This window comes from Collinsella intestinalis (assembly GCF_902501455.1).
In the GTDB taxonomy this organism is placed as follows: domain Bacteria; phylum Actinomycetota; class Coriobacteriia; order Coriobacteriales; family Coriobacteriaceae; genus Collinsella; species Collinsella intestinalis.
The window spans coordinates 1-57,671 of the sequence record NZ_CABWIC010000011.1; the positions used below are offsets into that span (position 1 = coordinate 1).

The following is a 57,671-nucleotide window of genomic DNA, read 5'->3' on the forward strand; positions in this document are numbered from 1 at the left end:
GGCCTGACTAAGTCAGACCTTACACAACTGTTCTTGAAAAGTACATCACTGCTGACACCTTCTAAATGGTGTCTCCACTTGTTCCGTCTCTTCGCGGTATCCGGTTCTCAAGGTACCCGCCGCGGGTTCCCGGCCTCGTCTTCACTCGGCCACCCGCGCGGCGAAGAGATATATTGCCAGAGTCCCGCCGCCTCGCAAAGGGTTATTTGCGTCTCCATATTTTGCACATAACTTACAATCGTTGACCGTCTTCTTACACTACATATAGTGTTCTTAAGACGCTCGCCGCCCTATAAGTACCGATTGCCGAAGAGGACAGCACCTCTTGGACCATTTGATTTATTTAGAACTCGTATTTGGAGGCACCTCTGCCGCTGCGTATTAGCCTCAACCTCACCTCAATAAGTCTGAACATGACACCTTCTTGAGGGCAAGTGGACTCGCAAGAACGATCGAGGCATTGCGGACCGCAGCATGGCTCATCGCCACCCGCGATATCTGCTTATATATGTATGTATATAAATGGGGCTCGCTTCAGCTTGCTATCAAAATGCCGTTCTTCCTCGACATGACAGCCTGGGCAAGTTGCTTTCCTTCAGAAGGCGCAATGTTTTGGGATACCGATGCGGGAGGATTGGGGCAAAGTTGAGCTTTTTCGTATTCAGATCGGTACTTGGCAAGTAGCGTCGCTTTGCGACCTTTCGTCACCTGCTGTTTTGCCTCCGGCAACACCCTTTGTACTTGGCCTTTTCGAAAACGCGTACGAAAAAGCTCAATGAGCCTCGCCCGCCGCTGGTTCGCTACGCGCCGCTGGTTCGCCATGGGTTTGTTTCATTGTTGGTTAGCTATCGTTTGTCTTAACCCATGTATGAAAAAAGCCGGAGCATATGCCCCGGCTCTCTAGGTCTATATGGTGGAGGTTAGGGGGATCGAACCCCTGACCTCAGGCTTGCAAAGCCCGCGCTCTCCCAGCTGAGCTAAACCCCCACGTAGTAATAAACACCCCAGCGGCGACTCGGCTCTCGCTGGGGTGTTTATTGCGAAAGAAGTGGTGGACCTGACAAGGTTCGAACTTGTGACCTCCCGGTTATCAGCCGGACGCTCTGACCAACTGAGCTACAGGTCCAACGCGTGGATTAATATAGACCACAGGGGGAAGCCTCGTCAACAACTTTTTTCAAATTACTTTTGAAAGATGAGACGATAGATGGCCGATCCCACACTCCAAGCAATGAACACGCAGGTAATAGCTGGTATGTAGCCGGATGCGTCGAGAAGCAAATCGAGCTTGTCGAAGTGTCTCGCGGGCACAAATAGCTTGTGGTACTGATCTGCAAAGGAAACGGGCGCGCAAGCCATCACGCCAAGAACGTACATGAGCCACGTCCGCCAGATGCGGATGTGTCCGCGTGGGCTACGACGATGGGCCCAGCCCGACATCCACGCCAGCACGTTGAGCGCAACAACGCCGCCCATCAACGCGAATTCCACCACGTGCGCCTGCTGTCGGACCGAGAGGCCGTGATTGGAGAACTTAACCGAGAGCAACAGGATGTGGGCGGTCGTCCACTTGATTGGATTCTCCTCAAAGGTGGGAAGCTGGCCAGATTGAACCAGATAGGCGCCGTATTCGGCAAACGAACCGGCCTCCGATGACAGCGCCAGGCTATCTGATGCCGATTGCTCCGTGAGATAGTAGATGGTCATCGCGCCAAAGACGAGAAGGCCCAGGCAAAGAAGGCGCGCAATCCAGCGGAGCGCGGATGCACCGCGACGAGGCTGCGCGGTCGCAGTCTGCTGAGATGCATCCCGTCGGGATGATTGACGAGCCTGGCGATCGGGTTTTGCCGGCGAGGGGTCGTAGGTATCGGGGTCGTACGGCGATACGGAAAACGTGTACGGCTGCTGCCCGCGCTGTGGATACGCCACAGACTCCGTGGGGGGATTCTGTTGCGGGGTGGCGGGGCGGCGCATCTGCACCGTTGGAGCATCCTGCACGATGCGATGCTGCGGAGCGGTGCTCCCCGGCGAAGTTGGCAGATAGTCATCAGCCGGCGCGTTTCCATAGTCAAACGTGTAATCGTCATTGGGCATGTTGACCCCCTTCCAATTGCCATCATTTTCCTACGGTTTTATGCCGAACGCGGAAACTGAACGGAATGGGCATGAAGGGGGTGTTTGCCCTTAGGCAACCTGTTGATACTCATAACTCCGTTCATACAAGGCCTCAGGCGCGATATCAACCTCGCCATCGCACCATGTAAGGATTCCGAACTCAACCTTAAAGTCCTGCACAACTGTCTCATCTTCCAACGGCTTAAACACAGGCATGTGGAGCAGACAGGTCACATCGAACAAGTGAACTTCCCCTGTGGAGAAAGTGACGAGGAGAATCGAGTTACCCACATAGCGAGCAGATGCCACCTCGATGCCCGCAACGGGCTCTCCCGCATATGCAATTCCATCCACAACGTACATGGACCCCCCTTATGCAAGCGGCGAAATCTTGTCGAATGGCATACAATCTTCTTTCCGTTAATCTCAGGATACCCAAAGATCGTGACGCCCATTGGACTGCATGTTGAGACAACAGGCTGCTCAACTGCAAAGAAAGCAGATACCCGCCGGTTCTTCCATTGCCGTCAAAGAAAGGGTGAATATAACCGAACAGGAAGTGACACAGTGCAGCAGCATACAGCTCGGAAAAGCCCTCACGTTGAAAAAGACCGAGCCACGCGCTCATCATCTCTTCGATTTTCTGGGGCGGGTAAACCCCTGGTAGCACGAAGCGCTTCTAAAAGAAAGAAAACGCCATTTTTTCTTTTAGAAACTTTTTATTGCCCTTAGATGAAAGAACCCTTCCTATCTTTCATGTCCATCTCGATCGCGCACCAGTGCGCAGCCGCGATCCGCACTGCCGAAGAAGACGATTGACACCTTTCCTACCAGCATGAGAGCAGTGTCGTCTCACAGGGCGACTGCGACGGCGATGTCTACGGCGCTGTAGACCAACAGGCCCGCGATCGCGATCACTCCCGGGACCGACGGAGAAAGCGGGCGCGAGCAACCATGCGCAACCCGCGGACACCGCGACGGCGATCGCGTTGAACGCCGCCATGCGCGCCAGGCCGCGCGGGCGCACGAAAGATGAGAGCACGTCGCGGTCGCGGGCGAGCTCGAGCGGATGCGGCTCGGGGAGGCCGTCAGGGTCGTAAGGGACGGATGCGGGGAGACCCTGACGTACACGGACTTCCCCCGCGAGCACTGGCGCCGCATCCACACCAACAACGTCATCGAGCGGATGAACTGCGAGATCCGAAGGCGGACCCGCGTGGTGGGCACCTTCCCGGACGGGAAGTCAGCGGTCATGCTCGTCACCGCGAGGCTCATGTACGTCGCGTAAAGCGAGCGGGAATCGAGGCGCTACCTGAACGTGACGTTGCTTGATGAGTAGTCGTACCGAATGGCGGGCCTATGGGACCGTCGGAAAGTGCGCAAGAATCCAGACGATACCACCTGGTCTAAAGCATATGGTTGGATACATTGAACCTTAAGCCGCTGATTCTGCTTTGCGCAAATGTTGCTCTTGGAGAGCTCTCGCAACTAGCAACCCTCGTGCTAGACACAAGACGAGCTCAATCAGATCCCTGATAAGCGCGAACATTAAAACTGACGCAAAGCCAGAAATACAGGCAATCAGGAGAGCGACTGCACCGAGAATCGAAATTACGATTGTTGAGTTTGTCAGCTTCTTGACATGTCCGATTGCGCCCAATATCGGCCAACCAAAATACATCGCATAGAACGATAAGGGTACAACTGGGGAAATGGCATGCAAAACTGTCCCAGCCCCGACATATTTATCGCCACCCAAAACAAGGACAATCAAATCCGAAAGACAATAAAAGGCAATTGATCCAAGCAAGATAAATGGAATAGATATTTTTGCCAAACGCATGGCGAACGCAAAATCTTTCTTGTTCACCATATGGGGATATAGGCTATTCACTATAGGTCCATACAATGACTGAACAGCACCAATCGCGCTCATGGCAAGCGACCAATATGCGATCTGCGTCGTATCGGTAATTGCCACACCTATCACAAGAGTCGTTACGCCGCTCAACGCAACAGAAGCCATATTGCTTGCGCAATAATAACCAGACCTGACAAGCTCACTAATCGCACGGGATGCAGATGTGAAGTGGATGCCGACGCCAAACCGTCGTTTGGCAGCAACAAACGACCACCCCAAAGCAATTAACCCAGCGACAACATCCAGGATAGGCACCCACAGCAAATCTGCAGAAGAGCGAACCAACAAAAATGTCAATAACACCGACACAGATTTTGATACGAGATATCGCGTTGTCAATGGACCCATCTGCTCCCTTCCTTGGAAGAGAAAGTCGGGGGCAAGAGAGCGGGTGCACACTGCAACATATGAAATAAGTGCATACATCGCGTTAGCGCGGACTATCGGCATAAAAAAGCCGATGGCGGCACAGGCAGCACCGGTAATCAAGCAAAGAAACAATCGCGCCTGACTGATGGCACCGACAACTTCTTCCTGTTCCCGTATCGTCCTGGCTGCAACAATTTGATTGGTTCCCGATAAATTGAAACCAAAATCTACAAAAGTTTGGGCAAATGTCATAAAAGATAAAATATATGCATAAACACCATAGCTATCGGGACCCAAGGCTCTGGTGAGATACGGCATCACAAGTAAAGGGAGTATGTATTTGACTATTTGTAAACCGTACTGCCATAAGGTGTTTAGGTAGAATGATTTGTGACTCATTGTTCTCAGTTCCAATAGAGTGCATATTGATTGATCCCAAACCAACCGGAATCAACAAAGAGAAATGCAATAAACAAAAGGACAAAGGCTGCATATGCAACGCCTTTTATCAGCTTCATCTTTCTTGATAAATCACCTTTGAAGATAGTCGAAAGCGTGATGCATTGAATTGGTATTAAGAAGTACATAAATCTATAGAAAAGATTTACCTCCATGGTCACAATTCCAACAAGCACGCCAAGGAAGCTCGAATAGACTCCGATATTTGCAAACATCACCTCCCTTGAACCGTCTTTTAGCTTAAGGTGATTAATGGCACACTGATATGCATACAGCATGTATCCGAAGAATGTGATTTGGATAATCGGCATCATGCGTCCAGATACGAGATACTCACCACCATATTTCACATAACCGTTATATTTTCCTATCACAGTGAAAAGAATCGGTGAAAGAGGGGCAACCAAGATAAGAACCGCTATCGCGACACCCATTGTTAGCCATATTTTTTTACTTGGATTAACTCGGGATACCAACAACAAGGGAACAAAGATCAAGGCGGTATAGTGAAATGTAATCGCAAGCCCCGTCCATAGCACAGCTCGCGTACCGTCATTCCTATCCAAGCACATGAACGCCATCATCACAAAAGAGACAGCGAGGGCCTGCCGCATGCCGGTCAGGCCGAAATAATACATTGTACCGAGAAAGTACAGAAAATAACTGGAGCCTGGGTTAGCGCTAGTTTTATATAGCACGTAGTACTGAACTCCAAAAATCAAAAGCGAGGAGATACAGATAAGAGCAAAGGCTGGGTCAGGAAAGAACGTGCACAATTTAAGCAAAAGTATAAAACCAGGTTCATAGTCACCGTACATGCCAAGAGACATGTACTCATCGTAACCAAGAGAATCCAATAATCCCACCGCAGTAATATATTGTTCTGTATCAGTACCTACTCCAACTCCACGGAATGCAGAAATGGCGACAGCGGGCAGCACGGACAGGAAAAATTGCACTTTACCAGACAGACGACTACCCGGTCGATTCGCTATAAAGTTGAGATAGCACATCCATGCGAATAGTAAATAATACAGCCACATCTCTCGGATCCACACCCTATTTCATAACGTTCGACCTCAGCCACTTGAGTAACGGCAGTGGAATTACGCCTTTCACGGCACGTTTAATCTTCTCAATTGGCCCATACCAAGTTCCATCAAAATGATGAATTGAAACAGTATGATCCGTAAGAGTCAATTCACCAGTTTCAAAATTAATTGGACATAGATAATCTGAGGGAAGGATCGTCATCCCCTCTAGCTCTTGCCTGGATCCATCTTGTTTCAAGCCAAGCTCAATCATCAGACGCGTATCAACCTCGGGGCACGGCGTGCGATCAAATGCCCCGTTTTCCAATACGAAAGCACGGTCAATATAACCATCGAGCAAAAAATTGATAACGGGATGTCCTTTTGTCGCGCCAAACCCAAGCCCAGTCGCCACAAGACGATCATCTTGAAAACCGGCGAATGCCTCCAAGCAACACAGTTCATCCAAATTTTTAATTAACTCCACGTCTGTATCGAGATAAATACCCCCGTAATCATGAATGATCTTCAACCTTGCCACATCGGACACAAAGGCCCACATATGCGATTCATAGGCCTCCTTGCAATATTTGCAAAAGCCAATATCGAAATTGTCTTCGTTCCATTCGACAATCTTATAATCAGGACATAGCCTGCTCCACGACTCGATGCATTTCTTTATACAATCTGGTTTATCAGCCCCACCAAACCAACAATAATTTATTACCTTTGGAATCAAATTCAGCCCCTGATTCGTACTCACATTGCTCTGCACATTTTCTATTTGTCTGGCGCTTTGCGCAGGTAATTTGTGTACAAATACGACCTAATCGAGTTCGGCATCAGACAAACAACCGCCTGGGGGGTAAAGGAGAGACAAAAATCCCTCAATGTGAACCACCCCCGCTCTAATTGAGCCTTTTTAAATCGATACGCGTGCGCCAGATACCGCATCCCGCCTCTTCGAGCATAGAAATCACCATTAACCCTCATATACACAAGCGGATCATGCAGATTTTTGGATTTACATCCAACCGCTAGCATCCGGTTAAAAAGGTCCCAATCTTCAAAATATAGAAAATCTGAGCTGTAGTTCCCAGCCGCCAGAACTGCAGCTCGTTTAAATGTGATAGGTGGATGTCGAAATGGGTTACGGCGCTTTGAATACTTTAGTATTTCTTCATGTTCCTCTGGAAGATCGGTGATGGTTAGACAGGTTCCCAATTCGCCATCAAACTCTATAACCTGCGATCCAACCATATCCAAATCGTATTCCCGCATTGCACGAAGTTGCATCTCCATGCGCTCTGGAACCGCAATATCATCGGTGTCCATACGGGCAATTATCGGGTTGCGGCACGCAAGCACTCCCTTATGAAGAGCGTATCCAAGGCCCCGGTTCTCCGAATATGCAACAAAGTTGAATAAACCCGGATACATTTCACTGTACTCGTCGAGCACTTCTTCGAGAGCACGAGATAAAGCCCCATCTTTGACGACAACCATTTCTGCAGGAGGCGTTGTCTGCACAAGCATGCTATCCATTGATTCGCGCAGCCATTCTGGATTCTCCTTGGCATACACGCTCATCAACACGCTATATGCATTCGTAATCACTGTCCCCTCCCCATGGCTCGAACGGTTTTCATTAGGATCTTTAAATCCAACGCGAAGCCAGCATGTCTAACGTAATAAAGCTCGAGCAACTGACGGGCGCCGTTCTCCCAAGTTGCGTTATTCCGCTCGGTCACTTGCCACCAGCCAGTGATACCAGGCTTGACCGAAAGAAATTCATCGCGCGCGTCCCCGAATTCATATGTCTCCTCGAACGTCACCGGTCGAGGTCCGACGACGGACAGCTCGCCAGTCAAAACGTTGATAAACTGCGGCAGCTCATCCAAACTCGTATTGCGTAAAAATCGACCAACACGTGTAATACGCGGATCATCATCAACCTTTTGCTCTCGTTCCCACTGCATCAGTTGCTTCGGCGTCATATAGCGTTCAGGATTATCATGGGCATCAGCCACCATAGTGCGGATTTTCCATATTCGAATCCTCTTGCCATCTAAGCCAATGCGCTCCTGGCAAAAGAACGGGATACCAGGTGAATCAAGCATGACAAGCAGGCATAAAACCGCAACAGGCAACGCCATCAACAAACACACAGAAAGGCTGAATGCAATATCAAACGTTCGTTTCACGCAACGATACCATAGACCGCCAGGCTTAGGGTTAAATGCCTTGTCATCTAGGGAAAGAGGGGGGGGGGATTGCAAGAGCGGAATCGGTAGGACGCGTGGCCTGCAGCCCGACCCCACGCGACATCTCGTTGGCAACGGGCTTCAGATCTCGCTCATTGACGAAGTCCGAATGATCCATGACAGTCACTCCCCCCTGCATCAACGGCAGGCAAGATGCTCTTCAAACAAATTCATATCTCTCAAAAATATATCACCAATTCAGAAACTTAACAGATACCCCTCTGCTATATCACATTTACATATGCGCGAATCATGTCGGGAGCATATATGCAGCCCAAAAGATAAATATCAATGCGAGTATAATTTTTCAATCATTTGATATTTGGAGGTATCATGCCCGTCGACAACAGTAGACCGCACGGTAATCATTTTTCCGCAGACACAAGGCAAGCGTGTGGGGCGGCCGGCGATCGCACCATCGATTCATCACGGCCCAATCCAGGTACAACCGATACATTTATGAAGGCAGCTCAGCCTCAACAAACAGCAAGGCAAGCACAACGGTCTTTCGCAAGCAACAGTTTTCACCCGGGCGATGTAAGGCCCGGCGGGACTTCGCGGGCGTGCGCATGCTCGAACAATCGCCACGGAACCTCAAGTTCCCTTTATACTAGCATGCACGACGATCTGATTAATGATCCATGCCATAGCGATTCAACCAAACCAAAAAAAAGCAAGGTTGTCTGCTTGGTTGTGGGCCTCGTCATCCTCGCCGTCGTTGCGTTTGGTGGCACCACGGGCTTTTTCCTGTACAAGGACGCGAAAAGTCTTCAGGCGCAGGCGGGCACGCTCATGTCTGAGGTCTCGTTCATGAAGGACCACCTCAAGAACGGCGAGGGCGAGCAGCTCAATGCCACCGCCGGCACCGTTGCCGAGCAGATCGCCTCCATGCGCGACACGGTAGACGGCCCCGCATGGACCATTGCGAGCTTTATCCCCGTATACGGCGACGACATCAAACTCGTGCGCGGGATGATGGAGCAGGCAGATATCCTGGCGCAAGACGCCATGTTGCCGGCGTGCGCTCAGCTCGAGGACTTCAAGCTTGGCAACCTTCTCACCGATGGCGCCGTGAACATCGAGATGCTCAAGGGGCTCATTACCACCATCCAAGACATGGAACCCGTGGTGATCTCCAGCATCGATGCCATCGATGCCCTCCCCGAGCCGCATATCGGTAAGATCAAGGCACTGATGGACAAGGTCGCCGGTCCCATGAACACTGCCAAGGGTGCCCTCAAGCAGGTCAACGGCGTCCTGCCGCTGCTACCCCAGATGCTCGGCGCCGATGGCCCACGCAATTACCTCATCACCGCGGAGAACAACTCCGAGATCCGCGCGTGCGGCGGCTTCGTCGGTTCGCTCGGCGTTATGAACGTGGATAATGGCGAGATCTCCCTCCAGGATTTTGAGGGGACACTGCACTCCAGCAACGGCCCTAAGCCGCAGATCCCCATCACCGATGAGGAGATGACACTCTTCCAGCCCTACGAGCCCACCATGAACTTCACCTCGGGCGATGCGTATTTCACGCCGGACTTCCCCAAGGGCGCGAGCAACGTAAGTACCCTTTGGTCCCTCGAGCACGGCGGGCAGCACATCGACGGCGTTGTAGCGCTCGACCCCGTGCTCCTGCAGTACCTCCTGCAGCTCTGCGGCGGCGTTACCGCAGCCGACGGCACCGTGGTTGACGGCTCGAACGCCGCCAATGAGCTTCTCTCCGGCTCGTACTGGAAGTACCCCGACGGCGGCGACGCCCAGGACGCCGTGTTTGCGTCCGTTGCCTCCGGTGCCTTCAACCAGCTGCTCGGCGGCCTGGGTGAGGTTGGCTTTACCAACCTCTTCAAGGTTATCAAGCGCGGCGGCGACGAGGGTCGCCTTCTCATGTGGATGGCCAACGAAGCCGAGGAGAACGCCGTGGTCCAGATGGGATTTGGCGGGACTCTCAACGCCGACCCCTCCAAGCCCCAGGCCGGCGTGTTCGTGAACAACTACAGCTACTCCAAGCTCGATTGGTACCTCAACCTCGACGCTGTGAAGGGCGAGGGCGTGAAGAACGCCGACGGCACGGTGTCCTACCCCATGACCGTCACCCTGACCAACGAGATGAGCGCCGCCGACGCCGCCGCGCTGCCGGCCTACATCGCCGCGCACAACGGCACAGCCGACGCCCCCACTCAGGAGATGCTCCGCACGCTGCTGTACGCCCCGGCCGGTGGCACCATCACCGACGTTGTTACGAGCTCGGGCAGCATGAAGGAAGCGACGCACAACGGCCTGCAGGTGTTCTACCAGGATGTTCGCCTCATGCCCGGCGAGAGCTTCCAGGTCACCTACACCGTCACCGTCTCTGCCGAGGCGGGCGAGGAGCTCGACGTCCGCGTGACCCCCACGGCGCAGCACGCGCGCAAGGGCGAGGTTGGCGACGTCCTGGCCGACGCGGAGTAGCACCGTGATTCGCGTTGACATTGAAAGCATTGTGATGGCCGCCGGTCCCGTGCCCTCCGTTGTTGTGCTGCGCGAGCGCAAGGGCGGAGCCGGGTCGGGCGCGCCGCTGCGCGCACTGTCCATCCAGACGGGAGCGTACGAGGCAGCCGCCATTGGCGGCGGCATGGACTCCGACAAAGCCGCGCCGAGGCCCATCGCGCACGACGTGATGTTGCGCACGGTGCAGGAGCTGGGCGCCAAGATCGAGCGCGTTGAGATCAACCGCTGGGAGGCGCCTGTGTTCTACGCCGATGTGGTGTTGGACCGCGGGAGCGACGGGGGTTGCCGCGGCGAGGGCCGCGATGTCGATGGCGATACGGCTGAGACCCGCAGCCGCGAGATCAAGATCGACGCGCGCCCGAGCGATGCGCTCGCCCTGGCGGCGCGCTCCAACGCCCCCATCTACGTTGAGGACGAGGTCATGAACCGCGCGGGGAGCATCTCGCTCCAATCCGACACTGACCCGGACTCCGCAAAAGAGGAGCTCGAGCGTTTCGACGAGTTCGTGCAAGGCTTATCCCCCGATGACTTCTAAGTCTCACTTGGGGACAGGTACAAATTGAGCCGTTTTGCCGGGGCTGGGTTGCCAGCCCCGGTTTTTCTTTGGCGCAAGAGCGGCGGGCAAGGCTACTTGCGAAAGAGATTTCTCACTGCGTAGATAAATCCCGTCAGATAATGGCCGTTCAGCATCGAGACAAAACCCTTCACCGACTCCAAAGGGATGCCGCTCGTGCTGAGAGACCGCAGCGGCATGTCGGCGGCCATCTCCCGCATCATCGCCTTTTGATCGCGGTTCATCTTGCTTGCCGGCTCGGCCATGACCCAATCGATGATGCGGTACAGGCGGCGTCCCAGCCAGCAGGCGCCCATGTCACTCACGGTCGAATCGATGGTGAACGGTGTGACGGGTGGACGCTCGGGGAGCGGACGAGCATACAATTCCTCGAACGCCCGAGCGGACTCCGGCTGTACGAAGCAGCCGGGGGTCGGATGACGATATATCTCGGGAACCTGCGGGCTCGGCATAGGAGCCTGATCAGACATGAGCAGTTCCTCGGCGATGCTGCGGCGATGTCGCGCTTGCTCCGGATTAAATGCCCATCGCCCGTCGCCGACGGCAATGGACGCCGTTAGGCGAACATCGCGACTCGATGATGCCACGCGAATCTCGTACCCACCCGGATACACACGCCAACGATGAAGGCTCGCGTCCCATTTCCGGAAGGCGGTCTCATCCAGGTGCAACACCACCTGGCGCTCCCCTCCGGGCTCCAACTCAATCTTGGCGAACCCGGCGAGCCATTGCACTGGGCACGGCGGTGGGACAACCTCCGATGTGGGCGCGATGTACACCTGGGCAACTTCGGCGCCGATGCGGGGACCGATGTTCCGCAACGTGAACGAGACATCGAATTCGAGAGGGCCCTCGGTCGACGCACCCTCGTGCGCTTTCACCTCGAGCCCTTCATACGCGAACTCGGTATACGACTCGCCATGACCGAACGGGAACGCCGGCTCAACGTCCACCGCATCGTAATAGCGATATCCCACGAACGGGCCCTCGCGATAGAAGACCTCGTTGTCCATATCGGGATACGTCGTGCCGAGCGCGGTCTGAGCCGGATCGACGGGCCAGGTCTCCGCAAGCTTGCCACTGGGGTTCACGTCGCCCACCAGCACGTCGACGGCAGCGCCGCCTCCCTGGCATCCGGATAGGTACATGAGCAGAATCGCGGCGGGGCTATCACGCCACGGCATTTCCATGGGCGCGCCGCCCTGCAGGACCACCACCGTGCGCGGGTTTGCAGCGCATATGCGGTCGATGAGCTCACGCATGCCGCGCGGCATGACCATGAGCTTGCGGTCGAACCCCTCGGATTCGTATCGCGCGGGAAGCCCGGCAACCACCACTGCCACATCCGAACGAGCGGCAAGCGTCTCCGCCTCGAGCAGCTGTCTTTCATCCGCATCACCCGTCGTGGGATCGCAGCCGTCGGCATACTCGGCAGCCACGCCGCGCTGCTCGAGGCGATACCAGATGTTGTCGATGATCTTTGGGTTGATGCGCGACGAACCCGAACCCTGATATCGCGGCATGCGGGCGAACGCGCCAATCACCGCGACCTTTGCATCCGGGTTCAGCGGCAGCACGCCATCGTTCTTGAGGAGGACAGCGCTTTGGGCAGCCGCCTCGCGAGCCAAATCCGCGTGCGCACGGTAGAATTCCTCGTCCGTGAGAGAGAGGGCGGGGGCGCCGCCGATTGAGCCCTCGGCCTGGCAGGCCTTCACCCTGCGGGCGAGCCGCTCGATATGCGACGCGGCCTCGTTTACGCAGTCCTCCTCCAGCTCCCCTGAGCGAACAGCTTCAACAAGGGCGCGAGCATGATCGCGCCGCGGGCCGGGCATGCACAAATCGAGTCCAGCGCGAACCGACGCCACGCTCGAACTCATGGCGCCCCAGTCGCTGACAACCGCGGCGTCAAAACCCCACTCGCCACGCAGAACCTCGCGCAGCAGCCATTCGTGCTCGGAGCAGTAGACGCCGTTCAACTTGTTGTACGCCGTCATCACACTCCACGGGCGGGCGTGGCGCACCACATGCTCGAACGGCGCGAGATACAGCTCGCGCAGCGTCCGCTCATCGACTACGGAGTCGGACACCATACGTGCATGCTCCTGGCTGTTGGCGGCAAAGTGCTTGAGGCACGCGCCAACCCCGCGGCTCTGGATGCCTCGCACCATCGCCGCGCCGAGCTCACCCGAAACAACCGGGTCCTCGCTGAAATACTCGAAGTTGCGACCGCACAGTGGATGGCGTTTGATATTTACCCCTGGGCCGAGCACCACGTCAACGCCCTGCCGACGCGCCTCCTCGCCAATCGCGGCGCCAACACGCTCGACCAACTCCGGATCGAACGAGCAGGCAAGCGCAGAAGCCGTGGGAAAACACGTCGCCGGGCGACTTTCCGCAATGCCCATGCAGTCCTGGGCACCCTCTTGCTTGCGCAGGCCGTGGGGACCGTCGGAGAGAAACAGGCTCGGGATGCCGGCGCTCGGAGCGGCGTACGTTTTCCAGTGCGACTCGCCGGCAAGCAGCTGAGCCCGCTCCTCAAGCGAAAGGCCGCTCACGCGCAAGGAGCCCGCGGGCTGCTGATCAGCCAAGTTATCCCGTTGCTCGCCCTGCGTCATCGCGCCATCTCCCAAAACTGCTGGCCGCGATATGCAGCCTGGTCCCAGCCTTATACCCGCATGAGGGCCGGAAGGCCCACAGCGCCACGCCGAAGGCAAAAGGCGGCCCCGACCATTTGGTCGAAGCCGCCTTGTCAACGAATATGCTCCCGCGAAAAACCCTACTCCTCGAGCAGGTCCTCCAGAGCCCCGTCAGCGGAATCGATATCCGCGTGGTCCTCATCACCAGGGACCTGCGAGGCAACGCCATCCGGCAGGTCAGTCGGCTCCCCGCCCTCGGCCTCAACGGACTCCTCGTCCTCGGCAGAATCCTCGGCCTTCTTCTTGGCCGCGGTCATACGAGCCACGGCGGTGACACGGTCGCCCTCATCCACGCTCATCATCTTCACGCCTTGGGTGGCGCGGCCGGTCTGGGAGATCTCGGCGGTCTTCACGCGGAGGACGGTTGCGCCCTCGGTGATGATGAGCAGCTCGTGCTGAGGGCCCACAACCTTCATGGCGGCCAGCGCGCCCTTGCGATCGGTCATCTGGATCGTGTACACGCCCTGACCGCCGCGGTTCTGCTCGGGGTAGTCGGCAACCGGGGTGCGCTTGCCGTAACCGCGCTCGGTGATCACAAAGAGCTCGCCGCTACCGTTGGTGATCTCCATACCCAGGACCTCGGCGTCGGCCTTCATACCAATACCGCGGACGCCGCTCGTATCGCGACCGGTGGCGCGCACCTGGTCCTCACTAAACATGATGGCCTTACCGGCGGTAGTGGCCATGATGATCTTGTCACCCGGCTTCACGCGGCGCACGCCGAGCAGGCGGTCGCCGTCCTTGATGTTGATGGCGATGATGCCATCGCGGCGGGAGCGGTCGTAGGCGGCCATGGCCGTCTTCTTCACCATGCCGTGCGCGGTGGCGAACATAAGGTACTCGTCCTCGGGGAACTCGCGGCAGGAAATCACGGACGCGATCTTCTCGCCGTCCTCGAACGGCAGCAGGTTCACGATCGCGGTACCGCGTGCCTGGCGCGTGCCCTCGGGCAGCTCATGCACCTTGAGGCGGTACACCTTGCCTTTGGTGGAGAAGAACAGCACGTACTCATGGGTGCTGGCGATGAACATCTCGTCGATGACGTCGTCTTCCTTGAGGTTGACGCCGGAGACGCCCTTGCCTCCGCGCTTCTGGGCGCGATACGACTCGACCGGGATGCGCTTGACGTAGCCGGTGTGGGTGATGGTGACGACCATGTCCTCGTCGGCGATGAGGTCCTCGACGTTGAGGTCCTTCTCGGCGCCGGTGATCTGGGTGCGACGCTTGTCGCCGAACTTGCGGGCGATCTCGCGCATTTCCTCCTTGATCACGCCGAGGATCTTCTCCTCGTGCGCAAGCAGGTCCTCGTAGTACGCGATCGCGCGGCGCAGGCCCTCGAGCTCCTCCTCGATCTTGTCGCGCTCCAGGCCGGTGAGGCGGCGGAGCTTCATCTCGAGGATGGCCGTGGTCTGCTCGGGACTGAACCCAAAGCGCTCGATGAGGCGGCTGCTGGCCTCGGCGTCCGTCTGCGAGGAGCGGATGATGGAGATGACCTCGTCGATATGGTCGAGGGCCTTGAGATAGCCCTCAAGGATGTGCGCACGAGTCTGGGCCTTCTTGAGGTCGAAGCGGGTGCGGCGGGTCACTACGTCGACCTGGTGGTCGATGTAGTGCTGCAGCATCTCGCGCAGCGACAGGCGCTTGGGAATGCCGTTGACCAGCGCGAGGTTGTTCGCGCCGAAGGTGGTCTGCAGCGAGGTGTACTTATACAGGTTGTTGAGCACGACCTGCGGGATGACGCCCTTCTTGAGCTCGATCACGAGGCGCAGGCCCTTTTGGGTGGACTCGTCGCGCATGTCGGAGATGCCCTCGATGCGCTTCTCGTTCACGAGGCTCGCGATCTTCTCCTGCAGGGTGCCCTTATTCACCATGTACGGGATCTCGGTGAACACCAGGCGGTTGCGGCCCGTCTTGGTGGACTCGACATGCGCCTTGGCGCGCACGGTGATGGAGCCGCGGCCGGTCTCGTAGGACTGGCGGATGCCGTCGGTGCCCATGATGAGGGCGCCCGTGGGGAAGTCGGGGCCGGGCATGATCTGCATGAGCTCGTCGACCGTCGCGTCGGGGTGGTCGATGAGGTAGCAGGTTGCCTCGACGGCCTCGCCCATGTTGTGCGGGGCGATGTTGGTGGCCATGCCGACCGCGATGCCCTGGGAGCCGTTCACCAGCAGGTTGGGGAAGCGTGCGGGCAGTGCAGTGGGCTCGGCGAGGGACTCGTCGTAGTTGGGCTGCCAGTCGACGGTGTCCTTTTGCAGGTCGCGCAAGAGCTCCATGGCGGGCTTGGCCAGGCGGGACTCGGTGTAGCGCATGGCGGCGGCGCCGTCGCCGTCGATGTTGCCAAAGTTGCCGTGGCCATCGATGAGCGGGGTGCGCATGGAGAACCACTGGGCGAGGCGGACCATGGTGTCATAGACCGCGGAGTCGCCGTGCGGATGGTACTTACCGATGACTTCGCCGACCGTCCAGGCGGACTTCTTGTGCGGGCGGTTGGGGAAGATGCCGCTCTCGTTCATTGCGTACAGGATGCGGCGGTGAACCGGCTTGAGGCCGTCGCGCACATCCGGCAGGGCGCGGGCGGTGATGACCGACATCGAGTACTCGATGAAGGACTGCTTCATCTCACGGCCGAACTCGCTGATCTGCAGCGAGCCGCCGTTCACATCCGTGCCGGCGTCCTCGCCGCGGTCGTTGGCGCCAAAGCTCTCCTCGAGCTCCTCGTCGTCATCCTCGTCCTCGTCTGACTCGGCGTCCGGGTCGTACGCGGAGGCGTCATCCTCGTTGGCGCGAGCGAGCAAGCGCTTGAGGTCCTCGGGCATGCCCTCGGACGCGGCCCCCTGCTCGAGCTCGTCGTTGTTCATATCGTCAGCCACGGATTCTCCTTATCGGTCGTGGTCACAGATGTGTAATTGGGGACGGCTAGGCGTCCAGGAAGCGGGCGTCGTGCGCGTGCTTCTCGATGTACTCGCGGCGGTACCCCACCTCAGAACCCATGAGCTCGCGGACAGCTCGATCGGCCACGATGGCGTCCTCGATGGTCACGCGCTGCAGGATGCGGGTCTTGGGGTCCATAGTGGTGCTGGCCAGCTGCTTGGGGTCCATCTCGCCCAGACCCTTGTAGCGCTGGACGGTGTAGCCCTTACGCTTCTTGGTGACCTTGCCGTTGGACTGCTCGTCCTCAGACTCGTCGGGGTTGAGGCCAAGCGCGGCGATGGAGTCGCGCAGGATCTCGTCCTCGGCCTGACGGCCGTTGGGATAGACGTAGTGGATCTTGTTGCGGACCTTGATGCCAAAGATCGGCGGGCAGGCCACGTACACGTAGCCGGCGTCGATGAGCGGGCGCATGTACTTGTAGAAGAAGGTCAGCAGCAGGATACGGATGTGGGCGCCATCGACGTCGGCGTCCGTCATGATGATGATCTTGTGGTAACGGGCCTTGGTGATGTCGAAATCGCCACCGTCGCCGTTGCCGGTCGTCACGCCGCAGCCGATGGCGGTGATAAGCGACTGAATGGTCTCGGAGGAGAAGGCGCGGTGATCGCCCACGCGCTCGACGTTCAGGATCTTGCCGCGCAGGGGCAGGATCGCTTGGATGTCTCGGCGACGGCCGTCCTTAGCCGAACCGCCTGCCGAATCGCCCTCTACGATGAAGAGCTCGGTCAATTCGGCATTGCGCTCCGAACAGTCCGCGAGCTTGCCGGGCAGGCTCGCGGTCTCCAGCAGCGACTTGCGGCGGGTCGCCTCACGCGCCTTGCGGGCAGCGTTGCGGGCCTTGCTCGCCTGCTGCGCCTTCTTGATGATCTCGCGCGCCTGCTTGGGATGCTCCTCGAGATAGTCGGCCAGGCCCTCGGAGACGATCTTGCGGGTGAGTGTGCGCATGAAGGAGCTGCCGAGCTTGGCCTTGGTCTGACCCTCGAACTGCGGGTCGGCGAGCTTGACGGAGACGACGGCGGTGAGGCCCTCGCGGATATCGTCACCCGTGAGGTTGCCCTCTTTCTCCTTGATGATGCCGTTCTTGCGGGCGTACTCGTTGATCACGCTGGTGAGGGCGCCGCGGAAGCCCTCCATGTGCATGCCGCCCTCGATGGTGCGGATGTCGTTGGCAAAGGAGACCACGCTCTCGGAGTAGGAGGTGTTCCACTGGATGGCCACCTCGACCTCGCCGGTCTTCTCTATTGGGGCGCCCTCCTCGGACGCGCCGGCCAGGTAGATGGGATCCTTGAGGTCATCGGGCACAGTCTTGCCCTCGTTCAGGAACTTGACGAAGTCGATGATGCCGCCGGCGTAGCAGAACTCCTCGACCTGGGGCTCCACCGAGCGCTCGTCACGCAAGACGATCTTGAGGTTCTTGTTGAGGAACGCCGTCTGCTGCAGGCGGTCGTGCAGGATGTCGAAGTCGTAGACGGTGGTCTCGAAGATCTCATCATCCGGCCAGAAGGTGACGGTGGTGCCGGTCGTACTGGAGGTGCCGATCTCGCGCATCTTCTGAGTGGTCTTGCCGCGGGAGAACTCCATCTCGTAGACCTTGCCGTCGCGGCGAACCTGGACGTTCATCTTCTTGGAGAGCGCGTTGACGACGGAGACGCCCACGCCGTGCAGACCGCCGGAGACCTTGTAGGCCGAGTTATCGAACTTGCCGCCGGCGTGGAGGATCGTCATGACGACCTCGAGCGTGGGGATCTTCTTGACCGGGTGCATATCGACCGGGATGCCGCGGCCGTTGTCCACGACGGTAATCGAGTTGTCGGGATGGACCGTGACCTCGATGCTGGAGCAGAAGCCGGCCATGGCCTCGTCGACGGAGTTGTCGACGATCTCCCACACAAGGTGGTGCAAGCCGGTCGAGCTCGTGGAACCGATATACATACCAGGGCGGACGCGAACGGCCTCAAGGCCCTCGAGGACCTTGATCTCGCTTCCGCCGTATTCGTTCTCATTCGCCACGTGGTTCTCCCTTTTTAGCGTGAAGTATGGCTAACCTTTACAGTTTATCGCATGGAACGAAGGTAAAACGCGCGATGGTCGAGGTCCCGAATACCTCTACAAGCCCCTGAGAGGCCGTTTGCGGGGACTTTGGCTCGGATGTGTAATCGGGGACGGTCCCGCTACTCCCGAGGACCCTTGGCGAAGCCGGGGCGGGTGGTCTTGACCACGATGTTGCCCACGGCGCCGCCACACGCATCCATGCGGGCGCGGATAATCTCGCGCATCATGGTGAGCTCCTGGGTCCAGGAGGCGCCATCCGTGTAAACGATGAGCTCATCGCGTTCGGCGACGTAGTGCAGGCCCGTGACGTGCTTGCCCTCGCGCGTGCCGGCGCACACCTTGTTCCACGCTTGGAAGATGACATGACGGCGCTCGGCACGGCGGAACTGCGCCTGTCGCTCGGGGGTGGCGCCGTCAAACAGGCGCATTTTCTCGGAGTTGATGAATTCGCCCAGGCCGGCCGTGGCCTTGAGGCGACCCTTCTTGGTCACTTTGCCCATGTCATTTCCCCTTCTCCTCCACGTGCGAATGTGCAATTTGCACCCGTCCCCAATTACACATCGCCGATGCGGATCACGCGGGCGCGGGCGAGCATGTCGTCGGCGAAATAGCCGAGGTTCGTGGTGGTGATCACCGTCTGGATCTCATCGGCAATGAAGCCCACGATGGCGTCGCGGCGGGCGGCGTCGAGCTCGCTCATCACGTCGTCGAGCAACAGGAGCGGATACCGCCCCAGGATATCGCGCGTCACCTGGACTTCGGCGATCTTCCACGCGAGCACGATCGAGCGCTGCTGTCCCTGACTCCCAAAGTCACGGGCTGAGCGGCCGTCGATGGTGAACAGCACTTCGTCGCGATGCGGTCCCACGAGCGTGCAGCCGCGGCGGAGCTCGTCCTCACGGCGCTGAGCGAGCACGTCCAAGAACTGAGCTGCGATCGCCTCGCGGCCGCCGGCCAGCTCCCCAAAGCTCGGCACATAGCGGACGTCGGGCTCCTCGTGCGGAGCAATGGCGCGGTAGACCTCGATGAAATGCTCGCGGATGCGCTCGAGTAGGGCCGTGCGATGCAGCAGCAGCTGGGCGCCGGTTGTGGCGAGCGACTCGTCCCACACCTCGAGCAAACCGGGAGCGTAGCCGTCGCGAAGCAGGTTGTTGCGTTGCTCGACCGTGCGCTCGTACGCGGCCAGCAGCTTGGCGTAGTTCTCGTTCAGCTGTACGCCAAAGGAGTCGAGCGCCTCGCGGCGGCGTGATGCGGACCGCTTGACCATGTCGAGGTGATCGGGGCAGAACAGCACGCTCGGCAGCACGCCGCGGATACCCGCGGCACGGGTCTTCTTCCCGTTGCGCGTAAACGAGCGTTTGCCCTCGGAAAAGTCGAGCCCCATCTCGATGAGGCGCCCCTCCCCCTCGAGCATCAGGCGGATACGGCCCGAGCCCTCGCCATCGCGCAGCAGCTCGGAGGCCGTGGGCTTCCTGAACGAGGCTCCCGCCGTGAGCAACTGCAGCGCCTCGACGAGGTTGGTCTTCCCCACGGCGTTGCGGCCCACGAGCACCGTGATGCCTGGGTCCAGCTCGATTTTGCGGTCATCGAAGCTGCGGTAATGGAGAACGGAAAGCTCCGTCGCGGCGATGGGCATGGGCGGTGGGGACTAGATGCGGACCGGCATGACCAGGTAGAGGTAGTTGATCTTGTCATAGGACTTGAACACGCCCGCCTGGTTGTAGCTCTGCAGCTCGAGCGTGATCTCCTTCTCGCGGGAGAGCACGTTCAGGCAACCGAAGATGTAGTGATAGTTGAACGCGATAACGCCGCTGGCGCCCTCGGCCTCGACCTCGACCGTGGCCGTTGCTGCATCCTGGTCGTTGGAGATGGCGGAGAGCATCATCTGACCGGTCTCGACGGAGATGTCGAACTTAACGGCAGAGTTGGCCTGAGCGACCGTGGAGACGCGCTTGAGCGCGGAGGTCAGGGCGGCCACGTCGATCTTGACCGTGGTGGCACAGGACGCGGGCAGGAGCGCCTTGTAGTTGGGGTACATGCCCTCGATGCGGCGGGCGACGTAGGTGGTGTTGCCGGCCACGAACACGACCTGCGTATCCGTGGAGCCAATCAAGATGGAGCCCTGGCCACCGGTGATGGCGAGCGCGTCGTTGAAGGCGTCGGCGGGCACGTTCAGCTCAAAGCTGCCTTCCAGCGAGGAGGTCTCGACCTGAGTGTCGCACACGGCCAGACGGTAGGAGTCTGTGGCAACGAGGCGGATCGTGTTGTTCTCGACGGTCATGTACACGCCGTTGAGGACCGGGCGGTTCTTGTCCGTCGAGGTAACGCGCCAAACACGGCCGACCATCTCGGTCAGGATGTTCGCGGGCAGCTCGACGGAGCGCTCGAGGGCGAACGTGGGGAACTCGGGGAAGTCGCCGGCGTCCAGCGTGTTCAGGCGGAAGGTGGAGCGCTCGCAGGTGATGGTCACCTGGCGCTCGGCCAGTTCAAAGGACACCGGCGCATCCGGCAGGGTCTTGACGATGTTGGAGAGCATCTTGCAGGGAATGACAACCTGCCCCTCCTCGTCCACGCGGGCCGCGATGCGATGGCGGATCGAGATGGTGTAGTTGGACGTCTGGAACTCAAGGACCCCGTCGGCGGCGCGCACGAGCACGCCGGAGAGGATGGGGAGCGTAGATGAGGGAGCGATGCCCTTCATCACGACGGCGATGGCATCGGAAAGGGCCGACTGGCTGACCGTGAACTTCATCTCTTTATTATTCCTCTCTTAAATATATATAGGTAATAACAGTAATAACGCAGTGGATGGTGTGGACTACTCTCGTTTGCCCAGGTGTTGGGCCGTTTTTCTTTCAACAATCCATTGTAGACAACGCGCTTGTTTTCCCCCGTGAGATATCCACCTATTTTCCCTCCACCGGTTTACGAGTTTTCCACCCAGGTTTTCCACAGGCTTCACCCATGTTTTCACGACGTGTTCTCACGACTTCAAAAGGATGGTGTTCTTGAGGTTCTGGATGTCCTCTACGATGCGGCGGTCCTCGCGCATCTTGTTCTCAACCACCTTGAGGGAGTTGAGGACCGTGGAGTGGTCTCGCCCACCGAATTCGGCGCCGATGGCCGGGGTGGTCATCTCGCAGAGGTTGTTGGCGAGGTAGACCGCCACGTGTCGCGCAAAGGCGATGTTTGCCGTGCGCCGCTTGCCCACGAGCTCCTCATGGCTCACATGGTAGAACTCCTCCACCACGCGCTGAACCGTGTCGACGTGGATGATCTTGTGCGCGGTGTTGAAGTAGATCTTGGCCACGCGGTCGATGTCCTCGGCGGTGAGCTCGGCACCTGCGGCCTCGCGCTCCGAGGAGAGGTTGGCGCAGCGCTCGCAGAAGCTCTCCAGCGAGCGGATGTTGTTGCCCGAGATCTCGGCCATGTGGCGCAGGTGCTCGTCGGTGAGCTTGCCCTCGGAGGAGGGCAGAGCCTGGAGCAGCGATGTGTCCACGTTCATGGAGGTGAGGTCCTCGTCCTGCTGGATGATGCTTTCGTAGTAGCGCTTGAGGATGACGTATTTCATCTCAAAGCCCGGCTCGGACACCAGGCAGAGCATGCCGCTGCTGAAGCGGCTGGTGAGGCGCTCGTCCATGGCAAGGTCCTTGGGCGCGCGGTCGGATGCCAGGGCGATTTTCTTGCCTTCGCGGATGAAGCTGTCCACGAGCTGGAAGAAGAACTCGACGGATGCCTGCTTGCCCACGATGTTTTGGACGTCGTCGATGATGAGGATGTCGGCATCGCGGTATTCGCGCATGATGAGGTTGCCGGGGCCACGCTGGGCGCCGAGCTCGTTCATGTAATCGTCGAGGTAGGCCTGAGAATTCGCGTATTTCACGCGGATGTAGGGCTTTTCTTTGGCCAGGTAGTTTCGGATGGCGAAGAGCAGGTGCGTCTTGCCCAGGCCCGAGTTGCCGTAGATGAATAGGCTCGGGCACTGCTGCGGCTCCTCGGCGTAGGCGGCGAAACGCATGGCGCTGTTGAAGGCGTGGCGGTTTTCGTCGCCCGCGACAAAGCTCGCGAACGTGTACTTGGCGTTGATATCCAAGGCAGCGGCGTCGGGTTCTGGGGTTGCGGCGGGCGCTGCCGCCACGGGGGCATGGGTCGCAGCAGGCTGTTGCGGCGCGGTGACGTTTTGGCGCTTGCCGGTGGGGTCCTGGCTGCGCATCTCGTCCATCATCTTGCGGAACGCTTCGGGCGAGACGGTGTTGCGCACCGTGACGCCGGACTTGGAGATGGGCTCGGACTTGGCGGGGGCGGCGACCGTGGGCTCGCTGGTTGCGACGGGTTCCGCCGGCGCAAACGGGCTTGCGGGAGCTTCGGTAAAGCTCGTCGGCACCTCGGCGGCTCTCTGCGGCAGGCCATCGCCTGCCGGCGCCAGAGACGCGGCCGCCGCCGTCACCGGCACCGTCGGTGTGGCCGCCGCCGTGGGCGTCTGCGTCTCACTCGGCGCTCCGCCCTCGGCTACCACCACGTTGAGGACCATGGGCATGAACGAGATCTCCTCGAGATAGCGCTCGATGAGCTCGCGCTGTTTGACGAGGTAGTTATAGGCAAATCGGCTGGGGACCTGGATGGTCAGGGATTCGTCGTCAAATCCCGTTGCCCCGCACTGCTCGAGCATGTTGATAAGGCGCGTCTCGCGGCCATCGCGGCGGCAAAACGCTATGACGTCGTCCAGGAGGATGCGCGCTTCGTTATCCATGTCTCACGATTCCTTCTCGTGTCGCGGTTGCTCGCGGTTGAATCCTGCGGTGTGCGTTGGGCGCTACTGCGCCCCCGTGCTCTGCTCGACCCAGGCCTTACCCATGTCGGTGAGCACATACTTCTGACGGGGCTTATGCACGAGGCCCGTGCTCGCCAACGCATCGAGCTCGCGTGACCACGTGGCGTCCGAGCGCCCGAGCGCGCGCGTGAGGTCGGTTGGTCCGCCCTTGCCGTTCTGGTAGATGAACAGCAGTGCCGCCGCGCCGCGCTCGCTTACGTATGGACCCTGCTGCGCGGGTGCGGCTGCAATCTGCGTGTATCCCTGGCCTGCCGCGCCTGCCTGCGGGAACCCGGGCTGGGGGTAACCCTGGTGTTGTTGAAAACCTTGCATGGGATATCCCTGTTGGTATCCGGGGTAGTAGGCGGGTTGCTGCGGGAATGCGCCTGGCACCCCGGGCATCTGGCCGTAGCCTGGCATAGCCCCGGGATAACCAGGTGCTGCCTGGGTTTGTGGGGGATACGGGGCCTGGGTCTCGACGGGCTGGTTCTCGGATGCGGAGGGCTGCGGATTTTGCATCATCGCGCCCGGGAATTGCGCACCGGGCACCACTCCTGCCGGAACCTGAGTTCCGGGAAAACCGCCGGGTTGGGCCTGGCTTGCGCCCTGCATCTGGCCGGCCATCATGCCGTAAGGCATCTGCCCTGGGTACGCTCCGGCTCCGTAGGGTTGTTGCGGATATCCGGTTTGAGCCGGGTAGGTTCCAGCCTGATACGCCCCCGCGCCCCAGGGATCCGTTGGGCTTTGCATGGGTTCCGCCTCGTGCGCGCAGCCGCTGCGTACGGCCGCTCCACGTGAAACAGCGTGCTCGAGTTCGGCTGCGCGTTTGGGGTCGACGCTTACGGTCACGACTGTCCCGGCGCCCAGGTTGTCCTCCACGGCTATCGCGCCGCCGGCGTTTTCAACATACTGCTGGACCATGGGCAGGCCCGCGCCCGTGCCTCGGATATAGCGCTTCTTCTCTCGGTCGGCGCTTGTGACGCCGAACTCGAATGCGCGCTCTTTATCTCCGATGCCCGGTCCCTGATCGGCAAAGCGGATGGTGTTGCCGTTATCCAGGATGGAGATGACGGGTTCTGAGAACTGTGCGTGGATGAAGTTCTCCACGAGCTCTCGAATAATCATGAGTGAAAGTTTTCCACCCTGCTCTTTCATGGTGCGGTAAACCGTGTTGGTAACGTCTTCGAGGTAGGTTCTCACGTCGCTTTGCTCGACCACGATTACGCGCGGGGTGGACAACATGTCGTCGTACACGGATATGCGGATGGTGTAAGAGACCTGGTTGGGCGCGTTTTCCACCGCATCGGCCGCAGTCGCGGCCGCGGATCCCCCAACGAGGTGCGTGTTGTCGGGGGCGGGGTCCCCGGAATCCACAAAGGGATAGAAATCTTCTGACATGCTGCATTCTTTCCACGATTGTCGTGAGCCTAGGATACCAGCTCACGGCCCGCGTATTCAAAACTTTCAACAAGTTTTCCTTCTGTGTTGAAAAGTGTTGGAAATCTCGGAAAAGTTATCAACAGACCTAGAACAACCTGTGGAAAAGTCGATGAAAAAGTCTGAAAGAATGGGCGAATGGTGAGAGGTGCTGTGAAAAGCACGCCAGGCTCCTCAGTAAACTATGCGCATTTCATGGTTCTGAGATTGACATTCGCGCACCGTATTCCCTACAATCTCCTAGCTCACGCGTATTTTTTCGAGTAGTCGAGTAGTCAAAACGCACCAGGAGGATGTTTACCATGAAGCGTACCTACCAGCCGAACAAGCGCAAGCGCGCCAAGACCCACGGTTTCCGCGCCCGTATGGCCACCAAGGCCGGCCGCGCTGTGCTCGCACGTCGTCGTGCCAAGGGCCGCAAGCGTCTCACGGTGAGCGACAACTAAGCTCTCATGCAGACCATCAAGTCCCATCAGGACTTCGAGCGGGTGTTCACTCAGGGGAAGCGCTTAAATCATCCTCTGATTCGCATGGTTATATGTGATTGTGTCAGCGAAGGCGATCCGGCTAGGGTCGCCTTCGCTGCTGCCAAACGGCTGGGAAATGCCGTTGTGCGCAATCGGAGCAAGCGCGTGCTGCGTGAGGCGGCGCGCGCCTGCTGCTTACCGGTCGAGGGTCGCGAGATCATCTTGTTCGCTACCCCGCGTACGCGCACGGCGTCTCCCGAGGATATGCAAGCTGCATTGCAGTCGCTGCTCCGCCGCGCGCACGCGAGCACGTCCGGGCTTAAGGATGGTTGTGAAGGGCGTGTTTAAGCGCGCCGTCATCGCTGCCATCCACTGGTACCAGCGGTGCGTTTCGCCCCTTTTGCCCGATGCGTGTATATACATACCCACCTGTTCACAGTATGCTGTTGAGGCAATACAGGCATATGGCGTGGTCAAAGGCTGCTGGCTCGGGCTGCGGCGCATTTTGCGCTGCGTTCCCACTCATGCTGGCGGCTATGATCCCGTGCCATAACTATCAAATTCTTAAGGTAAGGATTATTCGTATGTGGGACTGGATTGTTCAGATTCTCTTCCAGGCGCTCGAGCTCATTCAGCGCTTCGCAGGCGACTGGGGCCTGTCGATCATCATCCTGGTGGTGATCATTCGCCTGCTGCTGACCCCGATGATGCTCAAGTCCATCAAGTCGACCGCCCGCATGCAGGTCCTACAGCCCAAGCTTCTCGAGATTCAGGAGCGTTACGCTGCCGATCCGCAGCGTCAGGCCGAGGAGTTGCAGAAGTTCTACTCTGAGAACAAGTTCAACCCCTTTGGCGGCTGCCTGCCCCTGTTGATCCAGATGCCCATCCTGGTCGCGCTGTTCAACCTTTTGCGCGACCTTGGTCACTATTTCCCGGATGCGGCTGAGAAGGGCTTCTCCTTCTTCAACATCCTGCCGAACCTCGTCACTTCGCCTGCCCAGGCCCTTGCCGACGGTTTCGGTGCAGCGCTGCCGTACCTCATCGCGCTGATTCTGTTTGGCGTCCTGACCTTCATTCCCCAGATGTACATGACCCGCAACCAGACGGGCGCTCAGGTGCAGAGCACCAAGATGATGATGGTTGTCATGACTGTCATGATGCTCGTCATGGGTTGGGGTATGCCCGCCGGCGTTCTGCTGTACTACGACGTTTCTTCCGCCTGGCAGGTCGTTCAGCAGATCTTTGTGACCCAGAAGGTCATCGACAAGGCCAAGGCCGAGGAAGAGGCCCGCATGGTCAACGCCCCGATCGAGGTTGACGTTGTCCGTCACGAGCACAAGAAGCGCCCGCACAAGAAGCGCTAGTCACACACCTGGTATATATACCAATTAGGTACCTAACGATGGAGTTGGACATGTCTGAAGAGCTTATTGAAGAGATTCCGGCTGAGGAGTCCGTAGAGGAGATCGCCGGGGAGTATCCCGAGATCGCTCGTCGCTATAAGGCAGGCGAGGAGCTGACTGACGAGGAGCTCGACACTATTGCCGACGTGGCCATCTCCATTGTGCGCGACCTGCTTGGATTCTTCGATGCCGCCAACTCTCCCATCGATGAGTACGAGGGCGACGAGGGCGAGCTGATTCTGGACATCACCGCTCCCGACTTGGCTGTTCTTATTGGTCGCCATGGCCGCACGCTCGAGTCCCTTCAGACGATCGTCTCCCTCCTGGTGAGTCGTAAGCTTGGTTTCCGTTATCCGGTTTCCATTGATGTCGAGGGTTACAAGAGCCGCCGTCATGACAAGGTTGTTGGCATGGCACACTCTGCAGCTTCCCGCGCCGTTGCGCAGGGCCGCACCGTGAACCTCCCGCCTATGTCTGCATACGAGCGTCGTCTGGTTCACATCGCTCTGCGTGACGATGATCGCATTGACACGCACTCTGAGGGCACTGACCCTGAGCGTCGTGTTGTGATTACCGTTCGCTAAGGTGCTCATATACACCTGACAGCAAGGGGCGCTTATGCGCCCCTTTTTTGACTCAACTTCACGTTCCGTGGTTTTCAGTCATTGATTGGATTGATACATATGGTTAATGAAACGTCCCGAACCATTACGCTGCGCCCGTTTGACGAGTCTGTCGATGAGATCGCCGCTCTTGTCACTGAGGTTATCGGCTTTGCCTCTGAGCTCGACATCGAACTTGATGCTAAGACTGCCGAGCGTTGTGTGAAGCACCTTCTATATGTGAACCAGGTCAACCAGGTCATGAACCTTACTCGCATCAAGGATATTCATGACGCCCTGGTTCTGCATATTGTCGATTCTCTTGCACTGTATCGTGACCTTCCTGTTGAACCTGAGCATTTCCTTGATATGGGCACTGGCGCCGGATTCCCCGGCATCCCCTTCGCTCTTTATACTGGATGTTCTGGTGTGCTGCTTGATTCTGTTGGCAAGAAGATTGATGCAGTGAATGCCTTTATTGACGCTTTGGGTATAGATGATATTGAAGGCGTTCACGATCGCTGTGAATCGTATGCGATGAAGATGCGCGGTCGGTTCGACACTGTGTTTGCCCGCGCTGTTGGCCAGATGTCAATGATCATTGAGTATGGCACGCCGTTCCTCGAGGATGATGGTTATCTGGTCGTTGCAAAGGCAAATCCTGATGCCTCTGAGTTGAACCATGCTGAGAAGACTGCTGCCATTTGCGGTTTGGAGCTTATTGGCTGTGATGAATTCGACTTGCCTCGCGGACTTGGCCATCGCTCCGTTTTCCTCTATCAGAAGGTTTCTGAGCCTCAGATAAAGTTGCCTCGTGCAGTTGGTCTCGCTAAGAAGCAGCCCTTGGCCTCCTAGAGCGCTATTAATTCTGTTGACGTTGTTCCACGACCGGGTGTTTCACGTGAAACACCCGGTCGTTTTTTTGTGCTGGCGGTGCAATTTCAAACAATCCACCAGTTATTGAATTGCAAGCTGATAGACAGGCACTGCATGCACTTGTAATTGGATTCTTGTTTTGACTTATGGTGTGTGGTCGTATGCAAGAGCGGCTGTGCTCCATACAATGAGTAACTCTATATGATGATTAAACGCCTGTTGTTCTGAAGGGTAACACACGTTTAGTTTTCAATTGAGCAGTTCACTTATCATCATGATATGGGATGCTTGGTATCATTCTGTTCTCTAGAGCATCTATGCATATTAGTGTTAAGAATCAGTTGATCATTCTCGCTGCTTAGCGAAAGCTCGTATTTGAGATGAGTAGGACGAATTGATCCTATGTCCGGTTCGGCCTCAGGCATACGACGTGTCAGTGTGTTAAGGATACCGGTCATAATGTGTGGTCCGCACGCAATGTTAGATTGACGATCTCAGTAAAGTTACGTTGGGTTAAGCGAGATTTGTTCTCATGGTACAAAGTAGAGCTTGAATACTGGTTTCACGTGAAACATAATGGAATACAACCTTAGGTTTCACGTGAAACTTCACCTACAAGAGACCTGAAATGCAGAACAAATAGAAGATAACAGGAGGTAATGTGGGATTTCGCGACGTAAAGCGCTCGAAAAGCGCGAAACCTCTTCATACCATTGCAATCATCAACCAGAAGGGCGGCGTGGGTAAGTCGACCACGACTGTGAATCTGGCGGCTGCACTTGGTAAGCAAGGCCGTAAGGTTCTTATTGTTGACTTTGACCCGCAGGGAAACAGTACGAGCGGTATCGGTGTTGATAAAGAGGGATTGTCTCAGTGCATATATGATGCATTGCTTCATGATGTTCCTGCTGAGAACTTGATTCACGATACTGTGAGTGAGCGTGTCTTTATTATTCCCGCCACCATCCAGCTTGCAGGTGCTGAAATTGAGCTTGTTTCTGCAATGGCGCGCGAGACGCGATTGAAAGATCTCCTCGAACCGGTCAAAGACGAGTTTGATTTCATCTTTATTGACTGTCCGCCGTCACTTGGCCTTCTTACCATCAATGCACTTGCTGCAGCAGATAGCGTTTTGATCCCTATTCAATGCGAGTACTATGCGCTTGAAGGTGTTACCAAGTTGCTTGAGTCCATGCGCATGGTTAAGGGTCGCATTAATAAGGATCTGGATACGTATGGCGTCTTGATGACCATGTATGATTCGCGCACGTCGCTCTCAAACCAGGTTGTTGAGGAAGTTCAGAACTACTTTGGTGACATAGCGTTTAAGACCTGTATCCCTCGCTCCGTGAAGGTCTCTGAAGCTCCTTCGTACGGAATGCCCGTGATTGAGTATGCGCCTTCAAACAAGGGGGCTCGTGCATATATGGATCTGGCAAAGGAAGTGATTCGTCGTGCCTAGCCCCAAGAAGAAGCCGGCTCTTGGCCGTGGTCTTGGTTCCTTGATGGGTGAAGCTCAGTCTGAGACTGGTTATACAGCCACTGAGACCCAAATGTCGATTGAGGAGATTTTTCCGAACCCTAATCAGCCACGTACACACTTCAATGAGTCGGAGTTGGAAGAGCTGAGCGAGTCCATTCGTGAAAACGGTGTTCTCCAACCCCTGCTTGTTCGTAAAAATGGAAGTAAGTACGAGATTATCGCCGGTGAGCGACGGTATCAGGCGTCCAAGATCGCTGGACTTGATAAAGTCCCGGTTATTGTTAAGGACGTCGATGATCAGAAGATGCTCGAGATTGCTCTCATTGAAAATCTTCAGCGTTCCGATCTGAATCCAATTGAAGAGGCCAAGGGCTATCGTCAGCTTATCAAAGCCAGTGGGATGACGCAGGAGGCTTTGTCGAAGGCGGTGTCCAAGTCACGATCTGCCATCACGAACTCTCTGAGGCTTCTCGATCTGCCAGAGGCTGTTCAGCAGATGATGTATGAGGGAAAGTTGACCGCTGGGCATGCTCGCGCGATTCTTGCCGTTCCATTTGAAGAGGCTCGCATCAAGTTGGCTGAGAAGGTCATAGCGGAGGGTTTGTCGGTTCGAGCGACTGAGAATCTTGCTCCACTGTTTTCTGTCGGAGATGCGCCTCGGGCACCTCGTCCGGTTACTCCGCAATCGTACAAGAAGGCTGCACGTGTATTGCGTCAGGTATTTAACACGAACGTGAAGGTTCGTTCGACTCGCGGCAAGAACAAGATTGAAATCGAGTTTAAGGACGAGGACGATCTGCAGCGTATTCTCGCCTCTATGGTTGAATCTGAGTAAGGCTAGGCGGTTGTTGTGAAACGCTCTCACCAGGCACTGATCTTTGCGACCTCAATAGTTGCCGGTTTGGGGATCGGGTTGTATCTCGTGAATAAAACTGAGTTGGGTTCAGTTATTATGGGGAAACTTGAGCAGCTCAATCCGATTTCTCATGATGCGATGCAGACGATGAGTGAAGAGGTTGCAATGAGAACAGCTCAAGCAACTCATAATCCGAAGATCAATCAGGCTTGGGTCGAACGACAGTGGGAGGAGCTAGGATACTAAGGTACCTAAATAATATTCCATGCCATTGTCTGAGCCTAGGGAAATGACCAGACTTCACATGCGGTTATCGTCATGAAAAAAGACCACCCAAAACATGGGTGGTCTTTTTCGTATCTGAATGACCAGAGAGAGTGGAAGGCGAGTCACACGGTTTCACATGAAACGGTCTGATTGATGTTGCTCTTCCCTATCGAGCGCGGAAGCGGCGCTGCTTGAGCTGGCCGCATGCCGCATCGATGTCGCCGCCACGGGAGTTGCGGATGGTGGTCTCGACGCCGTGCATGGTCAGACGACGCTGCAGCGCCTCGACCTTCTCGATTGGCGACGGGCGGAACGGGCTGTCGGGAATGTCGTTCAGCTGGATGAGATTCACATGGCAAAGCGTGCCGGCACAGAAGTCGACAAGGGCCTGCATCTCAGGGTTGGTGTCGTTGATGCCGTCGATCATGGCGAATTCGTATGTCGGGCGGCGTCCGGTCTTCTCGACGTACTCCTGGATGGCCTCATGCAGCCGCAGAAGGGTGAACTTTTTAACGCCGGGCATAAGTTGATTGCGCGTGGTCTGAATCGCAGAGTGAAGCGAAATGGCAAGCGTGAACTGCTCCGGCAGCTCGGCAAAACGGCGGATGCCAGGGATGACGCCGCAGGTAGAGACCGTGAGGTGACGTGCGCCGATCGCGAGTCCCTCGGGGTCGTTCAGCATGCGAAGTGCCTCAACGGTGTTGTCGAAATTTGCAAAGGGCTCACCCTGGCCCATGAAGACGACGCTTGTAACACGCTCGCCGAAGTCACGAGAAACGTGGAAGACCTGGTCGACCATCTCTTGCGCGGTGAGCGAGCGGGAAAGACCCGCAAGACCCGTGGCGCAGAAGGCACAGCCCATGGCGCATCCGGCCTGCGAGGAAATGCAGACGGCCAGCTTGTTGCGATTGGGCATGCCGACCGTCTCAACAGAGACGCCGTCGGAGAATTCAAGCAGGTACTTGCGGGAACCGTCCTTGGAGACCTGCTTCACAAGCTCGGTGGGGACTTTGAAAGCAAAGGTTTCGGTGAGAGACTGGCGCAGGCCGGCAGGCAGGTTGGTCATCTCGTCAAACGAACAGACGTTCTTCTCGTGAACCCACTCGTAAAGCTGCTTGGCGCGAAACGCGGGCTGCCCGAGCTCTTTCATGAGCTCCTTGAGGTCATCGAGGTCGAATTGACGAATATCGCGAGAACGATTGGTGCGTTCCATTTGTCGCCTTTCGGGTGATGGGGTGATTGGCCCCCAGGTGCATAGTTACCCTATACAATAGGGTATTGTTGTGCGCTTCATGGCGAAGCGCACGGTTATTGCGTGAAATAGACACCTCGCGTTGCAGGTCGCGTGGGGAAAATGGTGAAAGGCGGCGACATGGCTGGCAAAGAGCGTCATGAGATGAAGGTGGCGGTTCTGGCAGGCGGCATCTCGGATGAGCGGGAGATCTCGCTTGCGTCGGGCAAGAACGCCGCTGCTGCCCTCACCGAGGCTGGCTACGGCACGGTTGAAATAGTCGATCCCGGCGAGCGGGGCTTCCTCTCTCGTTTGGAAAACGGCAATTACGACGTTGCTTTTATCGCCCTGCACGGCTTTGGCGGCGAGGACGGCATGACCCAGCACATCCTGGAGTTCCTCGGCATCCCCTACACCGGGTCAAACTCCCTGGCGAGCGGTATCGCAATGGACAAAGACCTTTCCAAGCTGCTGTATCGTCGCGCAGGTCTGCCCGTTGCACCGAGTGTCACCTTCACTCGCGCCGATATGCCGTCGATTGACGAGATCGTCGGGATCGTGGGCCCCCAGAGCTTCGTCAAGCCGGTTGTAAACGGCTCGAGCTATGGCATCTCTCTGGTGAAGGATCCCTCGGAACTCACGGCCGCCATTGAGCTTGCTTTTGAGCATGGTGATAAGGTCATGGTTGAGCATCGTGTCTTTGGTGTTGAGTGCTCCGTTGCCGCTTTGGGCGATGGTAAGACCCTGCGCGCGCTTCCCGTGGTGGAAATCATGATGCCGCAGCAGTCGGAGTTTTACGACCTCGAGGTTAAGTACGCCGACCCCAACGACATCCATCGTATTCCGGCTCAGTTGCCCGAAGATGTGTACGCCCAGGTCCAGGACATTGCCTGCCGTGCACACGAGGCGCTCGGCCTGTTCGGCATCTCTCGCACCGACGTCATCGTGACAGAGGATGGCCCGATCATTCTCGAGACGAACAACATCCCCGGTATGACATCCGAGTCCCTCGTTCCCGACGAGGCTCGTCACGCCGGCATCGCCTTCAGCGACCTGTGCGCCGAGCTGGTCGAGCTGGCCCTCGAGCGAGCCGCTCGATGAGCGTCGCCGCGGCGGCTACGCCGCTCGAGATGGCTGCCGCAGTATTGCCCGGCACGCCGGCGGCGATTGTGGAGCGTTATGCGACACTCGCCCAGCGCGCTGAAACTCGTTCGTTTGGCCTGATAGAGGACGACGTCATCGTGCTCGATACGGAGACCACGGGATTGTCGCACCGCGATAGCGAGTTGATTGAAATCGCGGCCGCCCGCTTGCGCGGCCGCGAGATTGTGGATCGCTTCGACACCTTTGTGAAACCGAGCGGGCTGATACCCGAGGAAATCACCAAGCTGACGAGCATCACGAATGCCGATGTAGCGCATGCGCCCTCGGCAGTTGACGCTGTGGCGTCCCTGGCGGAGTTCGTTGGCGGGTGTCCCGTGGTTGCGCACAACGCGGCATTCGACCGCGGGTTCATCGAGCAGGTTCCAGGTGGAGCCGATGTTTCCGATATCTGGATAGACTCGCTCGCGCTCTCCCGCATCGCGCTGCCGCGCCTGGCGTCGCATAAGCTCGCCGTCATGGCCGAGCTCTTTGGCTGCGAGAGCGTGTCGCATCGCGCAAATGCCGATGTTGAGGCGCTGTGCGGCGTGTGGCGCATTCTTCTGTGCGGCCTAGCCGACCTTCCCGCCGGCCTCATGCGCCGCTTGGCGGATATGCATCCGGACGTTCCGTGGTCGTACCGTCCGATTTTCAGCTTCTTGGCCGCTGAGGAACCCGATGCGGTGTTCTCTCTTGTCGATTCTCGATACGAGCTTCTCAAGGGTTACGAGGAGGCGGAGATCGGCTCCGCGGCCCGTGTGGATGCGGACGAGCTCGTTGGAGTTTCGGTTCCCTCGCGCGAGGAGATTGAGGAGTGCTTTGCGCCTGGCGGCCTGGTCAACAGGATGTATCCCGGATACGAGCCGCGCTCGGAGCAGGTGCAGATGGCCGTCGAAGTACGCGACGCGCTCGCCACCTCCACGCACCGCGTGATCGAGGCCGGTACCGGCGTTGGCAAGTCGATCGCCTACCTCGTTCCCATGGCGGAGCTAGCCCGAAGAAATAAGGTGACCATCGGTATTGCGACGAAGTCGAACAACCTTGCCGACCAGCTGATCTACCACGAGCTCCCACGTTTGGCTCGTGAGATGGACGGTGGTCTCACCTATTGCGCCCTCAAGGGCTACGACCACTATCCCTGCCTGCGCAAGCTCGACCGCCTTGCCCGCGCCCAGGAAATCAAGACCAACCGCGACCCGGCGGACACCCTGACTGCCATCGCCGTTCTATATGCGTTTGCCTGCCAGTCTCCCACGGGGGACCTTGATGGGCTGGGTATTCGCTGGCGCAGCGTGAACAAGGCCGACCTCACCACGTCTTCCCGTGAGTGCGCGCGCCGCCTGTGCCCGTTCTACCCCGATAAATGCATGGTTCACGGCTCGCGCCGTCGTGCGGCCCGCGTCGATGTGGTTGTGACGAATCACTCCCTGCTCTTCCGCAACGTTGCCGCTGAGGGCAAGATCTTGCCTCCCATTCGTCACTGGGTGGTTGATGAGGCGCATTCCATCGAGTCGGAAGCGCGTCGTCAATGGGCCATCAAAGTGTCTGCCGACGAGAGCCGTGCGGTGTTTGAGCGCCTGGGAGGCGATCGCGCCGGGGCACTTGGCAAGATCGCCCGCGACCTGGCGCTGAGCGTCGCGGCAACACTGTTCATGGGCCTCACTGTGAAGGCGTCCTCTAGTACGCAGCGCGCCTCTCTTGCCATGGCCGAGCTGTTCGACGCGGTGCGCGAACTCGCCCGCGCCGCTCGGTCCGAGGGCGGCTACGACAACGCGAACATGTGGATTGGCAATGACTTGCGCGATTCCATGGCGTGGGCTGGGTTTGAGGAGGTGGGTCGCACCGCGCTCGACGCTCTGGACGAGGCGACCAAGAACCTGGCATCACTCGTGGAGACCGTGGCCGAGGAGAAGCCCGACCTAGTGACCGATGTCGCGGACGGGCAGCGTCGCATGCGCGAGCTTCGCGATGGCCTTAGGCTCATCCTCGATGGGGCGGACGACCGCTACGTATATTCTTGCCAGGTCAATCGTCGCCTCAAAGCGGGCGGTGAATGTCTGACCGCCGAGCGACTTGATGTGGGCGAGGCTCTTGCGGAGGAATGGTTGCCGGAGGTTCACACCGCGATTTTCGCCTCCGCGACCATGACGGTTTCGGACAGCTTCGATCATTTCCAGCACGCCGTGGGTCTGGACCGTATTTCGTCGTCGAGCTCTCGTTCCGTCCATCTCGATTCGAGTTATGACTTCGAGCGCAACATGGCGGTTGTGGTGGCATCGGATATGCCCGATCCGCGCAGCCGCGATGCGTACCTCTCGGCGCTCGAAACCTTGCTCGTCGATGTTCATATCGCCATGGGCGGTAGCACGCTCACGCTGTTCACCAACCGACGCGACATGGAGGAACTGTACGACCGCGTAGAGCCCCGGCTCGCGCAGCGTGGTCTCGCGCTCGACTGCCAGCGCCGCACGACCTCCGCAAAGATCCTGCGCGACCGCTTCCTCTCGAATGAGAAGAGCTCGCTGTTTGCGTTGAAGGCGTTTTGGGAGGGGTTTGATGCGGCTGGCGACACGTTGCGCTGCGTTGTTATCCCCAAGCTTCCGTTCGCCAGCCCGAGCGACCCGCTCTCATGCGAGCGCGGTGCCCGCGAGGATCGCGCCTGGGCGCGTTACTCATTACCGGAGGCGGTGCTCGAGGTGAAGCAGGCTGCCGGCCGTCTTATTCGCACGTCGACAGACGCCGGCGTGCTGGTGCTGGCCGATTCACGTCTGGTGAGCAAGGGGTACGGAAAGAAGTTCCTGAATTCCCTTCCCGCCCCGCATCAGCGGATCGAGGTTCGTCAAGTCGGCAGGTACCTGGAGATGTGGCGCGAGAGCCATGAGCGTCGCTAAAGAGCGCGGCGTATTGGGGCTTGCGTAATAAATGGGGCGCCCATGAGCGCCCCATTTGCTTATAGCAGCGATTTCGCCCACGTTCTGAAGTCGTTTTTCAGGCTCTCGGGCTCTTCGATGACGATGGCTCCGGCTGCGGCCGCGATTTGTGAGAAAAGCCAGGGCGCGGACGTGTAGCTGATGTGGACCAGTGCGCTGCCATCCTCTTGCTCGTCCGCGGTGTCTCGGTGGATGCCCTCCCAATCACGAGATGCGAGCTCGCCGCTGTTCACGAAGCGTAGGGTCGCGTCTGCACCATGGGCGCGCAGGCTTTCGGCGGCAGAATACGGGGAGAAATCGTGGCGCTCAACGGAATCGTCGGTGATCTCGGCATTCGCGATGCGATCGAGGCGGTAGCTGCGTTGGGCGTCCTTCTCAACGTTCCAGGCCACGAGATACGCGGCGTCACCGGAAACCTCGATGAACTTGGGGTCGACCAGGCGCGCGCTCGGGCTGCACTCGTCGCCGGCGCGGTAGGAGATGGCGAGACGCGCTCCGATGGCGATGGCCTCGGATATTACAGGGTAGAAACCGCCGAGCAGCCGATCGCCACCCATGGTTTTATCGACCGTGGTCTCGTTGTCCGCTTCGGGGCCGGCGCACAATGCCGCCTCGACGCGCCCGCGCACGTCGTCACCGATGTTGCAGGTCGTGAGCACGCGGCGCAGGGCCAGCGACTCTGCCGGCGTGAGCCGCACGGGGTCCAGGCGGCCTGCGTCGCCCGAGAGGGTTATCGCTCCATCTTGGTAGTCGAGGGCTATGTGCGATCCGCTGCGTTCATCGGCAACTCCTTGCAGCAGTTCGACAACCTCATTTGTCTGCTCGAGGGAAATGGATGCGTCGCGCGCGAATGACGCCGCGTCGACGCTGGCGCTTGAGGCGGTCGTCAGGCGCTCCATGAGGTTGAGCGCGGTCTGCAGCAGGTCTTCGGATGAGAGGGCGCGCTTGTTGACGCTACTCATGTGCGCTCACCGCCTTTTCGATGTGGTCGCGAACCAGCCCGGCGAGCTCGCTGGGGGCCTGCGCCCGCATGCCCAGGTTGGCGTGCTCGAGGGTGAAGGATGCCGCGGCGTCGAGGTCTCGCACCGCGATATCCCAGGTCCATGCGTCGTCGCTTTGTGCCAGTTCGCCCCTACCCTGGGTGATGAGCGCGAGTTCCTCAGCCGCGATTCCCGCGGGAAACGTGAAGGTGCACGGCCTCGCGGCCGTCCGGGAGAAGTCGAACGGCAGGAATTGGTGACCTGTGACATCGAATTCGGCGGGGATTACATAGGAAGGGCGCGTGTCGGGGGCGTGCTTCGCGGAGAGGATGCGGTCGGTGCGGAAGGTGCGCAGGTCTTCGGCATCGTGGTCGAATCCGACAAGGTAGGAATGCGTTCCATGCGTGAACATGCCGTAGGTATCCACCATGCGTTTCTTCTCGATGCCGCGAGCGTCGCGATAGATGAACTCGACGGGCTTGAGCCGGTCGAACGCGTTCCAGATGGATTTCAAGTCAGCCCTGCCTTCATTTGCCCGCTCGGGTGACGACGGGTCTCTGCCGGCGAGTTCGCACAGCTTGGTGCGCGCCGTCTGCAGCGGCCATAGGGTCGGGTCGTCCGCATGGAGCTCGAAGACCTGGTCGATGGCGCAGACGATCTCCTCGGCGTCATAAGGCGAGAGAACTCCTTGGGCGGCATGTGTTCGCTCGCGATCGATCGCCCAAGCGCTTTCCTCGTTTACCGCGATGCCGCCCGCAGATTGCGGCAGGACCTCGCGGACGTGAACCCCGTGCTCGGCGAGGGTCTCTCGGTCGCGTCTAAACGCCTTGCAGCGGCTGTCTCGTGTCGCCGATTTTTTGCCAAGGTATCCGATTTCGGGGTCATCGACGATCTCGCTCGTCGTGAGTGGGCGTGGGGAGACGTGCAGGGAGAATAGGAGGTTGAGCATCCTGCGTGCGCCCTCGACCCGCCTGGACGGCTTCGGCATGTCAGGATGTGTTTCGCTTGTGTGCGCGGTTGTGCTGTGCACGGCGGTACTTCCCTTTCAGCTTGATACTGCTTTGGGCACAATTATGTATCCACCCACCCATTTTAGTGCAAGACAAATGGCGGGCAGCTGGTGTGGAGGGTCCGCGACGCACCTGTTCGAGAGGCCTTGCCAAGTCAAAATTCGGCAGGTAGGGCGCAAGTAAGGGTATACTGGCGACTATACATGCGCGTTGTCCTTACAGCGCGTTTGCACGCATACGAGTTCGATGTGGAGTCCACATGGCGAATACGAAGAAATACCTGAGCCATCTGCTTCAGAACACCGGTATCACCCCTGCTTGCAGCGAGGAAGAGCGCGCCGCCGCGGATGTGATCGCGAAGATCTTTTCCGACCATGGCTTCGCGCCCGAGGTGCAGGAGTTCAGCGCGAGCGGTTCGGCGAAGGTCGTCCAGGCCGGCCTCGGCATCGCGGTGTTCGTCGGCGCCGTGCTCGCCGGCATCGGCGGGCCTGCCGGCATTGTGGGCCTGCTGCTCGCTGTCGCCGCTGCGGTTCTCTTCGTCCTCGAGCGCTCCGGTCGCCCCGTTCTTTCCAATCTCGGTTCCGGCGGTCTGAGCCAGAACGTCATCGCCTACCACAAGGCCACGGGTCCGCTCGCATCTCCCCGCAACCGTCCGGTGGTCGTTGTGGCGCACTACGACTCTCCGCGTGCCGATCTGCTGAGCTCCGAGCCCCTCGCCGCGTACCGTCCGCTCATCGTGAAGCTCCTTCCCGCTTGCATGGTCGCCCCCGCTATCTTTGCCATCGTGCGCGTGCTTCCGCTGCCCGATCCGGCAAAGGTCGTCCTGTGGGTGCTCGCCATCGTGGCTGCCCTGATTCCGCTTGCGAACGGCATCGCCATCATCGCCAATCGCTTCTTCCTGCCCTACACCACGGGCGCCGTGTGCAACAAGTCCTCCGTCGCGGCCATGCTCGGCGTCATGGACGCCGTTGCCCCGTACGAGATGGGCGAGGAGTTCCCTTCCGATCAGCCGGCCGACGAGTACTTTGCCGAGCAGCAGCGCATCCTCGAGGAGGCCATCGCCGCTGCAGAGGCCGCTGCCGCTGCCCAGGCCTCCTATCCGCATGAGATGGAGGAGGGCGCAGAGGATGAGCTGACCGTCGAGGGCGCGGAGAGCGAGCAGCCCGAAGATGAGGACGCCGTCGAGGCGGTCGATTTCGGCTCTACGTCCACAATGAACGCCGCCGAGCTCGAGGCCGGGATGACGGCTGTCAACCTGACCGAGGCCGATCCCGCCGACGAAGATGCGGATGTCGAGGGGGTTGTCGTCGAGGAGGAACCCGTCGAGCAGGGGACGGCGGTCTTCGAGATCGTCGAATCCGATCACACCGCCGTTGTGAATGCCGAAAGCGCCGAGGAGGCTCCTGTCGACGAGCACGCCGCCGAGCAGGTCGTGGCAAATGAGCTTCCCGAAGATGAGATGGGCCAGGTCGAGCTCGACCTGGACGTCGCTGCTGAGGATGAGCCGCCGTTCCGCGTGAACTCCGAGGGCAACATCCGTTTCGGTGCCGATGTCATTCGCGCCCTGGGAATGATGCCCGAGTCCTGCTCCTTCGTGTATGAGAGCGACGCCCCGGCTGCCTCCGTCGTGGTCCCGGCTCCTGAATTCGCTGAGCATGAGCCCATCGAGGCTGAAGAATCCGCGCCCGTTGCAATCGAGGAAGTCGCGGAAGAGCGCATCGATGACGCCGAGGAGGCGTTTGTCGAGGAAGACGTTCTCGAGTCCGCCGATGAGGTTGAGGACGATGCCGCTTTCGTCGAGGCGTTCGCGCCCGTCGAGGAGGATGACTATATCCTCGAGGCCGAGTATGAGGTTATCGAGGAGGAGCCCCTCGCGGAGAATGCGGCGGCTGAGTCCGAACCTGAGGCTGAGGTTGACCAGTCCGAGGTCGAGCAGCCTGAGACTGGGGACGATGGCTCCCAGAATGACTCCTTCGACTCCGGTGCCGACATGGAGGATGTTACTAATCCCGATGTCGCTTCCGCTTCCGATGACGACGTTCCTGCAATCGAAGACACCTTTGTCGCCCCCTCCCCGAACGGATCGGTCGAGGAGGCTTCCGCCGACGGTGCGACGCAGATGTTCACCATGCCCGCGGAGGAGAGCTCGGTCGATCTTTCCGGTACCGTGGCCATGCCCGTGCAGCCGGTCGAAACGGTCGACTCGCTTATGGCCGAGGTCAACCGTGCCGTCCCCGCCCGTCCCCAGCGTGTGATCAACGTCCCCAGCACCGCATCGGCGCCCAAGCCCCGCACACCCGAGACCGCCAATCGCGCATCCCTGTTCGATCTTCCCGATCCGTCGGCGACCCCGGTGGATCCTTTCGCCGCTCCCATGGCCGCGCCCGCTCCCGCCGCTCCTTCTGTGACGGCCCCCGTTCTCGACGAGCAGGCCGCTGAGGCCCGCAGCGCTTTCACGGTCATCAGCTCCCCCGCTCCGTTTGAGCAAGGCTACGCTCCCGAGGGTGCATTCGAGACCATCAGCGCTCCGGCACCCGAGCCTGAGAAGCCGCGTCGAGGTCTGTCCCGTCTTTTCGGTCGCAAAAAGAAGGACGAGGACAGCATGAGTGACTGGCTCGGCGTTGACGATTCCTTCGACGCCAAGCGTAGCGGTCACGATATCGGCTCTTGGGACAACTTTGACGACGATGACTGGAAGGGCGGTGCCGCCCCGTTCGGCGATGCGTCTGAGGAGGAGCTGCGCGAGGCCATTGCGGACATGGGCGACGACGAGCTGCTCGGTCACGACATCTGGTTCGTCGCGACCGGCGCTTCCGAAAACGGGAACGCTGGTATGCAGGCCTTCCTTGATGCCCATCGCGATAAGCTTCGCGGCGTGTTCCTCATCAACCTCGAGAGCGTCGGTGCCGGTCAGGTCGCGATGCTCTCCACCGAGGGCGAGGAGCGAGTTCTCAAGGGAGATAAGCGCATCACTAAGCTCGTCCAGCGTGTGAGCTCCGATTTCCATCACGAGTACCCCACGGTTGATATGCCGTATGTCACCACCGATGCTCAGGTTGCAATGAACATGAGTCTCCGCTCGCTGACCATCGGCGGTGTGGAGGGTACCGGCTTCGCCCTTGCTCGCACCGAGGAGGATCAGCCCTATAACGTCGACCTTGAGAACGTCGCCGTCGTGTCTGACGTGGTGACCGAAGTCATCCGTCGTTCGTAACGGTTTATGCCTGAGGGGGACGTGTGATTCAGTTCATCAAGGAACATTGGGTCCAATATCTCATAGGGGCCACCGTTGCCGTTCTGCTCGGTCTGGGCCTCTCGTTCTTCTTGGGCGGCATGTGGTCGACGCCCGAGAGCATCCGTGCCGAACGTGTCGAAGCTGAACAGCAGAAGGGCGAAGAGCTGGACGAAATCGATTTCGAGACGCGAGCCGCGTCGAGGGACTGATATCGAATCATCGAAGGGCGAACCCCGGGGAAAACCCCGGGGTTCGTTGCATCGGCAGCCGTTCGCAATTCCTTATCGAGTGGCAAACACAATAAGGGTCCGCCGCCGCCCGCCGCGCCGTGCCTCCGCACATGTCACAAGGGTGAGAGCCCGACGAGCTTCCAGAGCGATGTCGGACGCGTTTCCTGTATGCGCGGCGGAGCGGGCCAGCAAATCGGTCAACCAGTCTCGCAGCTCCGAAGGCGAATCGAATTCGAACCGTTGTATGAGGGCGTCGTCTTTGTCGACAACAAGTGAGAGAACCGGTTCGAATACCTCGCTTTCCGCTCGGCTATTCCAGGTTGCGTTTCCGATTGCATCGAAGGTGGATTGCTCATGAGTTCCTGCGAGCTCGGTGAACATGTGGTGCGATCGGCCAAGTCTGTGTCCGAACACGAGCAGGTGCGCCCCTCGTTCCTCGCATCTCACGTCAAGGTAGGGGCAGCCGAGTTCGCTGCGCTTCCCCCATGCGTCGTGATCGAGGTACCAATCGCGCGCCTTGTTCTTTGACGGCAGGGCAACGGGCAAGTCGATGCTTGTGCCCGAAACCGTGATCCAACCCACGATTTCGGAGTTGATTTGAGCAAGGGACCTCCAATCCAGATCGGCGCATCCTCTCTCCTTAGACTTTGGCTGAAATCGAATTCTTTCACGCAGGTCTCTCGTCTTCCGTTCAGCGGATGTGAGTGATTCGGCTGCAGAGAGTCCCGCGCCCGCAATCGCGCTTAGGACGCAAGTCAGCAGAACTCGCCGTTCGACCGCTTCGCCAGCGCTTTCGTTGCCATGCGTATCCTGCGGCGACGATGCTTGCGATGGAGAGGCCAACTGCAGTTCTGAGCAAAGGGGCGGCTCCTGTCTGATCGAGGCTGATGATTGGATGTGCCTGCACCTTTGCCGCCTCTTGATGGACGGCGTCGCTGTCATGCGCTTCAAGGCCTTCACCACCTCCATTGCGGTAGAGCGAAACATGAGCGCGGTTGTCTATCGAACTGCCGCCGGTGTACGCGGGCAGCGCGCACATATGGATCAGCGTTGGCGCATATGCGTCCGTCGACTCCCCGTCTGCATCCTGCTTTTTTCCATGTGTTGGGGGAACAGGGTTCCAATCGTCATGCGGATGTTTGATATCCGCGCCATCCCATTGGCTCGGTCTCGACGTAAAGCCCTTGTTCACGCACCCGTACTCGAGACGGATGTCGGTGATGACCTCGCCCGATTCAAGGGGCAGATCGGAGACGGACAAGAAGGTGCTCTCAGTGGCCGAGACCCCCTCCTTCCACAGTCTCCAGCCCCCATAGTCCTTCACTCGACCATCTGCGCCGACGATGTTCGCAACTGCCGCATCGCCAAGCCAAGGGTTCGCGTGCCCATCTGCAAGCGTTGCATTGGCGTTCTCTTCCTCCGCGTCGTCTTCTCGGTCGAGGTTCGTGCGATACCAAACGTTCAACTCCCCGTCGTAATCGCCGTGCGCCCGCCCGGTCGTGATGCCCGTCAGCTCAGCCATGCCGTTTTCGGCCGCATCGAGATTGTCTTCAACGGTGAACTCATCCACCCAGCTTGAGCTGTCATTTCGATAGTCGAGAGCGTACGAGAACGAGCTGTCTTCGCTTTTCCGCGCCTTCGCGCGATTGAGGCCATCTCCATTCGCTTCTGCGTCCGTGGCAACGGGTTTCGCAATCTCCTGACGTTTATCGATTTTGCCCGACACGCTAATCGGACTGTCGTGGAGTGAGACCATCTGGACGTCCGTCGTTGGTTTCACGTTGAACGTGAGCGCTGCGGCCGGCTCGTGTGTGTGGGGAGATCTGAGTTCTGTCAGCGTGTAGGATCCCGGTTCGAGCCGTTCGATGCGATGGGCCTCCGTTGTGCTCGTCCAACTTTCGATAACGTTGCCCTCTCCGTCCGTGAGTTCGAGCAGCGCGCCCGCAAGCGGCTCCTCGGTTTCAGATGCCCGCTTCGTGATTTCGACTTTGGTGTAGTCGTTGGCCATGTCGATGCGCTGGGATGCGGCCCCCTCTTCGTTCGGCATGACTTGGGTTGCGTATGTGTGAACCTCTCTGTTGACAACGTATCCGGCGGGTGCATGCATTTCCTGAACGCACCAGGTCAACGCCTCCTCTTCGGCCTCACGGATGATCGGTCCAACCATATGCCGGGGTTGATCTTGCTGCTCTTCGAGCGCAATCAGGTTGAAGAGCGCGTCGAGTTCATGCGGCAGCATCGGAAGGTGCGTTAGGACTATGTCTCCATGTTCGTCCGTCATCGTTGATATGCCTGCACGGGAAAACGCCGCATCCAGATATTTCTTGGCATATGGTACGAGTGTGTGATCCGTGCGATAGAGCTGGGACTCACGCCATTGCACATGAGCCGGTTCGCCAAAAGCAATCTCCACATCCGTTTTTGCGCTCAACTTCTCATCACTGGTCGATGTTGTGCTTAACCGATACGACCCCGGTTTAACGTCTCTGATGATGGCCAGATCGCCATTCAAGTCAAAGTTGTCGGTCTCATATGATTCGAGTTCGATATCTCTCGTTTCGACGGAAACCTGTCCCTTCATGCCGAATATGCCCGGAGTGTAGGCGATGAGGTGTGACGTGCCCGCTTCGATGCGGAGTTCCTTTTCGTAGTCGGCGTGTACGGCCGTCCCGTCTGCATCAAGCAGATCGATCCGATACGTGCCGGGCTCCAGCATGTCGTCCGTATTGCCGAGCGTTACGCGCTCGGCGCCACGCGTCACATCGGGCTCAAAGGTTCCAACCTCCTTTTCTCCGCTGTCAGAAATTCGGGTGAGATGCAAGGAGTAGCCGACGGGGACCGACGCCCTGGCAAGTGCGTAGTCGACCTTTTGGTCAAGTCGGATCTCGACGTTCTCCCAGTCGCGAGCGCCGATGCAGTTCGTGATCAGCAGCGACCCCAGATTCCCGTCGCTGGCCATCCGCTCGGGCTCAACCTGCTGTTTGAATTCGAGTTGTCGAGGCCAGACATCGAACGATGCTCCGGCCAGGGGCGCTCCCGTCGACGCATCGGTCTTATGTATGACGGTTTCGGTGGGGGCGTTCTGATGCGTCACCTCGATGTCGACCACGGGTGTTTCCGCGTTGACCCAGCTCAGGGTGAAGGGTATGGGGGTGGGGTCGAGAATGTGTCCCGGTGCCGCTTCGGCCTCGACGAACGCATATCGAGCGGTTCCGCTGCCGAGCGGCAGCCCATCGATACGGGCCACGCCGCTCTCGTCGGTGGGGTCGAGCTCGACCGTCGTACCCTTGGGCATATCGACGGAGCCACTCGGGTTCAGGATGTCTTCCATGGCTACCACGATAAAGCGCGCGCCTTCGATTGCGTTTCCCTCCTCGCACCATGGGCAGGAGTCATCGGCGCAGCGTTTAACGATCGACGCCGATCCCGTCGCTCGTTCGTCTGAGATGCGCACGACGGTCAGCGGTTGCGTTTCGGCGTCGTCGGCAATGTCGAATTCGATTTCGTCCCCGTTGATCAGATAGGGTTTCACGGCTTTCATTTCCCGGATGTAATAGGTTCCCGGTTCGAGCGGCTCGGGCAACGTAACGCATCCCGTGGCGTCGGTGGTGAAAGTGTCCATCACCGCATGATTGGGATGCCAAACCTCCTGGGATATCGGTTTCTTGTGCTTGTCGAGCACCTGAAACGCGAACCCTTCGAGTGGGATGGGCTGACCGCTGGTGGCGTCGCATTTCACAATTTGCACCCGCGATCCGACAAAGTCATTGTCGACGATGTAGTGCAACGTGCTTCCGTCTACCATCTGGTCGGTCCCAATGACCCAATCGGGGCATGGTTGATAGCCCGCGGGCGTGCTGTCGGGGTCCTCGTGGACGGTATATCCTTTTCGGTCGTAGGGGATGGCGCCCTTGATGCCGTCGATGCGCGATCCCTCACCGAACCACCTGCCCGCGCTCGACGCTCTTCCGCGGTCGTCGGTCGTGATGGAGCCGACGGTTTTGCCGGTCGAGTTTGAGATGATGTCAAAGCGTACTTTGGCACCCGGCTTTTGCAATCCGGAGCCCTCGTCGCCATTTTCGAGGTATTTCACCACCTCGATATCGAATGCCCAGGGCACTTCGCCGTAACCTTCTTTGGGTGAGAGTTCGAACACGCCCGATGTCCCAAGCTGGCCGCCGTTCACCTCGTAGGTATGCACGGTCGGATCGAGCTGATAGCCTTCGGGTGCTTTTGTCTCGACCACGGAGATACGGCCTAGAGGGATGTTCGTCGCCGTGGCGACGCCGCGTTCATCCGTTGTCATATGCGTTTTCCATCCCTGGGTCGACAAGGAGGTCACTTCGTATTGGGCGCCCTTTAGGGAGAGGCCCCTCTGTGCTCCGCCACCGGTGGCGGCATCTTGTTTGCGAACGGTGAGGGAGACGGTCCCCGGCGCGTCCTCGAATACAATCGCGGTGCCCTTGGGGTCCACATGGAACGGGATGCGGCCCTGATGCAGCTTGTAGCCCTGGGGCGCCTTGGTTTCCACGGCGTAATAGTTCTTGTTGGGGGCGAGCTTGCAGCGGGCTTTGCCGCTGGCATCCATGGTGATGGAGGTAACTTTGCGCTCATCCGCGGCGTCGTATATGTCGAAGGAGGCCTCGCTCAGTGTGTATGCCGAGTTGCCGTCAGTCAGGTTCGGCGCCTTGGAGCGCTTGGCGAACTCGACGTCCATATCGAGCACGAGCTTCCATTCTCTGGTGCAGCAGCGTTGGTAAGGATAGGTGCTTGGCACGGTGCCCGGTGCACCGGCCGCTGCGTTTTGGCTTTTGATCAATACGAAGTACGTGCCGTTTGGGTTTCGCTTTGCCTCAAAAGGATATGAGCCGTCGCAGGGACCCGGGTACAGGCTGTGATTCGGCACCCCGATGACCACTTCGTAACAGAGTGCGGGGTACGTCGCGCCGTCCGGCATGGTGACCTTTCCGCTGAATTTGCCCCCCACAACGGCGTTACCCGACATCACGCAGGTGCCCGTGATCGTCCCGTCGGGATGCACCTCAACCGTATTGCCGTTAGGGAATGTATGCGTGTATCCATCTGCGGCGAACGCGTTGCGCGACCAGGGTCCCACGAGACCTGAGAGCGCGCAAAATGCTGCAGATATGAGGATGAATATGAGAATGGTACGAGCTCTAGCGTTGAGTGTCGCGCCCGGCAGGGGATAAGTCCGTCGTCGCCCGCGCGCCCGCCGCGCCGCGGCTCCTTCGGTTGCCGTACGTCCCTTTTTGGCGTTTCCACCTCCGATCAGCCCGCGTGTCGGTTTCTTCCTCTTGTCGATCATCGTGCCCTCCCGTGGTCTCGTGGTTGAACGCGGGCGGCTGTGTTTGTGGTGCATTGCCCGTGGGGCGATGCTACGATGCGAAATCCCGAGAGCATCTCGATTCGTCTGTCGTTGCTTTGGTAAGAAGCTGAGAAAAGCTGACCGTTCGTGCTGTCTCCCAGTTCAAGACGACGCCATGCGGCGAGCAGTTCACAAGGCCTTCGTTTTTTGCCTGTTTTCTTTCAAAGAAAGAGCGCAAAGACGTCGGTTGCCTGTGCGGGAGTGCGCGTGGTAGGATTAACCACACGCGGGTATCGCCAAGTGGTAAGGCATCAGCTTCCCAAGCTGACATTCGCGGGTTCGAGTCCCGTTACCCGCTCCATCGAAGCCATAAGAGCCCGGTACCGTGGAGGTGTCGGGCTCTTTTCATGAAAGGAGCCCTCGTCATGATCGATCGCTACGCCCGTCCTGAGATGGCCCACATCTTCTCGCTCGAGAACAAGTACGCCGTTTGGCAGGAGATTGAGGTGCTCGCCTGTGAGGCCCAGGCCGAACTCGGCCAGTGCGGCATCACCAAAGAGGATGCTGCCTGGATTCGTGAGCACGCCGGGTTCGATAGGGCCGAGGTCGACGCTATCGAGGCGGTCACCCATCATGACGTCATCGCCTTCCTCACCAACATGGGCGAGCACATCGACGCCGAGGTCCCGCAGGGCGAGCCCAAGCCCAGCCGCTGGGTCCACTACGGCATGACCAGCTCCGACCTGGGTGACACCGCCCTGTGCTACCAGCTCGTCCAGGCGACCGACATCATCATCGAGGACGTGCGTAAGCTCGGAGAGATCTGCCGCCGCCGCGCGTTCGAGGAGCGCGACACCCTGTGCGTGGGCCGTACCCACGGCATCCACGCCGAGCCCATGACCTTCGGTATGAAGTTCGGCAGCTGGGCCTGGGAGCTCAAGCGTGATCTCGACCGCCTGGTGGACGCCCGCAAGAACGTCGCCTTTGGAGCCATCTCCGGAGCGGTTGGCACCTACAGCTCCATTGACCCGTTCGTCGAGGAGTATGTCTGCGAGCATCTCGGTCTGGCACACGACCCTCTGTCCACCCAGGTTATCTCTCGCGATCACCATGCGTACCTGGCCGGCGTGCTCGCCACTACCGCTGCGACTTGCGACCGTATCGCTACCGAGATCCGCAGCCTCCAGAAGACCGACACCCTCGAGGTGGAGGAGCCGTTCCGCAAGGGCCAGAAGGGCAGCTCGGCTATGCCGCACAAGCGCAATCCCATTACGCTTGAGAAGGTCTGTGGCCTCTCCCGCGTCGTGAAGGCCAACGCCCAGGTCGCGTTCGATAACGTCGCGCTGTGGCATGAGCGCGACATCTCGCACAGCTCCGCCGAGCGTGTTGCCCAGGCGGACAGCTTCATGGCGCTCGACCACATGCTTACCTGCCTCATCCGCATCGTGGACGGTCTCATCCTGTATCCCGCCCGCATGAAGGCCAATCTCGATCTCACGCGCGGCCTGATCTATTCCTCCAAGGTGCTGCTCGCCCTGGTCGATACGGGCATTTCGCGCGAGGATGCGTACAAGATCGTGCAGCGCAACTCTATGGCCGTGTGGGATGACGTTCACGCCGCCGTGGATGGCCTGGATCTGCGCGCTCGCCTGGAGGCCGATCCCGAGTGCACCGTGACGCCCGAGACGCTCGACGAGATCTTCGACCCGTGGGACTTCCTCACTCGCCGCGACGTCCTGTTCGATCGTCTTGAGCAGCTGAGCTTCTAAGAGATAGAAAAAGAAGGAGTCGAGCTTGAGGTTTTCGAGAATGACACGGGTGATAACGTTCGTGCTCCTCGCCGGTGCGCTGTGCGCTCCGTCTGTGCTCCCCTCGTCGGCTTATGCCGATGGCGGGCAGTCTGGGCCCGGTGCTGATCCCCAGGCACTCGAAGATACGCATTTCTTCCCCGATTTTGAACTCGGACCCATCATGGTTTCGGGCTGGAATTTCAAAACGCTGCAGGAGGCCGTCGACGCCATTGGCAGCGATTCTGAGGTTAAGGGCCGGACCGCGGTACTGATAGACAATGTCGAGGAGTCGATCACGGTTCCAGCGGGTAAGGAGCTGTCGATCGATTTGTATGCTCATAGGCTGAGCGGTACGGCGGGTAAGCCGGCGATTACCGTCAAGTCGGGCGCCAAGCTCACCATTGAGGGTTCGGTGGCCGATTCGGCCGTGCTTTTTGCCCCGACCCCCGGCACTCCTGCACTCGTGATCGAACCCGGAGCGTCTGTCGTGATGGAGAGTGGGTCGGTGAAAGGCGCGGAAGGCGTTACGACCCCCGTTGTCCAAAACAACGGCGGAACGTTCGTCGTGCTTGAGGGGGCCAAGGTCGAGGGAGAGGTCCTGGGCGGCATGGACGTGCACAAGCATGCGCTTTCCTTTGTGCCCGAGGTGCCGGCGACCTGCATGGTGGACGGGCGTCCTGAGTATTGGCATTGCGACGGCTGCGGGCTGTCGTTCTCCGATCCCGAGGGCCGCAACACGATCAGGTTGGATGAGCAGGTGATTCCGCATCTTGGGCACCTGATCGGACATGTGCCCGCCGTGGAGCCGACGGCCCAGGCGGAGGGAAATACCGAGTACTGGGAGTGCGATCGCTGCGGCCTCGTGTTTGCCGATGCCGGCCTCGCGCAGGTGATTGAGAAAGTCGATACGGTGCTGCCGAAGCTTGAGGCGCCTGCGCCGGCCGTCCCGATGCAGCCGACGTTTCCCACTGCCCAGCAGGTTGTCCTTGCGCCGTTGAACCTTCTGCCGAAGACGGGTGATGACTCCGCTATTCCGGTCGTGATCATGGGCGTGATCGGAGGTATCGCCGTCGTCGCCGGCATCGTGGTCAAGATGCGGGGAAAGTCGAAATAAAACTTCAAGAGGCCATGCTCTTCGTTAATCGGATATGGGTCCAGGCGTGATGCCGAGGGTGGTTGTACCGCTCTCGGCATCATCTATATCAAGCAGTTAAAGGCCTGGTGGCACACCGTTCAGGTGACAAAACACGACGATTGGCGATAGGTCATTCAGGGGTTGGATTTCCTTTGTTTGCAACGGGGTATTTTGTTGCTGAGCGGCCAGAAGGCCGAGTAAGCGAATGGAAGGACCGAACGATGAGAAAATGGAGTAAGGCCCCGCGCATCCTATCGCTTCTCGCGGTGATGATCGCCGCAGCCGTAGGATTTGCGCCTGCCGCGCATGCGGCTGAGGGCGACGTCATGATTGGCGACAGCGCGTACGCCTCGGTGCCCGAAGCGGTGAAGGCGATCGTCGACAAGAAGGAGCCGCAGGGCAGTACTATCAAGCTGACGAAGAATCTGACCGGACCGGGCGTTCAAGTTGCCGGGGGTCAGGAGTTCACCTTCGACCTTGGCGGGCACACGTACACGGTGACCGATCACACGGTCGGTTCGACGGGTACCGAGACCAACGCATTCCAACTGATGATGGGTAGCAACTTGACGTTCCGGCACGGTGTCATCACCACCGAAAGCGCGAGCGGAAAGATTCTTATTCAGAACTACAGCAATCTCAAGCTGGAAGGCGTCACGCTCAAGGGCGGTCCGCACACCGCGTACACGCTGTCCAATAACAATGGCAACGTGACTATCGGCGCCGGTACCAACATTTACGCCGGCGGGGCCAGCCCTAAGGCGGCATTCGATGTTTGTCGCTTCGCAGATTACGAGTCTGTTGTCGTGACGGTCGAGAAAGGCGCTGGTGAGATCGTCGGCGTTATCGAGACGAGCGTCTCCGGTGGCGCGACTGGCAAGGGCCCGATCGGTCTGAATATCAATGGCGGCAACCTTTCCAAAGCCACGCTTGTTTGTGACGGCGAATCCGCAGGGACCATCAAGGTCGTTAAGGACCCGTCCGTCGCGTTGGCTGCGCCCGATGGCCATGAGTGGGTGGGCGGCACGCTTGTCAAGCCGAGTGAGAAGGCCGTTGCCGCCGTGGTTAAGCCCAGTGGTGACGTTGTGACCTTTGCGAAGCTCGCAGACGCCCTGGCCGCCGATGATGCGACCGTTCAGCTTCTGACCGATGTGACCGAATCTGTTGTCATTCCCGCGGACAAGACCATCACCCTTGACCTCGCCGGCCATACGCTGTCCGGGGGAACCGCGAAGGGCAAGGCTGCCATTACTAATAATGGGGCCCTTACGATTAAGGACAGCTCCGAGGATGGGTCCGGCCGAATCATTCGTGAAGATAACGGTCAGCCTAGCTACTATGTCATCGACAATCAGGGGACGATGACGGTCGAGTCGGGAACCGTGTACAACAATTCTGGCGATTATAAATCAGGCTCCTCGCTTGTCAGGAACGGTGGCGTCAAGAACGAGGCGGTTCTCAACATCAAGGGCGGCACGTTCGAGCAGGAAAAGTTCATTGTCATCAAGAATGACGACTACGGCATTCTGAATATGACGGGCGGTGTCATCAAGACGGGCGCCTCCAAGCAAATCGATGGCAAGGAGTACACCTCCTCTGGTGTTCAGAACTGGGGTCAGGCTGTCCTGTCCGGCGGTCGCATCGATGGTGCGATTTGGACGAGCGCTTGGAGCAATGATCTAGATGCGCCCAAAACCGTAATCACCGGCGATGTTTCCGTAAAGGGAGATGTCATTCTCGAACGCCATGACAAAGGTGTTAGTAAGATTCCCGAGATGTCAATCAAGGGCGGGCAATTCGAGGTTCGCGAGTGGAAAGTTGACAACAGCGGTGTGCTCCTCAAAATCTCCGGTGGTACGTACAAAGGTTCCATTCCCAACGAGGATTACATCGTTCCTGGCTTCGGCCTGAACAAGAACCCCGACGGCAGCTTCGGTGTGCACAAGCACGTGCTCGTCGAGGTTGCTGAAGTTCCCGCTACCTGCGACAAGGACGGTGCGAAAGCGCACTGGAAGTGCAAGGACTGCGGTGATCTGTACCTGGATGAGGGTATGAAGACTCCGGTCACCGACCCCAACACGCTTGTCATTGCCAAACTCGGCCACAAGGCAACCCATGTTCCGGCAAAGCCTGCGACCGTTGAGGCCGAGGGCGTCGTCGAGCACTGGTACTGTGCGGTGTGCAACACCTATTTCGCTGATGCCAAGCTCACTAAAACGATGACCAAGGCGGAGACTATTCTGGCTAAGCTCCCCAAGGAGTTTACGGTGACCTTTGAATCCGGCGCCGGCAAGCCTGTTGCCGTTGTCGTCAAGGACGGGGCTCTGCTTGAGGAGCCTGCCGCCCCCACCCTCAAGGGTTGGAAGTTCCTGGGTTGGTTCAAGGTGAAGAACGCTGACGGTACTGTTGCCGAGAAGTGGGACTTCGCGAAGGATGCCGTCACGGCCGATACCATGCTGTATGGCGGTTGGGTGAAGGACGAGCCTGCCAAGCCGGCCGCCAGGCCCACGAACAAGCTCCCCAAGACCGGCGATGCGTCCATGCTGCCGATGATGGCCGTCGGCATCTCCGGCGTCGCTGCCCTGGCCGCTGCGTCCAAGCGTCGCAAGCACTAGTATTCGGCGCGCATAGCTGAACGGCTGAGGGTCGTCGTCTTCGGACGGCGACCCGTTTTCTTTGCCGGCTAGCGTCGATGGCGGCGGGTCTCCCGCTGGCGATCGCGCTTGTGCTGACGCTCGATTTTGCGCAGGCGGGCCTGCTCAGCAGCCTGGCTTGTCTTGGTACTCACATGTTGAGCCGCCTTGCGCACGGGGCGAACCACCGGGCGGGCGACCTTTTTGACCGGTTCGGGCAGCTTGTGCAGATCGACCTCGGTGGGGCTCATGATGTTGTAGCGGATGGACCACCAACGGACGGCCATGGTGACGGCGACGCCTATCACGGCCGCGGCGATGTTCCAAATATCGAGGCATTGCACGAGAACGATGTAGGTGAGTGCGCCTGCGATCGCCGCAATCGCGTACAGGTTACTGCGTTGGAAGATATAGGGCACGCGGGCGAGGCAGACGTCGCGCAGCAGACCGCCGCCGACGGCGGTGAAAAAGCCCATCATGACGCAGGTGATGGCGGGATAGCCGTAGAGCATCGTCTTATCTGCGCCCATGACGGCGAACAGACCGACGGAGAAGATGTCGAGTATCGCCACGAGGCGGTCGGGTTTTTCGACCATAACGGGAAATGTGAACACCGCCGCGGCCGTTGCGACGGCGACGGGCAGGGCAAGCGGCTGTCGGAGGATGTAGACATTGCCCTCCTGCAAGATCACGTCACGGATGAGACCGCCGCCGAGCGAGACGAGCACCGCCAGGCCGATGGCGCCGACGAGGTCGAGCTTGTTTTCGCGAGCCGTGAGCGCGCCCGTCGCCGCTGCAACGACGACAGCGAGCAGCTCGAACGCGAGTGGAATCGCGACGCTTTCGGATGCAATGACGGAAGCCGAGACGGCGCTTTGCGTGACTGCGAGTACGGCCGGAAACACGGTGCCTCCCTGGGAAAATGAACTGGCTCAACCATCTTAGCGGAGGCAGTTGTGGAGGGAGCGGAGCAATTTTGCCCCCTTTTCCAAGAATTACTGTTGCATCCCACCTAACTTACGGTACAATAGCCCCTGCATTCACGGAGAGTTGTCCGAGTGGCCGAAGGAGCACGATTGGAAATCGTGTAGGCGCCAAAAGCGTCTCCAGGGTTCAAATCCCTGACTCTCCGCCAGAACTTTCAGCGGCACGCATCCAATTGGATCGCGTGCCGTTTTCACATCCTACGGAGGAGTGGCAGAGTGGTTGAATGCGGCGGTCTCGAAAACCGTTTACGGGTACTCCCCGTACGAGGGTTCGAATCCCTCCTCCTCCGCCATCATGCATCGCGTTAACGAGCCCGAGTGGCTCGTTTTTTGTATGTCGACCATGGGTCACGCCCAACGGGAGTTGTGGCGCTGGCGGGTGTTTTATCAGGGTGCGCATTTCGCCCTGTGATCCAGGCCCTGTCTGCGCGGGGAACATTACTCTTAGGGGGTTCTTGCGGGCGGCTTAAGCTGTGCTTAATGATGGGTGTTGCAAGTGAAACTACCGCGTTCATCGGGATACACTTCAGTCATGCAAATGGCGAAGACTGAGGAATTGAGGCACGCATGCAAACTGGTGAAGTTGGTTTCATGTCGTCGTGGCGGATGCTCACGCGCGACAAGGGATGGGTTAAGCCGCTGCTCGTCCTGACATTGGTCAGCTGGATTCCGATATTGGGTCAGATCGCCGTGCTCGGTTATGGCCTCGAGTGGGCGCGGCTCACTGCCTGGGGCGTGGAATCTGCCCCCAAGCAGCGTGGCGTTGACTACGGCAAGGTTATCTCCACGGGTGCCCGCGCCTTCCTCATCACGATTTCCCAGGCCTTTGTCTGCGGCCTGGTCCTGCAGATTCTGTTTCCCGGTTCGCTCGCCGCATTGATGGCGATGACCACGGGCGGCAGCGGTTTTGCGAACTCGGTCATCCTGGCTTCCGGGGCGACGTTCTTCCTGCTCGACCTCGTTATCATGGTGTTCGCCGGTACGTTTTTGCAGGCGGCGGCGCTGCGCGGAACGCTGTACGACAGCTTTTCCGCCGGATGGCGTCTCGACCGACTGTTCCAGATGGTCGTCCGCGACTTCGGCGGCTTTTGCAAGGTCCTGCTGGTGACCCTCATCGGGGCCGTGGCGTCTTCGGTCTACGCGTTCGTTGTGGCGATGGTGGCCATGCTCGTGCTGATGGGCGGCTTGCTGAGCGCCACCGCCGTGATTGGGCTTTCGGATGGCTATATGACCGGCTGGCACTTCCTGGCCGACCAACTTCTGCGCATGGGCGCCGGCCCGGTTTTGCTCTTCGTGCTGCTTTTGATGGCCCTGCTGTTCGTGGGCAATGTGATCTCGACGGCGATGAACCTGGTGAGCGTGAATGCGATGGGGCAGTGGTTCGCACGTTTTGACGTGAACCGCTGGGGTGTCTCGTCTGCCCCCCTGCCCGACGATGTTCCCCACCACGGCGCCCGCGCGGCTTACGCCTCCGCACCGGTGGATCCTATGGCCTCGTCGGTTGGAGAGCCCGATTCTGTAGCCTCTGCCCCTGCCGATGTCGCCCAGTCCGTTGAGCCCGTCGACTCCGCCCAGCCCCTTGAGCCCGTCGACTCGGCCACTTCTTCCGACCCCGTCGAGCCGATCGAGCCCACCGATTCCGTCGAGGCCGAGGCGAAGACTTTCGCGACGGCTCAAGTTGAGACTGTTGAGGAGACCCAGGTCGACGCCACTCCGGATGTTGAGAAGAAGCCCATTCCGCTCGGACCGATTAGCACCGATGATGCTCCCGGCGATGAGAACGGCGGTCCCATCGCGGAATAGGATCGGGATAGCTTTCGTTTGCCATAGTGCCCCAGCTGCGTTTCTTGTTTGTGGGAAACGCAGCTGGGGCACATTTTGATTTTCGGCCGCGTTGTGCGCATACTGCGTCTTTCAGATGGGGGAGGACGAAGGCCAGATATCGGAGAAGACGCGGTGCGATGGAGGGCGGATTTGTGTCTGGGCGGCGTGGCATGCTTATCACGTGGCGGATCGCATGCTTGGGTATCTGGCAGAAGTGCTCGAAAATGTGGAGGTCATGGGGTGCGGCAGCGGACACCTTGCAAGATGTGCGGACTCGGCTATAGTTAGCACGTCTTTTCCTGCTTCGGGCGCACCTTCACGACCCGAAGCCGTTTGTCCAGAGGAGGTGACCACATGAAGGCTTATGAACTGCTGTTCTTCGTTGACCCCAACCTCGATCCCGAGACTCGTCTCGCCGTGATGAAGCGCATCGACAACACGATCGCCGAGGGCAATGGTAAGGTCGACAACGTCGACGAGTGGGGCAAGCGCAAGCTCGCTTACGAGATCGACAAGCTCACCGAAGGTGACTACACCCTCATCAACTTCCATGCAGACCCGGCTTCCATCGCGGAGCTTGATCGCGTGCTTCGTATTACCGACGCCGTGATCCGCCACATGATCGTCCGTCGCGACGACCAGGAGTAGGTCATTTGTATGGATGCGGCCCATTAACGCCGCGTGAGAGGTAGTGAACACGTATGAGCATCAATCGAGTCAACATTTCCGGTAATCTCACCCGCGATCCCGAGCTGCGCGCCACTGCGAGCGGCACCCAGGTCCTGAGCTTCGGCGTGGCGGTCAACGACCGTCGTCGCAATCCTCAGACGGGCGAGTGGGAGGACTACCCGAACTTCGTGGACTGCACGATGTTCGGCACCCGTGCGGAGGCCGTGAGCCGCTATCTCTCGAAGGGGTCGAAGGTCGCTATCGAGGGCAAGCTCCGTTACAGCTCCTGGGAGCGTGACGGCCAGCGCCGCAGTAAGCTCGAGGTCATCGTCGATGAGATCGAGTTCATGTCCCGCGGCCAGCAGGGTGAGGCAGGCGGCTACGCCCCCGCCCCGTCCTACGGCCAGCAGGGCGGCTACGCCCCCGCGCCCGCTCCGCAGCAGGCTCCGGCGCCCATGGCGGCTCCGGTTCCCCCTGCGGTCGACGTCTACGATGAGGACATCCCGTTCTAAGGGATGTGTAATTGACGGTGAGAGTTTGCTCGAACCGTCGTCACGAAAGGTATTGAGACATGGCTAATGATTATTCTGCCCGTCAGCCGCGTCGCAAGTACTGCCAGTTCTGCAAGGAGAACACTGAGTTCATCGACTACAAGGATACTCAGCTCCTTCGCAAGTACATGACCGATCGCGGTAAGATCAAGCCGCGCCGCGTCACTGGCGCCTGCACGCAGCATCAGCACGACATCGCGAACGCTATCAAGCGTGCCCGCGAGATGGCTCTTCTGCCGTACGCCGTGCCCGTGGTGTCCACCCGCGGTCCTCGCGAGAAGAAGTAGGGAGGGTACCCATGAAAGTTGTTCTGCTTGGTGAGATCAAGGGCAAGGGCGGCGAGGGTGACGTCATCGACGTCGCTCAGGGTTACGCCGAGAACTACCTGATTCCGCAGAAGCTCGCCGTTGCTGCTACCAAGGGTAACCTGAAGCAGCTCGAGGAGCGTCGCAACAACATCGAGAAGCGTGAGGCTGTCCGCCTGGCCGACGCCAACGCTCTCAAGGCTAAGCTCGACGGCCAGAAGGTCGCCGTCGACGCCAAGGTCGGCGAGGAGGGCGTCCTCTTCGGCTCCGTCACCGCTGCCATGATCGTTGACGCGATCAAGGCCGAGCTCGACGTTGAGATCGACCGCAAGCGCGTTGAGCTTGGCAAGCCGATCAAGGTCGCCGGTTCCCACGAGGTGGAGATTTCCATCTACCGTGAGATCAAGGCTTCCATCGTCGTCCTGGTGGGCGTCGAGGAGCAGGCCGAGGAGACCGTCGAGGCTGAGGAGGTCGCCGCTGAGGAGACCGCCGAGGTCGAGACCGAGGCTGCTGCCGAGTAGCTTACTCGCTTCGAGTTACGCGACTCATGAGCCCCGTGCCATTAGGCGCGGGGCTTTTTTGTGGGAAAGTTCGGC

At 59.0% G+C, this 57,671-nt stretch carries 44 protein-coding genes, 5 tRNA genes and 1 pseudogene; 27 read left to right on the plus strand and 23 right to left on the minus strand.

Annotated features, from left to right (window positions below; all coding sequences use genetic code 11):
* Window positions 1-911: 911 nt before the first annotated feature.
* The 5 genes from AOBCEHNH_RS05120 to AOBCEHNH_RS05140 all read right to left on the minus strand — a co-directional run bounded on the left by AOBCEHNH_RS05120 (window position 912) and on the right by AOBCEHNH_RS05140 (window position 2,785).
* A tRNA-Ala gene (locus AOBCEHNH_RS05120) sits at window positions 912-987 on the minus strand.
* A gap of 62 nt (window positions 988-1,049) precedes the next feature.
* Window positions 1,050-1,126 (minus strand) — tRNA-Ile (locus tag AOBCEHNH_RS05125).
* Window positions 1,127-1,182: 56 nt separating this feature from the next.
* Window positions 1,183-2,094, minus strand: coding sequence for a VanZ family protein (locus AOBCEHNH_RS08045; protein WP_226803293.1), 912 nt, complete (start codon window positions 2,092-2,094; stop codon window positions 1,183-1,185).
* A 90-nt stretch (window positions 2,095-2,184) separates the two neighbouring features.
* Window positions 2,185-2,478 (minus strand): DUF2442 domain-containing protein, encoded by a 294-nt coding sequence (locus AOBCEHNH_RS05135; protein ID WP_152063437.1) that lies wholly within the window; start codon window positions 2,476-2,478, stop codon window positions 2,185-2,187.
* Window positions 2,399-2,785: a Fic family protein gene (locus AOBCEHNH_RS05140; RefSeq protein ID WP_226803295.1), complete on the minus strand. Its 387-nt coding sequence runs from the start codon at window positions 2,783-2,785 to the stop codon at window positions 2,399-2,401. The genes AOBCEHNH_RS05135 and AOBCEHNH_RS05140 overlap by 80 nt, the downstream gene beginning before the upstream one ends.
* 378 nt (window positions 2,786-3,163) lie before the next feature.
* On the opposite strand from AOBCEHNH_RS05140, the pseudogene AOBCEHNH_RS05145 reads away from it, so the two are divergent.
* Window positions 3,164-3,403, plus strand: a pseudogene (locus AOBCEHNH_RS05145) (transposase); the annotation flags it as partial.
* A 147-nt stretch (window positions 3,404-3,550) separates the two neighbouring features.
* On the opposite strand, the gene AOBCEHNH_RS05150 reads toward AOBCEHNH_RS05145, so the two are convergent.
* The 5 genes from AOBCEHNH_RS05150 to AOBCEHNH_RS05170 are packed head-to-tail and all read right to left on the minus strand — an operon-like array spanning window position 3,551 to window position 8,099.
* Window positions 3,551-4,804 carry an oligosaccharide flippase family protein gene (locus AOBCEHNH_RS05150; RefSeq protein WP_156848797.1) on the minus strand — a complete coding sequence of 418 codons (1,254 nt, stop codon included), beginning with the start codon at window positions 4,802-4,804 and terminating at the stop codon, window positions 3,551-3,553.
* Between the two features lie 5 nt (window positions 4,805-4,809).
* A complete protein-coding gene (locus AOBCEHNH_RS05155; RefSeq protein WP_152063440.1) occupies window positions 4,810-5,907 on the minus strand; it encodes an EpsG family protein in 1,098 nt (365 codons plus the stop codon).
* 16 nt (window positions 5,908-5,923) lie between these two features.
* Window positions 5,924-6,658: a glycosyltransferase family 32 protein gene (locus AOBCEHNH_RS05160; protein WP_193221191.1), complete on the minus strand. Its 735-nt coding sequence runs from the start codon at window positions 6,656-6,658 to the stop codon at window positions 5,924-5,926.
* A gap of 17 nt (window positions 6,659-6,675) precedes the next feature.
* On the minus strand, window positions 6,676-7,512 hold the full coding sequence (locus tag AOBCEHNH_RS05165) for a glycosyltransferase (protein WP_152063442.1): 837 nt from the start codon (window positions 7,510-7,512) through the stop codon (window positions 6,676-6,678).
* Entirely contained in the window at window positions 7,509-8,099 is a 591-nt protein-coding gene (locus AOBCEHNH_RS05170; RefSeq protein ID WP_226803297.1) for a sugar transferase, read from the minus strand. Before AOBCEHNH_RS05170 ends, AOBCEHNH_RS05165 begins: the two co-directional genes overlap by 4 nt.
* A 753-nt stretch (window positions 8,100-8,852) precedes the next feature.
* Here AOBCEHNH_RS05170 and AOBCEHNH_RS05175 point away from each other — a divergent pair.
* Window positions 8,853-10,607 carry a DUF4012 domain-containing protein gene (locus AOBCEHNH_RS05175; RefSeq protein ID WP_226803343.1) on the plus strand — a complete coding sequence of 585 codons (1,755 nt, stop codon included), beginning with the start codon at window positions 8,853-8,855 and terminating at the stop codon, window positions 10,605-10,607.
* A 4-nt stretch (window positions 10,608-10,611) separates the two neighbouring features.
* On the plus strand, window positions 10,612-11,181 hold the full coding sequence (locus AOBCEHNH_RS05180) for a bifunctional nuclease family protein (protein WP_152063444.1): 570 nt from the start codon (window positions 10,612-10,614) through the stop codon (window positions 11,179-11,181).
* Window positions 11,182-11,273: 92 nt separating this feature from the next.
* Here AOBCEHNH_RS05180 and AOBCEHNH_RS05185 read toward each other — a convergent pair whose 3' ends face one another.
* From AOBCEHNH_RS05185 to AOBCEHNH_RS05220, 8 genes are all read right to left on the minus strand, one after another.
* Window positions 11,274-13,808 carry a glycoside hydrolase family 3 C-terminal domain-containing protein gene (locus tag AOBCEHNH_RS05185; protein ID WP_226803299.1) on the minus strand — a complete coding sequence of 845 codons (2,535 nt, stop codon included), beginning with the start codon at window positions 13,806-13,808 and terminating at the stop codon, window positions 11,274-11,276.
* A gap of 188 nt (window positions 13,809-13,996) precedes the next feature.
* On the minus strand, window positions 13,997-16,774 hold the full coding sequence (gyrA, locus tag AOBCEHNH_RS05190; protein ID WP_152063700.1) for a DNA gyrase subunit A: 2,778 nt from the start codon (window positions 16,772-16,774) through the stop codon (window positions 13,997-13,999).
* 58 nt (window positions 16,775-16,832) lie between these two features.
* Window positions 16,833-18,857 (minus strand): DNA topoisomerase (ATP-hydrolyzing) subunit B, encoded by a 2,025-nt coding sequence (gyrB, locus tag AOBCEHNH_RS05195; RefSeq protein WP_152063446.1) that lies wholly within the window; start codon window positions 18,855-18,857, stop codon window positions 16,833-16,835.
* A 161-nt stretch (window positions 18,858-19,018) separates the two neighbouring features.
* Window positions 19,019-19,399, minus strand: a complete 381-nt coding sequence (locus AOBCEHNH_RS05200; protein ID WP_118272208.1) for a DciA family protein — start codon at window positions 19,397-19,399, stop codon at window positions 19,019-19,021.
* Window positions 19,400-19,452: 53 nt separating this feature from the next.
* Window positions 19,453-20,535, minus strand: a complete 1,083-nt coding sequence (recF, locus tag AOBCEHNH_RS05205) for a DNA replication/repair protein RecF (RefSeq protein WP_152063447.1) — start codon at window positions 20,533-20,535, stop codon at window positions 19,453-19,455.
* Window positions 20,536-20,547: 12 nt separating this feature from the next.
* Window positions 20,548-21,651, minus strand: a complete 1,104-nt coding sequence (dnaN, locus tag AOBCEHNH_RS05210; RefSeq protein ID WP_006723493.1) for a DNA polymerase III subunit beta — start codon at window positions 21,649-21,651, stop codon at window positions 20,548-20,550.
* Window positions 21,652-21,882: 231 nt separating this feature from the next.
* A complete protein-coding gene (locus AOBCEHNH_RS05215; RefSeq protein ID WP_152063448.1) occupies window positions 21,883-23,649 on the minus strand; it encodes a DnaA ATPase domain-containing protein in 1,767 nt (588 codons plus the stop codon).
* Window positions 23,650-23,712: 63 nt separating this feature from the next.
* Window positions 23,713-25,107, minus strand: a complete 1,395-nt coding sequence (locus AOBCEHNH_RS05220; RefSeq protein ID WP_152063449.1) for an ATP-binding protein — start codon at window positions 25,105-25,107, stop codon at window positions 23,713-23,715.
* A 341-nt stretch (window positions 25,108-25,448) separates the two neighbouring features.
* Between AOBCEHNH_RS05220 and rpmH the strand changes: the two genes are divergently transcribed.
* From rpmH to AOBCEHNH_RS05265, 9 genes are all read left to right on the plus strand, one after another.
* A complete protein-coding gene (rpmH, locus tag AOBCEHNH_RS05225) occupies window positions 25,449-25,592 on the plus strand; it encodes a 50S ribosomal protein L34 (RefSeq protein WP_039910401.1) in 144 nt (47 codons plus the stop codon).
* Between the two features lie 6 nt (window positions 25,593-25,598).
* Entirely contained in the window at window positions 25,599-25,961 is a 363-nt protein-coding gene (gene rnpA, locus AOBCEHNH_RS05230; RefSeq protein ID WP_152063450.1) for a ribonuclease P protein component, read from the plus strand.
* Window positions 25,939-26,166: a membrane protein insertion efficiency factor YidD gene (gene yidD / locus AOBCEHNH_RS05235; RefSeq protein ID WP_118272202.1), complete on the plus strand. Its 228-nt coding sequence runs from the start codon at window positions 25,939-25,941 to the stop codon at window positions 26,164-26,166. The genes rnpA and yidD overlap by 23 nt, the downstream gene beginning before the upstream one ends.
* Window positions 26,167-26,197: 31 nt before the next feature.
* Window positions 26,198-26,977, plus strand: a complete 780-nt coding sequence (locus AOBCEHNH_RS05240) for a YidC/Oxa1 family membrane protein insertase (RefSeq protein WP_152063451.1) — start codon at window positions 26,198-26,200, stop codon at window positions 26,975-26,977.
* 50 nt (window positions 26,978-27,027) lie between these two features.
* Window positions 27,028-27,600: a Jag family protein gene (locus AOBCEHNH_RS05245; protein WP_152063452.1), complete on the plus strand. Its 573-nt coding sequence runs from the start codon at window positions 27,028-27,030 to the stop codon at window positions 27,598-27,600.
* 99 nt (window positions 27,601-27,699) lie between these two features.
* On the plus strand, window positions 27,700-28,473 hold the full coding sequence (rsmG, locus tag AOBCEHNH_RS05250; protein WP_152063453.1) for a 16S rRNA (guanine(527)-N(7))-methyltransferase RsmG: 774 nt from the start codon (window positions 27,700-27,702) through the stop codon (window positions 28,471-28,473).
* Window positions 28,474-29,155: 682 nt separating this feature from the next.
* Window positions 29,156-29,956: a ParA family protein gene (locus AOBCEHNH_RS05255; protein ID WP_006723484.1), complete on the plus strand. Its 801-nt coding sequence runs from the start codon at window positions 29,156-29,158 to the stop codon at window positions 29,954-29,956.
* Between the two features lie 43 nt (window positions 29,957-29,999).
* Window positions 30,000-30,812, plus strand: coding sequence for a ParB/RepB/Spo0J family partition protein (locus tag AOBCEHNH_RS05260; protein WP_118272229.1), 813 nt, complete (start codon window positions 30,000-30,002; stop codon window positions 30,810-30,812).
* Between the two features lie 15 nt (window positions 30,813-30,827).
* Window positions 30,828-31,079, plus strand: coding sequence for a hypothetical protein (locus tag AOBCEHNH_RS05265; RefSeq protein ID WP_152063454.1), 252 nt, complete (start codon window positions 30,828-30,830; stop codon window positions 31,077-31,079).
* 187 nt (window positions 31,080-31,266) lie between these two features.
* Here AOBCEHNH_RS05265 and rlmN read toward each other — a convergent pair whose 3' ends face one another.
* Entirely contained in the window at window positions 31,267-32,313 is a 1,047-nt protein-coding gene (rlmN, locus tag AOBCEHNH_RS05270; protein WP_152063455.1) for a dual-specificity RNA methyltransferase RlmN, read from the minus strand.
* A 159-nt stretch (window positions 32,314-32,472) separates the two neighbouring features.
* Here rlmN and AOBCEHNH_RS05275 point away from each other — a divergent pair, with 159 nt between their 5' ends.
* The gene (locus tag AOBCEHNH_RS05275; RefSeq protein WP_226803301.1) at window positions 32,473-33,432 is read left to right on the plus strand and encodes a D-alanine--D-alanine ligase family protein; all 960 of its coding nucleotides are present in this window, start codon (window positions 32,473-32,475) and stop codon (window positions 33,430-33,432) included.
* Window positions 33,429-36,362: a helicase C-terminal domain-containing protein gene (locus AOBCEHNH_RS05280; protein WP_152063456.1), complete on the plus strand. Its 2,934-nt coding sequence runs from the start codon at window positions 33,429-33,431 to the stop codon at window positions 36,360-36,362. Before AOBCEHNH_RS05275 ends, AOBCEHNH_RS05280 begins: the two co-directional genes overlap by 4 nt.
* Window positions 36,363-36,421: 59 nt before the next feature.
* Here the strand turns inward: AOBCEHNH_RS05280 and AOBCEHNH_RS05285 are convergent, their stop codons facing one another.
* Together AOBCEHNH_RS05285 and AOBCEHNH_RS05290 are read right to left on the minus strand one after the other, a co-directional pair.
* Complete coding sequence (locus AOBCEHNH_RS05285; protein ID WP_152063457.1) at window positions 36,422-37,363, minus strand: helix-turn-helix transcriptional regulator; 942 nt, start codon at window positions 37,361-37,363, stop codon at window positions 36,422-36,424.
* The gene (locus AOBCEHNH_RS05290; protein WP_226803303.1) at window positions 37,356-38,330 is read right to left on the minus strand and encodes a helix-turn-helix transcriptional regulator; all 975 of its coding nucleotides are present in this window, start codon (window positions 38,328-38,330) and stop codon (window positions 37,356-37,358) included. The genes AOBCEHNH_RS05285 and AOBCEHNH_RS05290 overlap by 8 nt, the downstream gene beginning before the upstream one ends.
* A 320-nt stretch (window positions 38,331-38,650) precedes the next feature.
* Between AOBCEHNH_RS05290 and AOBCEHNH_RS05295 the strand changes: the two genes are divergently transcribed.
* Both AOBCEHNH_RS05295 and AOBCEHNH_RS05300 read left to right on the plus strand, forming a co-directional pair.
* Complete coding sequence (locus AOBCEHNH_RS05295; RefSeq protein ID WP_152063459.1) at window positions 38,651-41,605, plus strand: M28 family peptidase; 2,955 nt, start codon at window positions 38,651-38,653, stop codon at window positions 41,603-41,605.
* Between the two features lie 23 nt (window positions 41,606-41,628).
* Complete coding sequence (locus AOBCEHNH_RS05300) at window positions 41,629-41,835, plus strand: hypothetical protein (RefSeq protein ID WP_152063460.1); 207 nt, start codon at window positions 41,629-41,631, stop codon at window positions 41,833-41,835.
* Between the two features lie 712 nt (window positions 41,836-42,547).
* On the opposite strand, the gene AOBCEHNH_RS05305 is transcribed toward AOBCEHNH_RS05300, so the two are convergent.
* Window positions 42,548-47,182, minus strand: a complete 4,635-nt coding sequence (locus AOBCEHNH_RS05305) for an MSCRAMM family protein (RefSeq protein ID WP_152063462.1) — start codon at window positions 47,180-47,182, stop codon at window positions 42,548-42,550.
* Window positions 47,183-47,468: 286 nt separating this feature from the next.
* On the opposite strand from AOBCEHNH_RS05305, the gene AOBCEHNH_RS05310 reads away from it, so the two are divergent.
* The 4 genes from AOBCEHNH_RS05310 (at window position 47,469) to AOBCEHNH_RS05325 (ending at window position 52,722) form a co-directional block, all read left to right on the plus strand.
* Window positions 47,469-47,543: transfer RNA gene (locus AOBCEHNH_RS05310), tRNA-Gly, on the plus strand.
* Window positions 47,544-47,607: 64 nt separating this feature from the next.
* Complete coding sequence (gene purB / locus AOBCEHNH_RS05315) at window positions 47,608-48,951, plus strand: adenylosuccinate lyase (RefSeq protein ID WP_193221193.1); 1,344 nt, start codon at window positions 47,608-47,610, stop codon at window positions 48,949-48,951.
* A 40-nt stretch (window positions 48,952-48,991) separates the two neighbouring features.
* Complete coding sequence (locus AOBCEHNH_RS05320; RefSeq protein ID WP_152063464.1) at window positions 48,992-50,086, plus strand: LPXTG cell wall anchor domain-containing protein; 1,095 nt, start codon at window positions 48,992-48,994, stop codon at window positions 50,084-50,086.
* 242 nt (window positions 50,087-50,328) lie between these two features.
* On the plus strand, window positions 50,329-52,722 hold the full coding sequence (locus AOBCEHNH_RS05325; protein ID WP_152063465.1) for an InlB B-repeat-containing protein: 2,394 nt from the start codon (window positions 50,329-50,331) through the stop codon (window positions 52,720-52,722).
* Between the two features lie 68 nt (window positions 52,723-52,790).
* Here the strand turns inward: AOBCEHNH_RS05325 and AOBCEHNH_RS05330 are convergent, their stop codons facing one another.
* Window positions 52,791-53,645 carry a trimeric intracellular cation channel family protein gene (locus AOBCEHNH_RS05330; RefSeq protein WP_152063466.1) on the minus strand — a complete coding sequence of 285 codons (855 nt, stop codon included), beginning with the start codon at window positions 53,643-53,645 and terminating at the stop codon, window positions 52,791-52,793.
* 139 nt (window positions 53,646-53,784) lie between these two features.
* Between AOBCEHNH_RS05330 and AOBCEHNH_RS05335 the strand changes: the two genes are divergently transcribed.
* The 7 genes from AOBCEHNH_RS05335 (at window position 53,785) to rplI (ending at window position 57,596) form a co-directional block, all read left to right on the plus strand.
* Window positions 53,785-53,875: transfer RNA gene (locus AOBCEHNH_RS05335), tRNA-Ser, on the plus strand.
* Window positions 53,876-53,928: 53 nt separating this feature from the next.
* Window positions 53,929-54,019, plus strand: a tRNA-Ser gene (locus AOBCEHNH_RS05340).
* Between the two features lie 274 nt (window positions 54,020-54,293).
* Entirely contained in the window at window positions 54,294-55,529 is a 1,236-nt protein-coding gene (locus AOBCEHNH_RS05345) for a DUF4013 domain-containing protein (RefSeq protein WP_152063467.1), read from the plus strand.
* 375 nt (window positions 55,530-55,904) lie between these two features.
* Window positions 55,905-56,198 (plus strand): 30S ribosomal protein S6, encoded by a 294-nt coding sequence (rpsF, locus tag AOBCEHNH_RS05350; protein WP_118102345.1) that lies wholly within the window; start codon window positions 55,905-55,907, stop codon window positions 56,196-56,198.
* Between the two features lie 53 nt (window positions 56,199-56,251).
* Window positions 56,252-56,731, plus strand: coding sequence for a single-stranded DNA-binding protein (locus AOBCEHNH_RS05355; RefSeq protein WP_006723465.1), 480 nt, complete (start codon window positions 56,252-56,254; stop codon window positions 56,729-56,731).
* Window positions 56,732-56,790: 59 nt separating this feature from the next.
* A complete protein-coding gene (gene rpsR / locus AOBCEHNH_RS05360) occupies window positions 56,791-57,057 on the plus strand; it encodes a 30S ribosomal protein S18 (protein ID WP_006723464.1) in 267 nt (88 codons plus the stop codon).
* An 11-nt stretch (window positions 57,058-57,068) separates the two neighbouring features.
* A complete protein-coding gene (gene rplI / locus AOBCEHNH_RS05365) occupies window positions 57,069-57,596 on the plus strand; it encodes a 50S ribosomal protein L9 (RefSeq protein ID WP_006723463.1) in 528 nt (175 codons plus the stop codon).
* The last annotated feature ends 75 nt before the right edge of the window (window positions 57,597-57,671 follow it).

Coding starts and splice junctions, on each gene's coding strand:
- AOBCEHNH_RS08045 (WP_226803293.1), bottom strand. CDS start 2,094: ATGCCCAATGACGATTACACGTTTGACTATGGAAACGCGCCGGCTGAT.
- AOBCEHNH_RS05135 (WP_152063437.1), bottom strand. CDS start 2,478: ATGTACGTTGTGGATGGAATTGCATATGCGGGAGAGCCCGTTGCGGGC.
- AOBCEHNH_RS05150 (WP_156848797.1), bottom strand. CDS start 4,804: ATGAGTCACAAATCATTCTACCTAAACACCTTATGGCAGTACGGTTTA.
- AOBCEHNH_RS05155 (WP_152063440.1), bottom strand. CDS start 5,907: ATGTGGCTGTATTATTTACTATTCGCATGGATGTGCTATCTCAACTTT.
- gyrA (WP_152063700.1), bottom strand. CDS start 16,774: ATGAACAACGACGAGCTCGAGCAGGGGGCCGCGTCCGAGGGCATGCCC.
- AOBCEHNH_RS05200 (WP_118272208.1), bottom strand. CDS start 19,399: ATGGGCAAAGTGACCAAGAAGGGTCGCCTCAAGGCCACGGCCGGCCTG.
- recF (WP_152063447.1), bottom strand. CDS start 20,535: ATGCCCATCGCCGCGACGGAGCTTTCCGTTCTCCATTACCGCAGCTTC.
- dnaN (WP_006723493.1), bottom strand. CDS start 21,651: ATGAAGTTCACGGTCAGCCAGTCGGCCCTTTCCGATGCCATCGCCGTC.
- AOBCEHNH_RS05215 (WP_152063448.1), bottom strand. CDS start 23,649: ATGGATAACGAAGCGCGCATCCTCCTGGACGACGTCATAGCGTTTTGC.
- AOBCEHNH_RS05220 (WP_152063449.1), bottom strand. CDS start 25,107: ATGTCAGAAGATTTCTATCCCTTTGTGGATTCCGGGGACCCCGCCCCC.
- rpmH (WP_039910401.1), top strand. CDS start 25,449: ATGAAGCGTACCTACCAGCCGAACAAGCGCAAGCGCGCCAAGACCCAC.
- rnpA (WP_152063450.1), top strand. CDS start 25,599: ATGCAGACCATCAAGTCCCATCAGGACTTCGAGCGGGTGTTCACTCAG.
- yidD (WP_118272202.1), top strand. CDS start 25,939: ATGGTTGTGAAGGGCGTGTTTAAGCGCGCCGTCATCGCTGCCATCCAC.
- AOBCEHNH_RS05240 (WP_152063451.1), top strand. CDS start 26,198: ATGTGGGACTGGATTGTTCAGATTCTCTTCCAGGCGCTCGAGCTCATT.
- AOBCEHNH_RS05245 (WP_152063452.1), top strand. CDS start 27,028: ATGTCTGAAGAGCTTATTGAAGAGATTCCGGCTGAGGAGTCCGTAGAG.
- rsmG (WP_152063453.1), top strand. CDS start 27,700: ATGGTTAATGAAACGTCCCGAACCATTACGCTGCGCCCGTTTGACGAG.
- AOBCEHNH_RS05260 (WP_118272229.1), top strand. CDS start 30,000: ATGGGTGAAGCTCAGTCTGAGACTGGTTATACAGCCACTGAGACCCAA.
- rlmN (WP_152063455.1), bottom strand. CDS start 32,313: ATGGAACGCACCAATCGTTCTCGCGATATTCGTCAATTCGACCTCGAT.
- AOBCEHNH_RS05275 (WP_226803301.1), top strand. CDS start 32,473: ATGGCTGGCAAAGAGCGTCATGAGATGAAGGTGGCGGTTCTGGCAGGC.
- AOBCEHNH_RS05280 (WP_152063456.1), top strand. CDS start 33,429: ATGAGCGTCGCCGCGGCGGCTACGCCGCTCGAGATGGCTGCCGCAGTA.
- AOBCEHNH_RS05285 (WP_152063457.1), bottom strand. CDS start 37,363: ATGAGTAGCGTCAACAAGCGCGCCCTCTCATCCGAAGACCTGCTGCAG.
- AOBCEHNH_RS05290 (WP_226803303.1), bottom strand. CDS start 38,330: ATGCTCAACCTCCTATTCTCCCTGCACGTCTCCCCACGCCCACTCACG.
- AOBCEHNH_RS05295 (WP_152063459.1), top strand. CDS start 38,651: ATGGCGAATACGAAGAAATACCTGAGCCATCTGCTTCAGAACACCGGT.
- AOBCEHNH_RS05305 (WP_152063462.1), bottom strand. CDS start 47,182: ATGATCGACAAGAGGAAGAAACCGACACGCGGGCTGATCGGAGGTGGA.
- purB (WP_193221193.1), top strand. CDS start 47,608: ATGATCGATCGCTACGCCCGTCCTGAGATGGCCCACATCTTCTCGCTC.
- AOBCEHNH_RS05320 (WP_152063464.1), top strand. CDS start 48,992: ATGACACGGGTGATAACGTTCGTGCTCCTCGCCGGTGCGCTGTGCGCT.
- AOBCEHNH_RS05325 (WP_152063465.1), top strand. CDS start 50,329: ATGAGAAAATGGAGTAAGGCCCCGCGCATCCTATCGCTTCTCGCGGTG.
- AOBCEHNH_RS05345 (WP_152063467.1), top strand. CDS start 54,294: ATGCAAACTGGTGAAGTTGGTTTCATGTCGTCGTGGCGGATGCTCACG.
- rpsF (WP_118102345.1), top strand. CDS start 55,905: ATGAAGGCTTATGAACTGCTGTTCTTCGTTGACCCCAACCTCGATCCC.
- AOBCEHNH_RS05355 (WP_006723465.1), top strand. CDS start 56,252: ATGAGCATCAATCGAGTCAACATTTCCGGTAATCTCACCCGCGATCCC.
- rpsR (WP_006723464.1), top strand. CDS start 56,791: ATGGCTAATGATTATTCTGCCCGTCAGCCGCGTCGCAAGTACTGCCAG.
- rplI (WP_006723463.1), top strand. CDS start 57,069: ATGAAAGTTGTTCTGCTTGGTGAGATCAAGGGCAAGGGCGGCGAGGGT.